Annotated in this window: 50 protein-coding genes and 1 pseudogene; 22 read left to right on the forward strand and 29 right to left on the reverse strand. The window is 67.1% G+C overall.

Annotated elements, in window-relative coordinates:
* Positions 1-297, forward strand: a pseudogene (locus EEB19_RS11995) (preprotein translocase subunit SecA); the annotation flags it as partial.
* Between the two features lie 239 nt (positions 298-536).
* Here EEB19_RS11995 and EEB19_RS12000 read toward each other — a convergent pair.
* Positions 537-1,793: an HNH endonuclease signature motif containing protein gene (locus EEB19_RS12000; RefSeq protein WP_262365612.1), complete on the reverse strand. Its 1,257-nt coding sequence runs from the start codon at positions 1,791-1,793 to the stop codon at positions 537-539.
* Between the two features lie 180 nt (positions 1,794-1,973).
* On the opposite strand from EEB19_RS12000, the gene EEB19_RS12005 reads away from it, so the two are divergent.
* On the forward strand, positions 1,974-2,612 hold the full coding sequence (locus EEB19_RS12005) for an Rv3235 family protein (protein ID WP_262365613.1): 639 nt from the start codon (positions 1,974-1,976) through the stop codon (positions 2,610-2,612).
* Between the two features lie 9 nt (positions 2,613-2,621).
* Here EEB19_RS12005 and EEB19_RS12010 read toward each other — a convergent pair whose 3' ends face one another.
* A complete protein-coding gene (locus EEB19_RS12010; protein WP_187586493.1) occupies positions 2,622-3,698 on the reverse strand; it encodes a 2,3-butanediol dehydrogenase in 1,077 nt (358 codons plus the stop codon).
* 113 nt (positions 3,699-3,811) lie between these two features.
* Between EEB19_RS12010 and EEB19_RS12015 the strand changes: the two genes are divergently transcribed.
* The 6 genes from EEB19_RS12015 (at position 3,812) to EEB19_RS12040 (ending at position 11,094) form a co-directional block, all read left to right on the forward strand.
* Positions 3,812-5,335: a wax ester/triacylglycerol synthase family O-acyltransferase gene (locus EEB19_RS12015; protein ID WP_187586495.1), complete on the forward strand. Its 1,524-nt coding sequence runs from the start codon at positions 3,812-3,814 to the stop codon at positions 5,333-5,335.
* Positions 5,336-5,403: 68 nt separating this feature from the next.
* The gene (locus EEB19_RS12020; RefSeq protein WP_187586733.1) at positions 5,404-5,970 is read left to right on the forward strand and encodes a hypothetical protein; all 567 of its coding nucleotides are present in this window, start codon (positions 5,404-5,406) and stop codon (positions 5,968-5,970) included.
* A 125-nt stretch (positions 5,971-6,095) separates the two neighbouring features.
* On the forward strand, positions 6,096-7,226 hold the full coding sequence (locus EEB19_RS12025; RefSeq protein ID WP_187586497.1) for a ferredoxin reductase: 1,131 nt from the start codon (positions 6,096-6,098) through the stop codon (positions 7,224-7,226).
* A 40-nt stretch (positions 7,227-7,266) separates the two neighbouring features.
* Complete coding sequence (locus EEB19_RS12030; protein WP_187586499.1) at positions 7,267-8,343, forward strand: GNAT family N-acetyltransferase; 1,077 nt, start codon at positions 7,267-7,269, stop codon at positions 8,341-8,343.
* Between the two features lie 167 nt (positions 8,344-8,510).
* Complete coding sequence (locus EEB19_RS12035; RefSeq protein ID WP_187586501.1) at positions 8,511-9,824, forward strand: fatty acid desaturase; 1,314 nt, start codon at positions 8,511-8,513, stop codon at positions 9,822-9,824.
* A 70-nt stretch (positions 9,825-9,894) separates the two neighbouring features.
* Complete coding sequence (locus EEB19_RS12040) at positions 9,895-11,094, forward strand: fatty acid desaturase (protein ID WP_187586503.1); 1,200 nt, start codon at positions 9,895-9,897, stop codon at positions 11,092-11,094.
* Positions 11,095-11,098: 4 nt separating this feature from the next.
* Here the strand turns inward: EEB19_RS12040 and EEB19_RS12045 are convergent, their stop codons facing one another.
* Positions 11,099-12,361 carry an MFS transporter gene (locus EEB19_RS12045; protein WP_187586505.1) on the reverse strand — a complete coding sequence of 421 codons (1,263 nt, stop codon included), beginning with the start codon at positions 12,359-12,361 and terminating at the stop codon, positions 11,099-11,101.
* A gap of 97 nt (positions 12,362-12,458) precedes the next feature.
* On the opposite strand from EEB19_RS12045, the gene EEB19_RS12050 reads away from it, so the two are divergent.
* Positions 12,459-13,358 (forward strand): LysR family transcriptional regulator, encoded by a 900-nt coding sequence (locus tag EEB19_RS12050; protein ID WP_187586507.1) that lies wholly within the window; start codon positions 12,459-12,461, stop codon positions 13,356-13,358.
* Here the strand turns inward: EEB19_RS12050 and EEB19_RS12055 are convergent.
* Together EEB19_RS12055 and EEB19_RS12060 are read right to left on the reverse strand one after the other, a co-directional pair.
* Positions 13,339-14,121: a TIM barrel protein gene (locus EEB19_RS12055; RefSeq protein ID WP_187586509.1), complete on the reverse strand. Its 783-nt coding sequence runs from the start codon at positions 14,119-14,121 to the stop codon at positions 13,339-13,341. The two genes, EEB19_RS12050 and EEB19_RS12055, sit on opposite strands and share 20 nt — an antisense overlap.
* Entirely contained in the window at positions 14,121-15,185 is a 1,065-nt protein-coding gene (locus tag EEB19_RS12060) for a Gfo/Idh/MocA family oxidoreductase (RefSeq protein ID WP_187586511.1), read from the reverse strand. Before EEB19_RS12060 ends, EEB19_RS12055 begins: the two co-directional genes overlap by 1 nt.
* A 93-nt stretch (positions 15,186-15,278) precedes the next feature.
* Between EEB19_RS12060 and EEB19_RS12065 the strand changes: the two genes are divergently transcribed.
* The gene (locus EEB19_RS12065; protein WP_187586513.1) at positions 15,279-16,280 is read left to right on the forward strand and encodes a LacI family DNA-binding transcriptional regulator; all 1,002 of its coding nucleotides are present in this window, start codon (positions 15,279-15,281) and stop codon (positions 16,278-16,280) included.
* A gap of 21 nt (positions 16,281-16,301) precedes the next feature.
* Here the strand turns inward: EEB19_RS12065 and EEB19_RS12070 are convergent, their stop codons facing one another.
* Positions 16,302-17,768: a sugar porter family MFS transporter gene (locus tag EEB19_RS12070; RefSeq protein WP_187586515.1), complete on the reverse strand. Its 1,467-nt coding sequence runs from the start codon at positions 17,766-17,768 to the stop codon at positions 16,302-16,304.
* 248 nt (positions 17,769-18,016) lie between these two features.
* Between EEB19_RS12070 and EEB19_RS12075 the strand changes: the two genes are divergently transcribed.
* Positions 18,017-19,033 carry a Gfo/Idh/MocA family oxidoreductase gene (locus EEB19_RS12075; RefSeq protein ID WP_187586517.1) on the forward strand — a complete coding sequence of 339 codons (1,017 nt, stop codon included), beginning with the start codon at positions 18,017-18,019 and terminating at the stop codon, positions 19,031-19,033.
* A gap of 352 nt (positions 19,034-19,385) precedes the next feature.
* Here the strand turns inward: EEB19_RS12075 and EEB19_RS12080 are convergent, their stop codons facing one another.
* The 6 genes from EEB19_RS12080 to iolC all read right to left on the reverse strand — a co-directional run bounded on the left by EEB19_RS12080 (position 19,386) and on the right by iolC (position 27,054).
* Positions 19,386-20,879, reverse strand: coding sequence for a CoA-acylating methylmalonate-semialdehyde dehydrogenase (locus EEB19_RS12080; RefSeq protein ID WP_187586519.1), 1,494 nt, complete (start codon positions 20,877-20,879; stop codon positions 19,386-19,388).
* A gap of 135 nt (positions 20,880-21,014) precedes the next feature.
* Positions 21,015-22,076, reverse strand: a complete 1,062-nt coding sequence (locus EEB19_RS12085; RefSeq protein WP_187586521.1) for a Gfo/Idh/MocA family protein — start codon at positions 22,074-22,076, stop codon at positions 21,015-21,017.
* Positions 22,073-24,076, reverse strand: a complete 2,004-nt coding sequence (iolD, locus tag EEB19_RS12090) for a 3D-(3,5/4)-trihydroxycyclohexane-1,2-dione acylhydrolase (decyclizing) (RefSeq protein ID WP_187586523.1) — start codon at positions 24,074-24,076, stop codon at positions 22,073-22,075. Before iolD ends, EEB19_RS12085 begins: the two co-directional genes overlap by 4 nt.
* Before the next feature lie 177 nt (positions 24,077-24,253).
* The gene (gene iolB / locus EEB19_RS12095; RefSeq protein WP_187586525.1) at positions 24,254-25,129 is read right to left on the reverse strand and encodes a 5-deoxy-glucuronate isomerase; all 876 of its coding nucleotides are present in this window, start codon (positions 25,127-25,129) and stop codon (positions 24,254-24,256) included.
* Between the two features lie 4 nt (positions 25,130-25,133).
* Complete coding sequence (locus EEB19_RS12100) at positions 25,134-26,075, reverse strand: aldolase (RefSeq protein WP_262365614.1); 942 nt, start codon at positions 26,073-26,075, stop codon at positions 25,134-25,136.
* Complete coding sequence (iolC, locus tag EEB19_RS12105; protein ID WP_262365615.1) at positions 26,068-27,054, reverse strand: 5-dehydro-2-deoxygluconokinase; 987 nt, start codon at positions 27,052-27,054, stop codon at positions 26,068-26,070. The genes EEB19_RS12100 and iolC overlap by 8 nt, the downstream gene beginning before the upstream one ends.
* Before the next feature lie 190 nt (positions 27,055-27,244).
* Here iolC and EEB19_RS12110 point away from each other — a divergent pair, with 190 nt between their 5' ends.
* The 6 genes from EEB19_RS12110 to EEB19_RS12135 all read left to right on the forward strand — a co-directional run bounded on the left by EEB19_RS12110 (position 27,245) and on the right by EEB19_RS12135 (position 34,356).
* Complete coding sequence (locus tag EEB19_RS12110) at positions 27,245-28,573, forward strand: Gfo/Idh/MocA family protein (protein WP_187586529.1); 1,329 nt, start codon at positions 27,245-27,247, stop codon at positions 28,571-28,573.
* Positions 28,574-28,674: 101 nt separating this feature from the next.
* Positions 28,675-30,003 (forward strand): MFS transporter, encoded by a 1,329-nt coding sequence (locus tag EEB19_RS12115; protein WP_187586737.1) that lies wholly within the window; start codon positions 28,675-28,677, stop codon positions 30,001-30,003.
* Positions 30,004-30,123: 120 nt separating this feature from the next.
* Positions 30,124-31,149 (forward strand): substrate-binding domain-containing protein, encoded by a 1,026-nt coding sequence (locus EEB19_RS12120; RefSeq protein WP_187586531.1) that lies wholly within the window; start codon positions 30,124-30,126, stop codon positions 31,147-31,149.
* Between the two features lie 19 nt (positions 31,150-31,168).
* Positions 31,169-32,227, forward strand: coding sequence for an ABC transporter permease (locus EEB19_RS12125; protein ID WP_187586533.1), 1,059 nt, complete (start codon positions 31,169-31,171; stop codon positions 32,225-32,227).
* An 8-nt stretch (positions 32,228-32,235) separates the two neighbouring features.
* A complete protein-coding gene (locus EEB19_RS12130) occupies positions 32,236-33,048 on the forward strand; it encodes an ATP-binding cassette domain-containing protein (protein ID WP_187586535.1) in 813 nt (270 codons plus the stop codon).
* Between the two features lie 150 nt (positions 33,049-33,198).
* Positions 33,199-34,356, forward strand: coding sequence for a LacI family DNA-binding transcriptional regulator (locus EEB19_RS12135; protein ID WP_187586537.1), 1,158 nt, complete (start codon positions 33,199-33,201; stop codon positions 34,354-34,356).
* A gap of 140 nt (positions 34,357-34,496) precedes the next feature.
* Here the strand turns inward: EEB19_RS12135 and EEB19_RS12140 are convergent, their stop codons facing one another.
* The 6 genes from EEB19_RS12140 to EEB19_RS12165 all read right to left on the reverse strand — a co-directional run bounded on the left by EEB19_RS12140 (position 34,497) and on the right by EEB19_RS12165 (position 41,010).
* Positions 34,497-35,888 (reverse strand): NAD(P)/FAD-dependent oxidoreductase, encoded by a 1,392-nt coding sequence (locus EEB19_RS12140; protein ID WP_187586539.1) that lies wholly within the window; start codon positions 35,886-35,888, stop codon positions 34,497-34,499.
* Positions 35,889-36,043: 155 nt separating this feature from the next.
* The gene (locus tag EEB19_RS12145; protein WP_187586541.1) at positions 36,044-37,042 is read right to left on the reverse strand and encodes a Gfo/Idh/MocA family protein; all 999 of its coding nucleotides are present in this window, start codon (positions 37,040-37,042) and stop codon (positions 36,044-36,046) included.
* Entirely contained in the window at positions 37,039-37,929 is an 891-nt protein-coding gene (locus tag EEB19_RS12150) for a sugar phosphate isomerase/epimerase (protein ID WP_187586543.1), read from the reverse strand. The genes EEB19_RS12145 and EEB19_RS12150 overlap by 4 nt, the downstream gene beginning before the upstream one ends.
* Positions 37,930-37,983: 54 nt before the next feature.
* A complete protein-coding gene (locus EEB19_RS12155) occupies positions 37,984-39,036 on the reverse strand; it encodes a Gfo/Idh/MocA family oxidoreductase (RefSeq protein WP_187586545.1) in 1,053 nt (350 codons plus the stop codon).
* Positions 39,036-39,815 (reverse strand): SDR family oxidoreductase, encoded by a 780-nt coding sequence (locus EEB19_RS12160; RefSeq protein WP_187586547.1) that lies wholly within the window; start codon positions 39,813-39,815, stop codon positions 39,036-39,038. Before EEB19_RS12160 ends, EEB19_RS12155 begins: the two co-directional genes overlap by 1 nt.
* A gap of 19 nt (positions 39,816-39,834) precedes the next feature.
* Positions 39,835-41,010 carry a phytanoyl-CoA dioxygenase family protein gene (locus EEB19_RS12165; protein ID WP_187586549.1) on the reverse strand — a complete coding sequence of 392 codons (1,176 nt, stop codon included), beginning with the start codon at positions 41,008-41,010 and terminating at the stop codon, positions 39,835-39,837.
* A gap of 144 nt (positions 41,011-41,154) precedes the next feature.
* Between EEB19_RS12165 and EEB19_RS12170 the strand changes: the two genes are divergently transcribed.
* Both EEB19_RS12170 and EEB19_RS12175 read left to right on the forward strand, forming a co-directional pair.
* A complete protein-coding gene (locus EEB19_RS12170; RefSeq protein ID WP_187586551.1) occupies positions 41,155-42,174 on the forward strand; it encodes a LacI family DNA-binding transcriptional regulator in 1,020 nt (339 codons plus the stop codon).
* A gap of 65 nt (positions 42,175-42,239) precedes the next feature.
* Entirely contained in the window at positions 42,240-42,977 is a 738-nt protein-coding gene (locus EEB19_RS12175; RefSeq protein WP_187586553.1) for a GntR family transcriptional regulator, read from the forward strand.
* Positions 42,978-42,996: 19 nt separating this feature from the next.
* Here EEB19_RS12175 and rsgA read toward each other — a convergent pair whose 3' ends face one another.
* Genes rsgA through EEB19_RS12200 form a run of 5 tightly spaced genes read right to left on the reverse strand, consistent with a single transcriptional unit; the run spans position 42,997 to position 47,750 of the window.
* Complete coding sequence (gene rsgA, locus EEB19_RS12180) at positions 42,997-44,049, reverse strand: ribosome small subunit-dependent GTPase A (RefSeq protein ID WP_187586555.1); 1,053 nt, start codon at positions 44,047-44,049, stop codon at positions 42,997-42,999.
* Between the two features lies 1 nt (position 44,050).
* Positions 44,051-45,316 (reverse strand): 3-phosphoshikimate 1-carboxyvinyltransferase, encoded by a 1,266-nt coding sequence (gene aroA, locus EEB19_RS12185; RefSeq protein WP_187586557.1) that lies wholly within the window; start codon positions 45,314-45,316, stop codon positions 44,051-44,053.
* 57 nt (positions 45,317-45,373) lie between these two features.
* Entirely contained in the window at positions 45,374-45,754 is a 381-nt protein-coding gene (locus EEB19_RS12190; RefSeq protein WP_187586559.1) for a VOC family protein, read from the reverse strand.
* Between the two features lie 2 nt (positions 45,755-45,756).
* Positions 45,757-45,993, reverse strand: coding sequence for a hypothetical protein (locus EEB19_RS12195; RefSeq protein ID WP_187586561.1), 237 nt, complete (start codon positions 45,991-45,993; stop codon positions 45,757-45,759).
* Positions 45,994-46,046: 53 nt separating this feature from the next.
* Positions 46,047-47,750, reverse strand: a complete 1,704-nt coding sequence (locus EEB19_RS12200) for a nucleobase:cation symporter-2 family protein (protein WP_187586563.1) — start codon at positions 47,748-47,750, stop codon at positions 46,047-46,049.
* A gap of 165 nt (positions 47,751-47,915) precedes the next feature.
* On the opposite strand from EEB19_RS12200, the gene EEB19_RS12205 reads away from it, so the two are divergent.
* A complete protein-coding gene (locus tag EEB19_RS12205; protein WP_262365616.1) occupies positions 47,916-48,398 on the forward strand; it encodes an NUDIX domain-containing protein in 483 nt (160 codons plus the stop codon).
* A gap of 63 nt (positions 48,399-48,461) precedes the next feature.
* Here EEB19_RS12205 and EEB19_RS12210 read toward each other — a convergent pair whose 3' ends face one another.
* Together EEB19_RS12210 and EEB19_RS12215 are read right to left on the reverse strand one after the other, a co-directional pair.
* The gene (locus EEB19_RS12210; RefSeq protein WP_187586741.1) at positions 48,462-49,064 is read right to left on the reverse strand and encodes a TetR/AcrR family transcriptional regulator; all 603 of its coding nucleotides are present in this window, start codon (positions 49,062-49,064) and stop codon (positions 48,462-48,464) included.
* Positions 49,065-49,144: 80 nt separating this feature from the next.
* A complete protein-coding gene (locus EEB19_RS12215) occupies positions 49,145-50,956 on the reverse strand; it encodes an FAD-dependent oxidoreductase (protein ID WP_187586565.1) in 1,812 nt (603 codons plus the stop codon).
* Between the two features lie 238 nt (positions 50,957-51,194).
* Between EEB19_RS12215 and EEB19_RS12220 the strand changes: the two genes are divergently transcribed.
* Positions 51,195-52,250 carry an alcohol dehydrogenase catalytic domain-containing protein gene (locus EEB19_RS12220; protein WP_187586567.1) on the forward strand — a complete coding sequence of 352 codons (1,056 nt, stop codon included), beginning with the start codon at positions 51,195-51,197 and terminating at the stop codon, positions 52,248-52,250.
* On the opposite strand, the gene EEB19_RS12225 is transcribed toward EEB19_RS12220, so the two are convergent.
* The gene (locus EEB19_RS12225; RefSeq protein WP_187586569.1) at positions 52,234-53,772 is read right to left on the reverse strand and encodes a PH domain-containing protein; all 1,539 of its coding nucleotides are present in this window, start codon (positions 53,770-53,772) and stop codon (positions 52,234-52,236) included. The genes EEB19_RS12220 and EEB19_RS12225 overlap by 17 nt on opposite strands.
* The gene (locus EEB19_RS12230; protein WP_187586571.1) at positions 53,759-54,259 is read right to left on the reverse strand and encodes a PH domain-containing protein; all 501 of its coding nucleotides are present in this window, start codon (positions 54,257-54,259) and stop codon (positions 53,759-53,761) included. Before EEB19_RS12230 ends, EEB19_RS12225 begins: the two co-directional genes overlap by 14 nt.
* A 212-nt stretch (positions 54,260-54,471) precedes the next feature.
* On the opposite strand from EEB19_RS12230, the gene EEB19_RS12235 reads away from it, so the two are divergent.
* Complete coding sequence (locus tag EEB19_RS12235) at positions 54,472-56,085, forward strand: 13E12 repeat family protein (RefSeq protein ID WP_262365617.1); 1,614 nt, start codon at positions 54,472-54,474, stop codon at positions 56,083-56,085.
* A gap of 27 nt (positions 56,086-56,112) precedes the next feature.
* Here the strand turns inward: EEB19_RS12235 and EEB19_RS12240 are convergent, their stop codons facing one another.
* On the reverse strand, positions 56,113-56,871 hold the full coding sequence (locus EEB19_RS12240) for an SGNH/GDSL hydrolase family protein (RefSeq protein ID WP_187586745.1): 759 nt from the start codon (positions 56,869-56,871) through the stop codon (positions 56,113-56,115).
* A gap of 7 nt (positions 56,872-56,878) precedes the next feature.
* Positions 56,879-57,640: an SDR family NAD(P)-dependent oxidoreductase gene (locus EEB19_RS12245; RefSeq protein WP_187586573.1), complete on the reverse strand. Its 762-nt coding sequence runs from the start codon at positions 57,638-57,640 to the stop codon at positions 56,879-56,881.
* Positions 57,641-57,671: the final 31 nt, after the last annotated feature.

Below are 57,671 nucleotides of genomic sequence, written 5' to 3' on the forward strand. Positions count from 1 at the left end.
GCACCCACCCCGGAACCCGCGCTCGCGAACGCGGGTGGCGTCGCCACGCCGTCGGCGGCGGAGCCGGAGCAGCAGGTTCCGCCGGCGCTGCGGGCAGTCGGCGTCGAGCAGTCGGAGGTGCCGATGACTTATTCGGGACCCGCCGAGGGCGGCGGCACCGAGGTCCACTCCGCGGAAGAGGAACTCGAGGATCCGGCACTTGTGTCGGCAAGCCGGCGCGAACGTCGCGCTGCCGCACGTGATTCGGCGAAGGGCACCCGCACCAAGCCGCCGAAGTCGAAGAAGCGCCGTCGCTGAATCCGGCTCGCGCCCCTCGGGCGTCGGCCCGTCCTCACGCCGAGGAGTAGTGGACACGCGTGGGTGTCGCGGATCGCGCACACCGGCAGATGGGTTGTCTGCGGGTGCCGTCGGATACGCGGCATCCTGTGGTGCCGTGGTTTCACTCTGTGGAGTTGTCAAGGTACGGATGCGGTCCCGGCGTGGCCGGGTGCAGGGTTGATGGTCTGGTCGGTTCGGTCAGGTCAGATCGGGTCGGGTCAGGCGGCGGTGGGTAGGTTGTCGAGGGTCAGGGTGCGTCGGTTGTAGCTGGGTACGGGTCTTCGGTGGGGGTCGACGGTGCTCGGTGGGATCAGCCAGGCATGGTGATCGGCGCCGATGAACACCTTCCACCCGTTGTGATGGATGTCGGCGTGACACGACGGACACAGCAGGCACCCGTTCTCCAAGCACGTGTCACCGCCATCGCTCCAGTGATCGATGTGGTGGGCATGACACCGTTCAGCTGGCGCACCACATTTGATGCAGCACCTATCGCGGATATAGAGAGCTTTGCGTTGGGCGGGGGTGAACAGGCGTTTGTCGCGGCCGACGTCGAGGGGCACGGTTTCGCCGTCGACGAGTAGCGGTGTGATGGTCGGGTCACAGGCCAGTCGGTTCATCGTGGCAGGGGTGACCGATCCCATGTATTCGAGGGACGATTCTGTGGGGCTGTCGGCGGGGATGGTCAGCAGCACATGTGTTCTCGGAACCATGGCCGCATCGTTTCCGCCAGCGGCGGCGATGTCGAGGACGGTCTCTAATGCGTCGGCGAGGCGTCGTTCGGTGGAACGGGCATCGGGGGAGCCGTCGGGTTCGGGACGAGGCGCACCATGGCGTTCCATCGCGGCCTGGAACTTCTCGCCGACTTCGACATCGAGGTCGGCTTCGACATGGATGCGCCCGTCGGTGGTCTTGTGTTTGGTGAGCGTGTTGATGCTGCGGTCCTCGGCGGCAGGCACGCCGCCGTCGGTGTCGTCGGCGACGAGGTTGCCCAGGGTGCGGGCACGATCGACGATTTCGGCGGGGGTGGCGCCGGAGAAGTGTTGTCCGAGAAGATCTGTCACATAGTTTAGACGTTGGGTGTCGTCGATCGGTTCCGGTGATCTTTTCCCGATGTGCTCGACGCCGCGGACGATGGCGTCGACATGTTCACCGGAGATGACGCCGTCGGTGGCGTGGGCGGCCAAGGTGGGGAGCAGTGCGAGTGCACCGGCGATACGGATGTAGCGCTGCGTCACAGATGGGGCAAAGCCCATGACGGTCAACAACTCTCGCGTGCTACGCCCGTGGTCCTTCGCGACCCGCAACCGTTCGAGCGCTGCGGTCAGGGCCGCGGCGTGATGATCGATCAGGTTACGCAGCTTCAGAAGTGCCCGCATCGCATCGAACGCGAGAGGACCAGTCATGTCATCGTCGTCGACGCGCAGACGGTGGACGGCGTCAGAGATGTCGGAGATGTCGTCGATGATGCTCACAGCATTGCTCCCCAAGAGTCGACAGATCAGGCCAGCAGGAGACTCATCGGATTCTTGGGACCACACCCAGGAGTGTGGCGCTAACGCACATCAATTTGAACCTGCTGACAACCAACATATCGAACACATGTACGAAGCGCAAGGGAGTCCGGAAACTCTATCGGTGTCATCTACTCATTGGTGACGAAGTGTCACCGCACGACCACCCACGGTGTCGCCGATGTCCTGCGAGATGACATCGTCGAACGAATTCGACCCGAGGTGGAACCGCCGACGGCTCCGGTGCGTCCGATAATCATGGAGACGCCTCGAGTCCTGATCCGGCCGGCACCGCAGTACGAGCCACCCCTGCGAGTCGACGACGTCGCGCTCGCGACGTTACCGCGGCCTGTTCCGCGGCAACGACCACCGGCGCCCCCGCCGGCCACCCGCCAGGCATTGTCGACGGCGACGACCGAGGCCCGCCGTTTCGCCATCGCGACGGTCACCCTCGTCCTCGAGGTGCTCGACCGCCGACGGACGGTTGCCCAGCTGGAGCCGCACGTCACCCGGGGGCTTCTCGATCAGCTCACCATCCTGTCTCGATCGACCGCGCCGGCGAGTTCGGCATCCCTACGGCGTGTGCACATCCAGATGGGTGGTCCGGGTGCCGCAGAGGTCTTCGGGAGCTTCGAACGGGGCGGGCGCGTGCTGGCGTTCGCGGCGCGGATCGAGCAACTACCGTGCCGCGTTCGTACGCCACCGGAGAAGCGAAAGCGCACACTACTGCCACGTCTCGTCGAATACCGTTGGCAGTTGGTCGATTTCACGATCGCGTGAGACCCGCCCTCAGAGGCCGGCCCCGGAGGGGGACACGAGGATCTTCACGGCCGTCTCGTTGCGGTGGATGAGCGTGTCGAAGCCCTTGTCGATGAGGTCGTCGAGCGCGATCCGTCCCGTGATGAACGGGGCCAGGTCGACCTTGCCCTCTTCGACGAGCGCGATCGCGGCCGGGTGGGAATTGACGTAGGCGATGGTGCCGCGCATGTCGATCTCCTTGAGCACCAGCTTCTGCATCTCGACCGAGCCGGGGTGACTCCAGATGGAGACGACCACCAGCACGCCGGTGGGCTTCAGGGCGTCGAAGAGGGTGTCGAGGGCCGGCTGCACCGAGGTGCACTCGAATCCGACATCGGCCCCGCGCCCGCCCGTGATCTCGAGTACCCGCCCGACCACGTCGTCGGCGGTGGGATCGACGATGTGATCGCCGACTCCCGCGTCCGCGGCCTTCTGCCGACGAAGCGAACTCGGCTCGCTGATGATCGTGGTGATGCCCTTGGCTGTGCAGACTGCCGCGGTGAGCAGCCCGATCGGGCCCGCGCCGGTGATGAGCGCGATCGCGCCCGCTTCGGCGCCGCTGCGCTCGACCGCATGACACCCGACCGACAACGGCTCGATCAGTGCTGCCTGATCGAGTGGGATGTCCGGCGAGATCCGGTGCACCCAACGGCGTTTGACGGCGATCTTCTCCCCGAGTCCGCCGCCGCACCCGCCCAGACCGATGAAGTTCATGTCGGGTGACAGGTGATAGTCGTGACTGGCAGGTCCGGTGTCCACGTCGTCGCGCAAGATGTACGGCTCGACCACGACGTGATCGCCGACTGCCACGTCGTCGACACCCGGCCCGACGGCGGTCACCACTCCCGACATCTCGTGGCCGAGCGTGATCGGGGCGCTCTCCTTCGAGATCGGCTGGGGATGACCGGCCGGTGGGATGAAGATCGGACCCTCGGCGTACTCGTGCAGGTCGGTGCCACAGATCCCGCACCACGCCACGTCGATTCCGACCATTCCCGGACCCACCTCGGGTTCGGCGATGTCCTCGATCCTGATGTCGCCCCGGTCGTAGTAGCGTGCAGCCCGCATGGTGATCTCCTCGTCGTAAGGCCGTTACCGGCCCCTGCGACTCCACTCCCGCCCGGGTGGCGGGTCAACAGTTGCATCGGGTTGCAGATCCCCGGGGCACTACGATCGTCCGTGTGGTGAACCGACTGTCCCCGCGCGACGCGATGTACTACTTCCTCGACGAGTCCGGGTCCACCACACACCTCGGCGCGCTGCTCATCCTCGACCCGCACGGGTCCGACGCCGCGGAGCTGCGCTCCTCGCGCAGCAAGAAGACCGCTGACACCGGTGCGCCGAAGTCATCATCGGCGAAGGTCACCCCGGACGCCGGGGCCGACCGCCCGACCGCCCCGCCGATCGACTATCCGCGACTGGTCGCGCTCGTGGAGAACCGTCTGCAATTGGTGCCGCGCTATCGGCAGATCGTTCGCGAGGTCACCCTGGGGCTGGCCCGACCGGTGTGGGTCGACGATCCCGACTTCGACATCAACTTCCACATCCGTCGCTCGGGTCTGCCCCGTCCGGGCGACACCGCGCAGTTGCAGGATCTGATCTCGCGGGTCATGTCGCGTCCCCTCGACCGCACCCGGCCGCTCTGGGAGATGTATCTGATCGAAGGGCTGCCCGACGGCAGGCTCGCCGTCCTCACCAAGACGCACCGCTGCCTGGTCGACGGCGACGCGGCCCGTGAGATCAGCGAGGTCATCTGCGACGAGACACGAACAGTCGAGATGCTCGCCGAGGATCTGTGGATGCCGGGCGCACCACCGGGGACCGGTCACCTGGCGCTCGGTGCGCTCGCCGAGGCACTGTCGCGCCCCGGGGATCTCGTCGACTCGGTGGTGCACGGCAACTCCATCATCGCCGACATCCGCGGTACCGCCGAGGGCGCGCTGCGACGGGTGGGCAATGTGGTCCAGCAGATCACCGATTCCGCTCCGTCGAGCCCGCTGAACAACGCGACGACATCGACGCGCAGCTTTGCGGTGGCGTCGGTCCCGCGGCGGGGGTGTGCCAAGATCGCCGACCGCTACGACTGCACCGTGAACGACGTCGAACTCGCCATCATCTCGGGTGTTATGCGCCGATGGATGCTGTCCTACGACGAGTCGGTGCGTGCCGGTGACACCGTGCGTGTGGTACTGCCGTTGTCGGCCCGCGACCCGGCCGTGGAACGCCGTGCCGAGTCCGACGGGCGCTGGATCACCGTCGGCAAGCCCAGCTTTGTCACGGACCTCCCTGTGGGAGAGGACAATCCGACGGTCCGGTTGGCTCAGGTCGCCGGTTTGGCGAATCGGTATGCCCAGTCGTCACGGCGTCTCTCGATGGGGCCGCAGCCGCTGCTCCCGGAGCTGGGTGTGGTGCCGTTCCCGGAGCTGAGTTCGCGCGCGTTCCGCAGTCTCAACCGACGGAACTACAACGTGCCCGTGGCGATGGGCACCTCTCCGGTGGCGGCTCGCTACGTCGGTGGTTGTGCGGTGAGTCAGATGTATGCGATCCCGACGCTCATGGCCCAGCGTGCACTCGCGATCACCATCACCGATTATCACGACAACCTGCAGTTCGCATTCATCGCCGATCGCGGTGTGATGAGCGATCTGCCCGCGCTGACCGAGTATGTGACCGAATCGTTCGAGGAACTCCTCGGCACGAAGTGAGCGGCCCCGGGAGGGGCGGGCACGCCGACTAAGGTTGGCGCTGAGTCGATGGTGAGGGGATGGGTGCGATGAGGGTGTATCTACCGGCGACGCTGGCGATGCTGATGGAACTCACCGAGATAGGTGAGTTCCGGGCGTTGGGGGGAACCGGATTCGCGCTGACGCCGACGCTGCGGGAGTCGTTCCGCTCGGGCGACGACGAGGAACTGTCGGAGGTGGCCATGCGCGAGGCGGCCCGCGCGTCGCTGCGGCTGCTCGCCGGTGAGGCGCCCGAACCGCGTGACGTCGTCGCCGACGCCGAACTCGCCGCCGACGAGGCGACCACGAAACCCGGTGACACACCGCGCCTTCCGCCTCGGCGGGTGGTCGTCGCCGCCGACGTCGACGACGTGACCCTGCACCCGGAACTCGACGATGCCGTGGTGCGGATCGGTGGACCCGTCCCGCTGAGCGACATCGCGTCGGTACATGTCGACGTCGCCGAGGCAGAGGACAAGGTCCGGGCCGCGGTCATCGTGATCGACGCCGCCGACCTCGGCGACCAGGATGCCGAACTCGCCGTCGGCGATGTCGAGGACTTCGATCTGGCGTGGTACGCCACCCAGGAACTGCCCTTCCTCCTCGAACTGCTCTGAGGGTTCCGCGGGATGGGGTTCCACGGGATGCCGGGGCGATGTTGGAGTCCGGCGACGGTCGCGTAACCTACGGAAGCGTAAGTTGGCGGTCCGCCGCGTCCGGCGGCGAGTGAGGTGGTGCCCAGGTGGGTTGGCTCGAGCGTTTCGAAGAACCGGTGGCCGACGTCGCCGCCCGGAGTCGTGCCGCGCACTGGGCGCGAGCGGCGTTCTCGCGCATCACCACCCCGCTCCTTCCCGACGACTACCTGCACCTGGCGAACCCGCTGTGGTCGGCCCGCGAACTGCGCGGCAAGGTCGTCTCGGTCACCCCGGAGACCGAGGACACGGCCACGATCCGCATCCGCCCCGGATGGGGATTCTCCTTCGACTACGAACCGGGCCAGTATGTCGGCATCGGTGTGTTGATGGAGGGGCGTTGGACCTGGCGGTCGTATTCGCTCACGTCGGCGCCCGGAGTGGAACATGCCGCCGGGGACTCCTCGAGGGGGACCATCTCCATCACGGTCAAGGCAATGCCCGAGGGCTTCTTGTCGTCGCACCTGGTGAACGGTCTCCGAGAAGGCACCGTGGTACGTCTGGCCGCACCGCAGGGTGAGTTCGTCCTGCCTGACCCGCTGCCGCCGAAGATCCTCTTCGCGACCGCCGGCAGTGGCATCACCCCGATCATCTCCATGCTGCGGATGATCGGCCACCGAGGGCAGTCGACAGACATCCGTGTGGTGCACTCGACTCCGACCCCCGCGGATCTGCTGTTCGCAGAAGAACTCTCGGAGTTGGCGTCGGCCGGGGTCATCGATCTGCACATCCAGTACACCCGTTCGGACGGCAAGGTCGATCCGAATCGCCTCGCGCAACTCGTCCCTGATTGGCGCGAGCGCCAGACCTGGGCCTGCGGGCCCACCGGCTTCCTCGATGCGGTGCACGGCATGTATGCCGAGGCCGACGTGGCGTCGCACCTGCACATCGAGCGGTTCGCACTCGAACGTGGCGCGGTCGGCGCTCAGGGTGGGACCGTCACCTTCGGGCGGACGGGTCAGAGCGCCGAGGTCGACGGTGCGACCACGCTCCTGGAGGCCGGCGAGCAGGCCGGGGTATTGATGCCGTTCGGTTGCCGGATGGGCATCTGTCAGAGCTGCGTGGTCATGCTGGACAAGGGGTGCGTCCGCGATCTGCGCAGCGGTGTCGAGCATGTCGAGGGCGAGCGTATCCAGACGTGTATCAGCGCGGCGGCGGGAGACTGCACACTCGACGTGTGAGTGCCGTGCACGAACCGGAGCAGCCGATAAGCTATGTCGGATGTGCACCGATGTTCCCGTTCTGCGAGACGACGTGCTGACCCTGCGCGGACACCGCGCCGACGACGTCGACCGGGTGCTCGAGATGGCCTCGGATCCCGAGATGGGCCGATGGACAACGGTTCCCACGCCGTACACGCGGGCCGATGCCGAGAGTTTCGTGTTCGAGACGGTACCGCGCGGGTGGTCGGACGGATCGGCGATGAGCTGGGCGATCGAGTATGACAATCGGTTCGTCGGCAATGTCGACATCCGTGGTCAGGGTGTCGTCGCCGACATCGGATTCGCCCTGCACCCCGATGCCCGCGGCCGCGGACTGATGCACCGAGCGGTCGAACTGGCACTGGCGTACGCCTTCGGACAAGCGGGGAAACGGGTCGTGCAGTGGAAGGCGCCCGTCGGCAACCTGGCGAGCCTGCGGGTGGCGCACGCGTGCGGCTTCACCCTCGACGCCCGGGTGCCCGACATGATCGACCTCCGCGGCGACGTGCGCGACGCCTGGTGCGGCTCGATCCGGGCCGGCGACAGCACCGACCCGAAGAGCACCTGGTGGGCAACGACATTCGAGACCGAACGATTTCGCCTGCGGCCGCTGGCGGAGACGGACGACGAACGGATCCGCGAAACCCTCGACGATCCGGTGTCGCGCACATACCTCTTCGGTCGACCCTCGCCGCTGACCATCGAGCACGCGGCCGCCGAGCGCACCCGTAAGTGGTGGACGGCCGCTCGCGGAGAGACGTGCACCTGGGCCGTGACCGACCCCGCCGATGATCTCTACCTGGGCGACATCACGCTCCTCGACATCGACGAGGTGACCGGGGCGGAGGCGGGCTTCTACACGCATCCGGACTCGCGGGGGATCGGTGCGCTCGGCGAGACATTCCCGGCGGTCGTCGAGCATGCCTTCGACGTCCTGGGTCTCCGTCGGCTCACCCTCTTCGCCGCCGACAGCAACACCGGCAGCAAGGCGCTCGCCGAGTCTGCCGGGTTCCGGTGGTTCGGCACCCAACCGCTCGCCGCGCGGTCGGGCGGTGTGTTTGAGGACCTCGTCGGTTACGAGTTGCTCCGTCCCTGACCGCACGAACGCTCTGACCTCCGACGCTGCGCTGCACCGGCGATCACGGCCCTGTAGTGGGGTGGGTCACATTCGGCGATCCCGGACGTCGAAGGGTGGACAGGTACGTCTCCGGCAACCTACGCTTGCGTAAGTTACGGAATGGTAGGTCGACCCGAGGGAGCTACATGGCCATCACGGACATCCCCGAATACGCGCATCTGTCCTCGTCGGACGTCGAGGCGCTCGGTGCCGAGCTCGATGCCATCCGCGCCGACATCGAGGCGGACCGAGGCGAGCGTGACGCGCGATACATCCGGAACACCATCCGGTTCCAGCGCGGTATGGAGCTCGCCGGACGTGCCCTGATCTTCGGCTCCACCAAGCGATCGGCGTGGTGGGCCGGCGCCGGTGCCCTCGGCGTCGCGAAGATCGTCGAGAACATGGAACTCGGCCACAATGTGATGCACGGGCAGTGGGACTGGATGAACGATCCCGAGGTGCACTCGACGACCTGGGAGTGGGACAACACCGATCCGTCGGCGCACTGGAAGCACACCCACAACTACATCCATCACAAGTACACGAACGTGCTCGGCATGGACGACGACGTGGGCTACGGTCTGCTGCGGGTCACGCGCGACCAGCGCTGGCGGCCGTTCTATCTCGGCAATCTCGCGTACAACACGATCCTCGCCCTTCTCTTCGAATACGGCGTCGCCGCACAGCATCTCGAGCTGGGGAAGAAGCGCAAGACCCCGGAGGCCAAGGAGCAGTTCCGCCGCGACCTCGCCGACGTCGGCAAGAAGGTCGGCAAGCAGGTCGCCAAGGACTACGCCGTCTACCCCGCGCTGGTGAGCGCCGCAACCGGCCGTCGGGTCGGGTTCGGCCGTGCCTACCGCAAGGTCGCGACCGCCAATGCCATGGGAAACATCATCCGCAACCTCTGGACGAACGCGGTCATCTTCTGCGGGCATTTCCCGGACGGCGCCGAGAAGTTCACCAAGCAGGACGTCGACAGCGAGACGCAGGCCGAGTGGTACCTGCGGCAGATGCTGGGCAGCGCCAACTTCCACGCGGGCCCGGTCATGGGCTTCATGAGCGGAAACCTGTCGTATCAGATCGAGCACCACATCTTCCCGGATCTGCCGAGCAACCGGCTTCCCGAGATCTCGGTGCGGGTCCGCGCGCTGTGTGAGAAGTACGACCTCCCGTACACGACCGGGTCGCTGCCCGTGCAGTACGCGAAGTCGTGGCGCACGATCGCGAAGCTGTCGCTGCCGAACAAGTACCTCAGCGCGACCACCGACGACGCACCCGAGACCGCGTCCGAACGACGATTCAAGCAGGGCCTGCCCGAGGGTGTGCGCCTGCAGTCCGAACTCGATCCGGCCACCGGTCGTCGCAAAGGTCTGGTGTCGGCGATGGCGGCCCTGCGAGGCCGGCGACATCGTCGCAACGCCCGGACGACGGCGGTGGCCGAGCAGCGACGGGCCGCCTGATCACGCGCTCCATCTCCCGACGCGACGGCCCGCGGGTCGTCGCGTCGGTGTGCGGGCATAATGGGTTCCAATGGCCATAACCGACATCAATGCCTACGCCCACCTCAGCGATGCCGACGTCGAGGCGCTGGGTGCCGAACTCGATGCGCTGCGCCGGGAGATCGAGGCCGATCGGGGAGAGCGCGATGTGCGCTACCTGCGACGGACGATCTTCGCGCATCGCGCACTCGAGGTCGCCGGACGTCTGGCGCTGTTCGCCAGCCACAAGCGGTCGCTGTGGTTGCTGGGCACCGGAGCACTCGCCCTCTCGAAGATCATCGAGAACATGGAGCTCGGCCACAATGTGATGCACGGGCAATGGGATTGGATGAACGATCCCGAGGTCCATTCCACGACGTGGGAGTGGGACATGGTCTGCGCGTCCCCGCATTGGAAGCACTCGCACAACTACATCCATCACAAGTACACGAATGTGGTCGGGATGGACCACGACGTGGGCTACAAGATCCTGCGTGTGACCCGCGACGAACCGTGGGAGCCGCGACGTACGCTCCAGCCCCTGTTCAACATCCTGCTCGCCGCGACCTTCGAGTGGGGTATCGGACTACACGACCTCGCTCTCAAAGAAGTCATCGCGGGGGAGAAGTCCAAGGACGAGGCGATCCCGCAGATCAAGCTGTTCCTGCGCAAGATCGGCCGTCAGGTGGGCAAGGACTACGTCCTGTTCCCGGCTCTGACAGGTCCGAACTTCCGCCACACCCTGACGGCGAATCTGAGTGCCAACCTCATCCGCAATCTGTGGGCCTACGTCGTGATCTTCTGCGGTCATTTCCCCGACGGCGCAGAGAAATTCACCGTCGAGTCGCTCGACGAGGAGACGCCGGGACAGTGGTATCTCCGGCAGATGCTCGGCACCGCCAACTTCGACGCCGGCCCCGCCATGGCGTTCTTGAGCGGAAATCTCTGCTACCAGATCGAACACCACCTGTACCCGGACCTGCCGAGCAATCGGTATGCCGAGATGTCGGTGCGGATTCGCGAGCTGTGCGACAAGTACGACCTGCCGTACACGACCGGTTCGCTGTTCGTGCAGTACCTGCAGACCTTGCGCACCATCAACAAGCTCGCATTGCCGGACCGGTTCCTCCGGGACACCGCCGACGACGCACCCGAGACCGCGTCCGAACGGCGGTTCGCCGGCATGCCGGCCACCCGTGGCCTCAAGACGGCCATCGCAGAACTGCGACGGAAGAAGCTGTCGCGCAGGTGATCCCTCAGCTGCGTGCCGTCGCCCGCAGCTCCGCGTGCGCGGCGCGACCCTGGATCGGGTGCGCGCGCTCGGTCCAGGAGAACACCGCCCACGCGGCGAATCCGATGGCGGCCGAACCGATCCCGATCTCGCACACCAGGGTCCATCCGCCGCTCTGATACGCCCAGCCGCCGATCGACGAGCCGATCACGCCGCCCGCGAAGTAGGACACCATGTAGGCGGTGGTCAGCCGTGAGCGTGCCCGGCCGTCCAGTGAATAGACCCCGGTCTGATTGGCCAGTTGAACGCCCTGGACGCCGAAGTCGAAGACCAGCAACGCGATGACGAGCACGACGACCTGGTTGCCGCCGGCCCAGAGCAGCAGCCATCCGACGACCTGCGCGCCCCACACCCCGTACTGCGTGTGACGCAGGTAGCCGCGGTCGGCGAGCTTGCCGACGACGGGTGCGACGAGCGCGCCGGCCACTCCGGCGAGACCGAACAGGCCGATCTCCGCCTCGGAGTACGAATAGTGCGAGTCGCCCGACCCGGCGAGCAGGAAAGCGATCGCGGTCCACATGCAGCTGAAGGCCGCCATGCTCAACCCGCCCAGGAACATCCGGTGGCGCAGCACGTCGTGGGTCCCGACGAGAGTGAGGATCGACCGAAGGACCTGCGGATAGCTCTGCCCTGAACCGGCCGCTGCGGGGCGTGCGCCGGGAGCGCGGAACCACACCGCGGCCGCCATCGCCAGTTGGAGACATGCCGCGACGAACAGGATCGCTCGCCAGCCACCGACCTCGGCGACGAGGCCACTCAGGACGCGGGACAACAGAATCCCGATGAGCAGTCCGCTCATCACGTTCCCGACGACGGCACCACGCTCGTCCGGCGCGGCGATCGCCGCGGCCCACGGGACGACGATCTGCGCGGCCGATGCCGAGACCCCGACCGCGAACACCATGATCAGCAGGCCCCCGTACGCCGGCATCAAGCCGGCGGCGACCAACGCCAGGCACGACACGGCAAGGAGGCCGGTCACCAGCCGTCGCCGGTTGACGAAGTCGCCCAGCGGCACCACGAACGCCAGTCCGAGGAGGTAGCCCACCTGCGTCACCGCTATCAGGAGACCGGCGGTCGCCGTCGAGATCGAGAAGTCGACGCTGATCTCGTGCAAGAGCGGTTGCAGGTAATACAGACAGCCCGCCGACGATCCTGCGGTCACGGCGAACAGGAACACCACGAATCGACTCAGGCGCGTGGGATGCGTCGCGACAGGGGAGGTCATCGTCATGGTTCCATCTTGTCGGTGTCGAGGCTTCATGAAAAGCGATAGATTTCGATACAGACATCACTGTTCGAGATGGGCTGTAGATCGGGAGACCATGGAACTGCGACACCTCGAGTACTTCCTCGCCTGTGTGGATCAGGGCACGTTCACGGCGGCGGCACGATCGCTGCGAGTGGTGCAGTCGGCGGTGTCCACGGGTGTGGCCAAGCTCGAACGTGAGGTCGGCGAGCGGCTGTTCGACCGCACACCGACGGTTCTCGTGCTCACCGATGCCGGACGGGCGGTGGTGGGTCCCGCGCGTGCGGCCCTGCGCTCGCGCGCCGACATCTTCGACGCGGTCGACGGCGTCCGTGGCGACATCCGCGGTGAGGTCGCGGTGGGAGCGCTGGTCAACGTCGTGTCGATCGATCTGGCCGAGGCCTTCGCCGAGATCCACCGCCGGCACCCGGGCATCACGATCGCGATGAGACAGAATCCTCGGGGAACGTCCGGGAACATCGTCGGGGTACGTTCCGGGACATTGGATCTGGCGTTCCTCGGTGCCTATCCCGTCGACATCCCGGGTCTCTCCGTGCATCGACTGGCACAGGAACCGCTGGTGCTGGTCTGCGCCCCGGATCATCGACTCGCGCTGGCGGGGTCGTTCGCGACGAGCGATCTGGCCGACGAACGGATGATCGACTATCCACCGGGGTGGGGGACGCGCGCGGTGGTCGACCGCGACATCCCGCACCGTCGGACGGTGATCGAGGTGGCCGATCAGTTTTTCGGGATGAGTTTGGCGGTCAAGGGTTTCGGCGTGACCTTGGTTCCGCTCGGGGTCGCACACATACAACCCGATGCGATCATCGTGCCGTGTACCGACAAGCCGTTGATGTGGGATATCGCGATCGCACATTCCTCGACGCGGACGCCGTCGCGTGCGGCCCGGGCCGTGCTCGATGCGGTACTCGAGTTGGCCCGGCCCGTTCGGATCAGGCGAACGCCGTCGTGAAGGCGTCCAGGGCGGCGTCGGGGTCGGACCGTGCCCACCCCTCGAGTCCCACGACGCCGCTGTATCCGAGCTCGGTCAGGGCAGTGGCGATCGCCGGATAGTTGATCTCCCCGGTACCCGGTTCGCATCGGCCCGGCACATCTGCCACCTGGATCTCGCCGACGAAAGGCAGTGCGGTGCGGCAGAGTTCGATGAGGTTGCCCTCCCCGATCTGCGCGTGATAGAGGTCGAGGTTCATCCGCAGATGCGGAGAGTCGATCGCCCGGACGAGGGCCATCGTGTCGGCAGCGGTCGCGAACGGCGTACCGGGATGATCGACTGCACGGTTGAGGTTCTCCACCGTGAAGACGCGGTCGTGGCGTTCGCCGATGTCGGCGAGTCGTCGCAGGGTGTCCGTGGCCGTCGACCACATCTCCGGGGTCACCACCTCGACCGGCGCCACCGGCAAGCCATCCGGGCCGAGTCCGGTGCCGTGCACGTTGAGGCTCGGACAATCGAGGCGGGCCGCGACCTTCGCCGACTCCTCAGCCGAGTCGAGGAACGCCGAGATGCCCTCGGGGTCGGTGAGCGTGCCGGTCACATAGCCGGTCATCGAGACGATCTCGGCGCCGGTCGCCACCAGGGCATCGATGTCCTTGGTGGTCCAGTCCCAGATCTCCACCAGGAGTCCACGGTCGTGGATTGCGCGTACCCGGTCCACGAAAGGCCGGTCGACATAGAGCATCTCGGCACTGGCGGCCAGCCGATACCGTGCGGCGCCCATCAGGCGACCTCGTCGATTCCGACGGTGCGTCCGGTCTCGACGCTGCGGATGGCGGTCAGGGCGATCTGCAGTGCGGTACGTGCGTCGGAGCCGGACACCACGGCGGCCGATCCGGTCCGGACGGCGTCGACGAAGGCCGAGAGCTCGCCGACGTAGGCGTCGTGCAGCAGGATCGTGTCGCGACGAGCGGTGTCGATCTCCACTCCGGCGGCGCCATAGAACGTCATGTCGGTGGTGCGACCGTTGCCGGCGGTGGCCATACCGGCCGAGCCGAAGACCTCACCGCGCACGTCGTATCCGTACAGGGCGGAGAAGCTGGCCTCCGCGGTGGCCATCGCGCCGTTGTCGAACGCGATGGTGACGATCGCGGTGTCGAGGTGACCGGAACTCTTGGCGTCTGGACGGATCAGGGCATCGGCGAACGCGTGCACCGACACCGGCCGTGCTCCCGGATTCAGGAAGCACAGTGTGTCGAAATCGTGGATGAGGGTTTCCAAGAAGATCGTCCATTGCGGCACCCGCGCCGGATCTGCTTGCCACGGACCGGGATCTCGGGTGAGGGACCGGAGCAGCTGCGGTGTTCCGACCCTGCCGTCGTCGACGGCCCGTCGGGCGGCGGCGAAACCGGGCGCGAATCGGCGGTTGAACCCGACCTGCAGGATCACACCGGCGTCCTCGGCCGCGGTGATCGCCCGATCCGCCTCGTCGAGGGTCACGGCCATCGGCTTCTCGCAGAAGATGTGCTTCCCGGCGGCCGCCGCGCGGCACACCAGATCACTGTGACTGCGCGCTGGTGCTGTGATGAGCACGGCATCGACGTCGGTCGAGCCGAGCACGTCGTCGATGTCGGTGGTCGCGAATCCCGCGCCGACGGCCGCTGCCAGGCGATCTGCGGAGCCGTCGACGGGATCGGCGACGGCCGCGACGACGGCATCGGGGACGTGCCGGGAGATCAGGGTGGTGTGGCTGCTGCCGATTCGGCCGGCGCCGATGGTGGCGACGCGGACCGGCGCGGTCGCACCGGTGCCGGGCGCGAACGCGGTGGGGGAAGTGCTGGTGGTCATGAGGACTCCGAGGTCTCGGGATACTAGAACGTTCTAGTAGAACGTTCTAGGTTAGAATAGTTCCCTGACTCACAGTCGGTCAAGGAGGAATCGATGGGTGCCAGACGCGGCGGGCGGGTGACTCTCGCCGACGTCGCGCATGCTGCCGGGGTGTCGACAGCCCTGGTCTCGATCGTCATGCGTGGTGTGGCCGGGGCCAGTGACGAGACCCGTGAGCGCGTGCTGTCGATCGCCGGCGAGATGGGATACGTCCCGGATCAGCGGGCACGCAAGTTGCGGCAGGCGTCGTCGCGGCTGTTGGGGGTGACCTTCGAACTGCGCGAACCGTTCCACGGCGACCTGGTCGAGGAGGCCTACCGGGTCGCCGGCGATGTCGACTACGACGTGGTGATCAGTGCCGTCGCGCCGAGCCGCTCGGAGTCGACCGCCCTCGACACCGTGGTGCGGGAGCGCTGTGAGGCCGTGATCCTGTTGGGTTCCCGTCTGTCCGACGACGCGCTCGCCGCGCTCGCCGAACGCCTTCCGGTGGTTGTGGTGGCTCGCGACAGCAACGCGCCGGGAGTCGGCTACGTCCGCAGCGACGACACCGCGGGTGTCGGACTGGCCGTCGATCATCTGGTGGGACTGGGTCATCGGCGGATCGTGCACATCGACGGCGGGGACGCTCCCGGCGCGGCGGACCGTCGTGCGGGGTTCTCGGCGGCGATGGCTGAGCGCGGCCTGTCGTCGGCGTCGATCGTGGCGGGTGGTCTCACGCAGATCGACGGGGCCCGCGCAACAAGGGATCTGGTGGCCGCCGACGGGTCGGTCACCGCCGTCGTCGCGTTCAACGACGAGTGCGCCACCGGTGTGATCGACGTGCTGATCCGAGCCGGATGGCGCGTGCCCGAGGATGTCTCGGTCATCGGCTACGACGATGCGAGGCCGGCCTCCCGCGCGCCGGTACCGCTGACGACCGTGTCGCAGGATGCCGGTGAGCTGGCCGCCGATGCGGTCGCGGGTGCCCTGGCGATGATCGACGGCGGGCCCGCGCCCCGAATCGTCCGGCGACCCCGGCTCGTGGTGCGCGCGACAACGGGACCTGTCCGTCGTTGACGGATCGTGGCCGCGATGAGATCAGGCGTCGGTCTTGGCGCGCAGGTGATGCGTGTAGATCGCACCGGTCGTGACGTCGTCCTCGACCTCTTCCAGTGTGCGACCGCGGGTTTCGGGCGCCTGCGTGTAGATGAACAGGATCGCGAACAGACCGATCACCCCGAACATGAAGAACGTTCCGGTGATCCCGACGGCCTCGACGATCGTGGGGAAGAACAAGCCGAGGAAGGCGTTCGCGATCCACAGGCAGAACACCGAGATGCCGATCGCGAGACCGCGGATCTGCAGCGGGAAGATCTCCGACAGCAGCACCCAGGTGACGACGTTGAGGAAAGTCTGCATCGAGCCGACGAACGCCACGATCAAGACGAGCAGCACCCACGGCCGCCAGGAGTTGCCCTCCGGCAACACGACCGAGGCGATGCCGATCAGGAAGTGGAAGAGCGTCGTCAGGCTGTAGCCGATCAGAAGTGTAGTCCGGCGATTCATGTGTTGGGCCAGCCACAGGGCGACCGCCGACCCGATCACCGCGATCACACCCGGCGCGATGTTGGCGATCAGTGCGGCCTTCGATTCGAAACCTGCGTCCTTGAGCACCGATTGGCCGTAGTACATGATCGCGTTGATGCCGGTGAGTTGCTGGAAGACGCCGAGGCCGATGCCGACGAGCACGATGCGACGGACCCACTTGCTGTCGCGGATGGACGACCAGCTCCCCTTGACGCGGTTCTTCTCCATCTCGGCGATCTCGGTGATCATGTCGACCTCAGCACGAGCGCGCTGTTGGGACCGGATCGTCGACAGCACCTCGGTCGCCTCGTCGACGCGTCCCTTCGAGATCAGCCAGCGGGGTGACTCGGGCACCGTGATCATCCCGACCATGAGGCAGATCGCCGGCAGGGCGGCGACGGCGAGCATGTACCGCCAGACCCCGTCGTGATCGCCCCAGACGTTGCCGATGATGGCGTTGATGATGAACGCGGCGAGCTGGCCGATGACGATCATGAGTTCGTTGCGTCCGGCGAGCGATCCACGGATCTCGTAGGGCGCGAGTTCGGCGAGGTAGACCGGCACGACGGTGGAGGCGCCACCGACCGCGAGGCCGAGAATGACGCGCCCGAGGACCATCACGCCGAATCCCGGGGCGAAAACACAGGTGAGGGCGCCGACCAGGAACAGGACCGCCAGGCCGATGATCGTCTTGCGCCGCCCGAGGGCGTCGGCGATCCGACCGCTGATCATCGCGCCCACTGCTGCCGCGAAGAGCAGGGAGCTGGTGACCACACCTTCGGTGAACGCGGTGAGCCCGAGGTCTTCCTTCATCGGCTCGAGCGCACCGTTGATGACGCCGGTGTCGTAGCCGAAGAGGAGACCGCCGAGCGTCGCGATCAGCGCCACCGCGTGCAGTCGGCGACGGAACGGTCCCGTCCCGAGCGGCGGCAGCGCGACCCGTTCTCGGGCCAGATCCGGACTCTCGGCTGTGGACATGAGAACTCCCTTTGTTGCCTTGATCGAGTTGCCTTGATCGAGTTGCGGTGATCGAGTCGCGTCGATCGGGTTGCGTTACATCGTGCCGTCGTACGTGATGGTGGTCACGGGTGAACTACTCCGATACTGTCATAATGTCCTAACAAATTGTCAAGGGTCTGGCGGACCAGAAATGACTAACGCGTGCAAGTTCTTGGAGTTATCCCAGCTCGGAGCGCTTTGCATGTCCTGACAAATAAGGAGACATCATGAGGCTTGGACTGGTCGGATACGGCGCCGGCGGGCGTCTGTTCCATGCGCCCTACATCGCGGCGGTGCCCGAGATCGACCTGGTCGGGGTCGTGACACGCAATCCGGCTCCTCGCGCCGAGGTCGCCGCCGATCTTCCCGGAGTCGCGGTGTTCGACTCGTTGTCGGATGTGCTCGACGCCGGTGTGGACGCCGTCACGATCACCACACCTCCGGACACCCGGCGCGACCTGGTGCTCGACGCGGTGGCCCGCGGAGTGCACGTGGTCGCGGACAAACCGTTCGCACCGAATGCCGCCGGTGGTCGTGAGCTCGCCGACGCGGCCGAGCGCGCCGGGGTGCTGCTCAGCGTGTTCCACAACCGTCGCTGGGACACCGACGTGGAAACGGTCCGGCGGATACTGCCTCGGCTGGGTGAGGTGTGGCGGGTGGAGTCCCGCTTCGATCTCGACGAGCCGGGAAGCCTCGACGCCGGTCCCTCGGGTGGTCTGCTGCGGGATCTCGGGGCTCACCTGGTGGATCAGGTGCTGACGGTGTTCGGACCGGCGGAGTCGGTGACGGCGCATCTGGATCGGATCGACCAACCCGAGGGAACCACCGATTGTGGATTCATCGTCGCGATCGATCATCGGGGCGGTGTTCATTCGACGGTGAGTGCCAGCAAGATCAATCATGTCTCGGCGCGGCAGTGGCGGATCTACGGTTCGGAAGGCGCCTACGTCAGCGACGGCACAGACGTCCAGACGGACCAGATCAAACAGGGACGCCGCCCGGCCGACGACCCGGCGTCGTGGGGCTATGAACGGGCCGACCGGCTCGGCATGCTGCACACAGCGCGGGGCGTCGAGTCCGTGCCGTCGGCGCAGGGCCGCTACGACGAGTTCTACCGCCAGTTCGCGGCTGCGGTGGATCGTGGAGCAGCTCAGCCTGTTCCGGCGTCGGAGGGCGTCGCGACCCTCGGCGTCCTCGACGCGGCGTTGCGTAGCGCGGAACTCCGGGAGACCGTCCGTCTCTGAACGTCGCCGCGGACATCGTCGCCACTCGCCCGGTCGTGCCTCAGAATCCGCCGACCGTGTCCTGTTTCTCGTCGATCGTGCCCTGGCTCTCGGAGATCTCGCGAGCGCGTGGACATCACTCGCGGGGCGATCTCCACAAACTCGACCGCTCGCCATTCTGGACACGGTCGGCGAATTCCTGGGCACGGTCGGCGAATTCGAGGGCACGGTCGGCGGGAGGGCCAAGGGGCGACGCCATTCAGACTACTGACGAAACCTCCACGGACGACGACTGGCCGCTGCTCCCCGCGCCAGGGGAGCAACGGCCAGTCGTCTCGTCGTCAGATGAGCGGTGCCTCAGGCGTTACGACCCTCACGCGTTCTGGGGGAACCCGAGATTGAGGCCGCCGTGGGAGGGGTCGAGCCAGCGGGTGGTGATGGCTTTGGCGCGGGTGAAGAAGTTGACACCTTCGGTGCCGTGGGCGTGGGTGTCGCCGAAGAGAGAGGCTTTCCAGCCGCCGAAGCTGTAGTAGGCCATCGGGACCGGGATGGGCACGTTGATCCCGACCATGCCGACCTCGACCTCGTTCTGGAAGCGTCGGGCTGCGCCGCCGTCGTTGGTGAAGATGGCGGTGCCGTTGCCATAGGGGTTGGAGTTGATCAGCTCCAGTGCTTCGTCGTAGCTGTCGACGCGCACCACCGAGAGCACGGGACCGAAGATCTCGTCGGTGTAGATCGACATGTCGGGGGTGACGTTGTCGAACAGCGTCGGACCCAACCAGAATCCGTCGGGCCCTCCGTCGGCCTGCACAGCACGACCGTCGAGGACCACGGTGGCGCCGGCCTTTTCGCCGGCGTCGACATAGGACGCGACCTTGTCGCGGTGGGCGGCGGTGACCAGCGGTCCCATGTCGGCGTTCGTGGTGCCGTCACCGGTGGTGATCGTGGTGGCGCGCTCGGTGATCTTGGCGACGAGGTCGTCGGCGATGTCGCCGACGGCCACGGCGACGGAGATGGCCATGCAGCGTTCGCCTGCCGAGCCGAAGCCGGCGTTGACCATCGCGTCGGCCGCGAGGTCGAGGTCGGCGTCGGGCAGGATGATCGCGTGGTTCTTCGCGCCACCCAACGCCTGGACCCGTTTGCCCGCAGCGGTACCGGTGGCGTACACGTACTGGGCGATCGGGGTCGATCCGACAAACGAGATCGATTTGATCGCCGGGTTGGTCAGCAGTTCGTCGACGGCGGTCTTGTCACCCTGCAGGACGTTGAACACCCCGTCGGGCAGGCCGGCTTCTTTCCAGAGTTCGGCCAGCCAGATCGCAGCGGTGGGGTCCTTCTCCGAGGGCTTGAGCACCACGGTGTTGCCGGCGGCGATCGCGACGGGGAAGAACCACATCGGCACCATCGCGGGGAAGTTGAACGGGGAGATGATGCCGACGGGACCGAGCGGTTGGCGCACCGAGTGCACGTCGACCTTGGTGGAGGCGTTCTCGGTGAATCCCCCCTTGAGGAGATGCGGGATGCCGCAGGCGAACTCGGCGACCTCTTGGCCCCGGCTGATCTCGCCGAGGGCGTCGGAGAGGACTTTGCCGTGTTCGGCGGTGATGATGGCGGCGAGTTCGGGTTTGCGGGCCTCGAGAAGTTCACGGAAGCGGAACAGGATGGCGGTGCGTTTGGCCAGGCTGGTGTCGCGCCAGGCCGGGAACGCCGCGGTGGCGGCGCCGATCACGGCGCGGGCGTCTTCGACGTTGGCCAGGGCCACCTCGCCGGTCACCGCACCCGTGGCGGGGTTGGTCACCGGCGCCGTCGCGCTCGAGGTACCGGGATAGGCCTTGTTGTTGACCCAATGGGAAATGGTCGTGGTCATGGTGATTCTCCTGAATGGATGTGGTCGGTTGCTGGTCCCTGAGGAGCGAGCTTGCGAGTGTCACGAAGGGCCCTTCGTGACACTCGGCTAGCGCCTCGTTCCTCAGGGACCGGGGCTGGGCGTGTGCCTGCGCGATCAGGCGCCGGGAATGGATGCGCGCGAGACCATCTCGACGGTCTGTGGGGTGCCGGTCTCGAGCGCCTTGACGCCGGCCGCGCACACCGCGGCCGCGGCGTAACCATCCCATGCTCCCGGGCCGTCGACGTTGTCGCCGCGGCGGACTGCGTTGACCCAGCGCTGGATCTCGACGTCGTATGCGACGCCGAAACGCTCGACGAACGACGGCGTGATGTCGCCCGTCGAGATCCCGGCGATCTTGCGGCCGTCGCCGGTGTCGGACTGAACCGGGTTGCGCTGCTTGCGGATCAGGCCCTGATCCAATCCGATGAATGCCGATCCGAGCTCGCCCACGAGCTCCGTGCGTACCTCGTAGGCGACGCCGGTGGTCACGAAGCACTCGACGTCGATGTGCCGGCCGGACTCGGTGGTGAAGATCGCGATCTGCGGATCCTTCAGTCCTTCCGGGGCATTCGGGTTCGACCCCGGGGCGATGATCTGCACCGTCGTGATCTCCTCGTCGAAGAAGAACCGCGTCGCGTCGACCTCATGGACCAGGGAGTCCTTGACGATCATCGAGCTGCCGAAACTCGGTGGTACCGCGGGATTGCGGTGGACGAAGTGGGCCATCAGGGCCTGACCGAAGGTGCCGTCGTCGATGAGGCCCTTGAGCTGCTCGTACTCATGGTCGAAGCGACGCATGAACCCGACCTGGATCAGCTTGCGGCCCAACTCGGCCTCGCGCCTGACGACCTCCAGCGAGGTGGCGACGTCGGTGGTGAGCGGCTTCTCGCACATGACCGGCTTGCCGGCTTCGAGGCAGGCGAGCAGCTGCTTTTCGTGCGTCGGGCCGGGAGTTGCGAGGATCACCGCGTCGACCTCGGGGTCGGCGATGGCGTCCAGCGGATCGTTGATCACCCGGCACCCGGGGATGGTCGCCGCCAGTTCTTCGGCCTTCTCCGGGAAGTAATCGTTGAGAACCGTCACGGTGGCGCCCTTGGTGCGCTCGGTGATCCGGGTGACGTGGTCGGCTCCCATCATCCCGACGCCGAGGACGGCGATGCGCAGATCCGTGGTCATTGGTCTCCTCCATTGATGTCGGTGGGGTTGAGGTAGGGCCGCTGGACGGCCTTCCACTGGGCGTAGACGTCGTAGGCCTGCTGTGTCGACTCGAGGGTCGACACCTCGGATACCGGGACATCCCACCAGGATTCGCTGTCGGGAGCCCCGATCAGCGGGTCGGTCTCCACATGGATGACCGTGGTGCGCTCGGCGGCCTTGGCGGACTTGATCGCATCGGCGAATTCGGCCGCGGTGGTCGCGCGGATGACGTCGGCGCCGAGTGAGGCGGCATTGGCCGCGAGATCGATCGGCAAGGTGGCGCCTTCGAGCCGTCCGTTGTCACCACGGAATCGGTAGTTGGTGCCGAAGCGCTGCGAGCCGAGCGACTCCGACAGTGATCCGATCGACGCGAACCCGTGATTCTGCACCAGGACCACGATCACCTTCAGGTTCTCCTGGATCGCGGTGACCAGCTCGGTGGCCATCATCAGGTACGAGCCATCGCCGACCATGACGAACACGTCGCGGTCGGGACAGGCCATCTTGACGCCGAGTCCGCCGGCGACCTCGTATCCCATGCAGGAATACCCGTACTCGACGTGGTAACCCTTGGAATCACGGGTGCGCCAGAGCTTGTGCAGGTCACCGGGCATGGATCCGGCCGCGCAGACGACGACATCGCGTGGATCGGAGGTCTCGTTCACCAGCCCGATGACCGCACCCTGGGTCAGCGCCTCGTCGCCGGTGGCGATGTTGGTGCCGACCGAGGTCGGGGAGTAGGCCTTCTCGACGATCGAGTCCCACTCCCGGGCGAGCGTGCCGACACGCTCGCGATAGGCGGCGTCGACCGCGTACCCGGAGAGGAGGTCGTCGAGGGCCTCGATGGATTCGCGCGCGTCGGCGACGACGCTGTAGCCACTGTGCTTGACCGAATCCAGGGACGCCACATTGATGTTCACGAATCGCACGCCCTCACCGGTGAACGCGGTGCGGGAGGCGGTGGTGAAATCGCTGTAGCGGGTGCCGATGCCGATCACCACATCGGCTTCTGCGGCGAGTGCGTTGGCGGCGGTCGTGCCGGTGGAACCGATGGCTCCGACGGACTGCGGATGGTCGTAGGGCAACGATCCCTTGCCGGCCTGACTCTGACCGACGGGGATGCCGGTGCGCTCGCAGAACGCGGCGAGCGCCGCGGTGGCGCCGCTGTAGATCACGCCGCCGCCGGCGACGATGAGCGGCCGCTTCGCCGAGCGGATGATCTCCGCGGCCTCGGCGATCACGTGGCGTTCGGGCAAGGGGCGAGCCACATGCCAGGTGCGCTCGGCGAACAGCGATTCCGGCCAGTCGAACGCCTCGGCCTGTACATCCTGGGGGATCGCGACGGTCGCCGCGCCGGTCTCGACCGGGTCGGTCAGTACCCGCATCGCGCCGAGCAGCGCTCCGGGCAGTTGCTCGGGTCGCCAGACGCGGTCGAAGTAGCGCGAGACCGGTTTGAACGCATCGTTGACCGTGACGTCGCCCGACGACGGGAGCTCGAGTTCCTGCAGCACCGGAGACGTCGACCGGGTGGCGAACGTGTCGGCGGGCAGCAGCAGAACCGGCAGGCGGTTGATGGTCGCGAGCGCTGCGCCGGTGAGCATGTTGGTCGAGCCGGGTCCGACCGACGCGGTGACGGCCCACGCCTCCAGGCGGTCCTTCATGCGTGCATAGGCGACGGCCGAGTGCACCATGGCCTGCTCGTTCCGACCGAGCACGTACTTCAGCGACAGCTCGCGGCCTGAATCGACATCGTCGATCTCGTTCTGCAACAGCGCCTGGCCGAGGCCGGCGACGTTGCCGTGTCCGAAGATGCCGAAGCAGCCGGCGAAGAACTTGGTGCGCACGCCGTCGCGTTCGACGTACTGGTTGGCGAGGAAACGCACCGTCGCCTGTGACACGGTGAGGCGGACGGTCGATTCACCGTGGGGGCTGCGGACGCCGGTGATTCCGCCGGCGCGTCCCTGATTGATCGGTGCCACGATGGCTTCTTTCTCGTCGGTGGTTTGGTGGATGGTGGTGGGTGATCTCGATACGCCTCGGACTCGCTGCGCTCGCACGCGGCTACTCGATCAGCGGAGGGATTCCCGAGCGTGCGAGTGGCGTACCCTCTCGCTGATCGAGTAGCCGCGAGCGTGCGAGTGGCGCATCGAGATCCATCAGCCGGAGTTCTTCTCGTGCAGGGGGAGTCGCGGATCGACGTCCTGGTGTTCCCAGCTGCCGCGCAGCCAGGTGTGGGCCGGGTCGTCACAGATGTTCCAGGCTCGTTCCTCGCCGGGTCCGGCCATCACGTTCAGGTAATACATGTGATAGCCGGGGGCGGCGATCGACGGTCCGTGGTACCCGTGCGGCACGAGGACGACGTCGCCACTGCGAACCTCTTCGAGCACCTCGATCGGGCGCTCAGGGGTGCCGTAGACGCGGTGATAGCCGAAACCCGGTGAGCCGTCCGGACCGTCGGCGATCTCGAAGTAGTAGATCTCCTCGAGCTGTGATTCGTTCTCGCTGTTCTCGTCGTGCTTGTGGGCCGGGTAGCTCGACCAGTTGCCGCCCGGGGTGATGACCTCGCAGGCGATGATCGAGTCGGCCTCGAAGGCACCCGCCGTCCCGAAGTTGTGCACCTGTCGACTGCAGTTGCCCGCACCCCGCAGCTCGACCGGGACGTCGGCTGCCGGAACATACCGGAAGGGCAGGCGATTGGCGGCCCGCGCACCACACAGGGCGAAGCGTCCGCCCTGAGCGCTCGTCACGGTGAACTCGGAATCGCGTCCCACATAGGCGAAGTCGCTCGGGCCGTCGAACACGCTCTCGCGGCCCGCGAGCTCGAATGTGGTGCCCTCACAGCTGACGGTCGCGGACCCGGACAGTGGTACGACCATGATCTCGTCATCGCCCGATCGGCGGGTGATCGATTCACCTGCGCCGAGTTCGACCACGAAGAGCGACGATTCGGTCCAACCGGCCGATTCGGGGGTCACGTCGACGGTGAGCGGCGCGGGGGCCGATCGTCCTGGGATGTAGTACTTGGAGTTCATCGGCTCACCTCACCAGGTTGACCGCGGTGTCGACCGCGGTGGCGACGTCGTTGTCGGCCGGGTACAGCAGGGTTCGTCCGACGATGAGTCCGCGAACCGACGGGATGCGCAGTGCACGTTCCCAACTCGCGAACGTCTCGTCGGGGGCGGTCTGCGGGTCGCCACCCAGCAGCAGGGTCGGCAGGGTCGTCGCATCCATGACGCGCTCCATCTCGTCGACGACCGGCAACTTCAGCCACGTGTACGCCGAGGTCGAGCCCAGACCCTGGATGATGTGCATCGACTTGATCACGGCATCGGCCGAGAGATCGTTGCGGACCTTTCCGTCGACCCGCGACGACAGGAACGGCTCGAGCATGGCGATCGAACCGCCGGCGGCGAGGTCGTCCACCGCCGCGGCGCATGCCGTCATCATGTTCAGCGTGCCCGGGTCGGCGAGGTCTATGCGGCAGAGCATCTTGGCCCCGTTGAGGCCCGCGTCGATGGTCCACGTGGCGGTCGCGGCCGTCATCCGGTCGTCGAGTTCGAATGATGCGCCGGCGAGGCCGCCGCGGTTCATCGACGAGAAGACGACCTTGTCCTCGAGGGCTCCGAGGAGCAGGAGATCCTCGAGGATGTCCGAGGTGGCGAGCACGCCGTCGACGCCCGGGTTGGCGAGTGCGGTGCGCAACCGGTCGAGCAGATCGGAACGGCTGTTCATCGCTGTCGGATTGGATCCGACGGACAGTGCGCCGCGGGCCGGATGATCGGCAGCGACGATCATCAGACGGTCCGAACCGTTGACGGTCGAGCGCCGCCGCCGTCGGGCCCAGGCCTCGGCGATGGCCTGCGGGTGGGTGGCGCGCACGGCGGTGACCTCGGCGTAGGTAGAACAGGTCGAGACGGACGCTCCGTTGGGGCTGATCGTCGTGGTCGACGGGCCCGCCGTCGTGGCGACCTCAGACATTGATCTTCTCCTGTGCAGTCGATGCGGAGTCGGCCAGAGCGGCGACCTCGTCGGCGGTGGGCATGGCGGTCGAGCATTCGAGTCGGCCGGCGACGATGGAACCCGCGGCATTGGCATGGCGCAGGATCTTCTCCAGGGGCCAGCCCTCGAGCAGTCCGTGGCAGAGGCTGCCGCCGAAGCTGTCGCCCGCGCCGAGTCCGTTGACGACATCGACCGGGATCGGCGGGACCTCGATCGACTCGGAGCGTGTCTTGCCGAGAACGCCGCGCGGCCCCTGCTTGACGATGGCCAGTTCGACGCCGAGGTCGAGGAGGGCGTCGGCAGCGGCGTGCGGATCGGTCTCACCGACGGCGATCTCGCACTCCTCGCGGTTGCCGACGGCGACAGTGACGTGCGACAGGGCACGTCGGACCTGCTCGGTCGCCGCATCCGCCGACGACCAGAACATCGGGCGGTAGTCGAGGTCGAGAACCGTCAGCGACTGCCGACCGCGAGCCTCCCATGCTGCGAAATGAGCACTGCGCGAGGGCTCTTCAGAGAGTCCGGTCACCGTGGACCAGTACAGTCGGGCGTCGTGGACGGCGGTGGTGTCGAGCGCAGCGGCCTCGATCTGCAGATCCGGTGCCGTCGGCTTGCGGTAGAAGTAGAGCGGAAAGTCGTCCGGCGGGAAGATCTCGCAGAACGTCACCGGTGTGGCATACACGTCGTCGACGCCGACGAACCGGTTGTCGACCCCGAGGCGCTCGAGCTCGCCCCGGACGAACCGGCCGAAGGGGTCGTCGCCGACTCCGGAGATGAGCGCGCTGCTGTGTCCGAGGCGGGCCGCGGCAACGGTGACATTCGCAGCGCTGCCGCCGAGGAACTTGCCGAAGCTGGTGACCTCTTCCAGCCCGACGCCGATCTGCTGCGGATAGATGTCGACACCGCTGCGGCCGATGGCCAGCACATCGAAGGCGGGTGTCTCGCGTTCTACGCTCACGTACTGCTCCCTGCTCGTGGTCGAAGGATGGGGACCCGTGGTTCGGGACTGTCGGGTCGGGACTTCCACTGGCATCCACTGTGCGTCAGTTCACATCCCAAAGTCAAGACTTTGTCCTGACATTCTTACCTGGCATAGTCAGTGTCGGAGATCACACGGGCCGTGCGGCCCCTGTCGAAAGGAACTCGAGATGACTGTGGACACCGCCACTGCGGCCGGCACCACCTCGCGCGACGACGCCGGCGTCGTCCTGCCGGTCGGCATCATCGGCTTCGGCTGGATGGGACGCGCTCACGCGCAGGCGTATGCACGTATCCGACACCACTATCCGCACATCTCGCCGGTCCCGCGACTCATGGTGATCGCCGATGAGGTGACCGATCGTGCGGCGCAGGCCGCCGTCCAGTTCGACGTGCCCTCCACGGTCGCCGACTGGCGTCAGGTCGTCGACGACCCGACGATCGGCGCGGTCAGCGTCACCGCACCCAACTTCCTGCACCGCGAGATCGGTTGCGCCGTGGCGTCGGCAGGCAAGCACCTCTGGATCGAGAAGCCGGTGGGGCTGTCGGCCGAGGATGCGCGTGCCGTCGCCACCGCGGCCGCACATGCCGGGGTGGCGACCGCGGTCGGGTTCAACTACCGCAACGTGCCCGCCGTCGCGGCGGCCCGCGAGTTGATCGCGGCCGGCGGGATCGGCGAGGTCACGCACGCCCGCTTCCGACTCTTCAGTGACTACGCGGCCCATCCCGACGGTGCGCTCAGCTGGCGCTTCCAGCGCGATCGGGGTGGCAACGGGGTCTTGGGCGATCTGGCGTCGCACGGCGCCGACCTGGTCTGGTTCCTGCTCGGCGAGATCGATTCGCTGGTGGCCGACACCGCGATCTTCGTCGCCGAGCGGCCGAAGCCGACGGGAGCCACGGCCGGTCATCAGCTGGCCTCCGGCGGTGAGCGCGGCCCCGTGGAGAACGAGGACTACGTGTCCGCGCAGATGCGGCTGGCCTCCGGTGCCCGCTGTGTCCTCGAGGCGAGTCGGGTCTCGGTCGGCGCGCAGAACTCCTATGGTTTCGAGATCCACGGCACCGCCGGGGTCGTGCGATGGGACTATCGGCGTATGGGTGAGCTCGAGGTCGGACAGGGTTCGGACTATCAGGATCTCGCGGTGTCCACGCGATTCGTCGGCCCGGGCAGCGGCGACTTCGCGGCATTCCAGCCCGGCGCGGCCAACCCGATGAGCTACGACGATCTGAAGGTGATCGAGGCGGCTCGGTTCTGCGCGGCGATTGCCGACGCCGGGAGCGGAGCGAGCGGGTCGATGGGTGCCGACGCCGGGAGCGGAGCGAGCGGGTCGATGGGTGCCGACGCCGGGAGCGGAGCGAGCGGGTCGACGGCTGCCGACGCCGGGAGCGCGCCCAGTGCGGGCGCGACGATTGCCGATGCCGTGCGTGCCGCGGAGGTCCTGGACGCGATGACGACGTCGGTGCGCGAGGGGACCTGGGTCTCCCCGGCCTCGATGAGGTGATCGGCCGGTTCGGTCCCTTCCGGCGTCGGAGTGGTCGTCGACCGGTCGGCGGAGACGGATTCCCGTACGCGTTGGCGCTGCTCGGCGCCGGGGCGTTGTTCATGGAGATCCTGGACGCGACGATCGTGGCGACGGCGTTGCCGGCCATCGCCGCCGATCTGGGTGTCCGTCCGCTCGACGCGGCGGTCGTCGTCACGTCGTACCTGATCACCTTGGCGGTCCTGATCCCGTTGTCGGGGTGGGTGGCCGATCGGTTCGGGGTCCGCCGGGTGTTCCTGATCGCCGGGGCGGTGTTCACCGCGGCATCGGCCGGGTGCGCGGTGGCGCCCGATCTGACGACCCTCGTGGTCATGCGGGTGCTGCAGGCGGCCGGTGGGGCGATGATGGTGCCCGTCGGGCGGCTCGCGGTGTTACGCACGGTCGAACGGGGGCAGTTGGTCCGGGCCATCGCGTATTTGACGTGGCCTGCGTTGATCGCACCGGTGGTGGCGCCGCTGATCGGCGGTCTGATCGTCACGCATGCCGACTGGCGGGTGATCTTCGCGATCAACATCCCGATCGGGATCGTCGGGTTGGGCGCGGCGGCGATCTGGTGTCGTCCGGCGGAGACGGGCGACGCGCGGCGGCGTCTCGATGTCGTCGGGGTCGGCTTGACCACGTTCGCGGTCGCCGCGGCGATGCTGGCCGCGCAGGAGGTCTCGGCGGACCGACCGCGGTGGGTCGTGGTGGCGGCGTGGCTCGTCGGTGCGGTCATCGTGGGTGGGCTGGCTGTTCGACGGATGCGGACGTCGTCGTACCCATTGCTGAATCTGGATGTGCTGCGGGTGCATTCATTTGCGTCGGTGGTGGGGTTCGGGACGGTGTACCGCCTGGTGATCAGCGCGGTGCCGTTCCTCTTGCCGTTGATGTTCCAACTCCAGTTCGGCTGGTCCCCGGTCGCCGCGGGCGCGATGGTGACGGCCCTGTTCCTGGGCAACGTGGTCATCAAACCGTTGACGACGCCGATGATGCGCCGCTGGGGAATCCGGCGGGTGCTGCTGGTGGATCTGCTGGTGTCGGTGATCGCCTTCGGGGCTCTCGCCGGACTCGGGCCGGACACCGCGGGGCTGATCATTGCGATCGTTCTGGTCGTGTCGGGCTCATTGCGGTCGATCGGCTTCTCGGCGTACAACACGCTCGCGTTCGCCGACGTCGAGTCGTCGGAGTTGAGCGACGCGAACGCGGTCCACGCTGCCGTCCAGGAACTCGGTTCGGCGTTCGGGGTGGCGCTCGGCGCCGTGGCCGTCTCGGCGTTCGCCGCGCTCGATGTGCTACCCGCGGGCGCATATTCGGCTGCGTTCCTCCTGCTCGCCGTGCTGATGCTGGTGTGCGTCGTGGGCGCGTTCCGTCTGCCTGACCGGGCTGGGGAGCGGGCCGTCGGACCAGCCTGAATGAGCCTCCACATCAGAATGTCTTGACAAAGTCTTGACAGCGGGGGTGTGACGGGTATTACATCATCGCCAGGAGAGTGTCCCCTCGAACACTCTGCACATCGAGAGGAAGAGACAACGATGCATTCCACGACAGGTCGCCGTCAGGGGCGTCGCGGGCGGTTGATCGCGGCGGCCGCCGCGCTGACGTCTGCGGTACTGATCGTCGCCGGGTGTTCCAGCACCGGCGGTGCGCCGGAGGACAACGACAACGGCGGCGGGGGCGCGGGCAACGCCGGCACTCCCGAGAAGACCGTCGCGATGATCACGCACGAGGTCCCGGGTGACTCGTTCTGGGATCTCATCCGCAAGGGTGCGGAGATGGCGGCCAAGAAGGACAACATCAAACTGCAGTACTCCTCGGATCCCGAGGCCCCGAATCAGGCCAACCTGGTGCAGACCGCCATCGACAGCAAGGTCGACGGCATCGCACTGACACTCGCCAAGCCCGACGCCATGGCTCCGGCGGTCAAGAAGGCCATCGACGCAGGCATCCCCGTGGTGGCCTTCAACTCCGGCTACGACAACTGGAAGCAGATGGGCGTCCAGCAGTACTTCGGCCAGGACGAGACCCTCGCCGGCAAGACAGCGGGTGAGCGTCTGACCCAGGACGGGCGTAAGAAGGTCCTCTGTGTCATCCAGGAGCAGGGTCAGATCGCCCTCGAATCCCGATGTGCCGGCGTCAAACAGGGCTTCACCGGCGGTGGCTTCGAGATCCTCAACGTCAACAGCAAGGACATGCCGTCGGTCGAGGCGACGATGACCGCGAAGTTGCAGCAGGATCCGTCGATCGACACGGTGGTCACCCTCGGTGCGCCGATCGCACAGACCGCCGTGCAGTCGAAGGGCAATGCCGGCTCCAACGCCGAGATCGTCACGTTCGACACCAACGCCGCGCTCGTTCCGCTGATCCAGAACGGCGACGTGAAGTGGGCGATCGATCAGCAGCCGTACCTGCAGGGCTACCTCGCGATCGACTCGCTGTGGCTCTACATGACCAACGGCAACACCATCGGCGGTGGCCAGGCCGTTCTGACCGGACCCGCCTTCATCGACGAGTCCAACATCGACGCCGTCGCCGACTATGCCAAGAACGGCACCCGCTGACCGGCGGAAGGAATCCATCATGAGTACTCAACAAGATCTCGACCTCTCGACACACACGGTCGTCACCGACGAGCGGGTGAAACGGCAGAAGCCGTTGCAGCGCTTGCTGGTCCGCCCGGAGATCGGCGCACTCTTCGGTGCCATCGCGATCTTCATCTTCTTCTGCATCGTCGCTGCGCCGTTCCGGACCCCGGAGGCGCTGGCCACCGTCCTGTACGCCAGCTCGACCATCGGCATCATGGCCTGCGGTGTGGCGGTGCTGATGATCGGCGGTGAGTTCGACCTCTCGACCGGTGTGGCCGTGACGTTCTCGTCCCTGGCCGCATCGATGCTCGCCTACAACCTGCACCTCAACGTCTGGCTGGGCGCGGTGCTGGCGTTGGTGCTGGCGCTGGCCGTCGGCTTCTTCAACGGCTATCTGGTGATGAAGACGAAGATCCCGTCGTTCCTCATCACGTTGTCGACGTTCCTGATGCTGACCGGTATCAACCTCGCGGTCACCAAGCTGGTCACCGGGCAGGTCGCCACGCCGTCGATCTCGGACATGGCCGGATTCGACTCCGCGCAGAAGGTGTTCGCGTCGTCGTTCACGGTCCTCGGAGTGTCGGTCCGCATCACGGTCGTCTGGTGGATTCTGTTCACGCTCGTCGCGACCTGGGTCCTGATGCGCACCCGCGTCGGCAACTGGATCTTCGCCGTCGGCGGCGGCCAGGACTCGGCGCGTGCCGTCGGTGTGCCGGTCACCAAGGTCAAGATCGGCATGTTCATGTTCGTCGGTTTCTGCGCCTGGTTCGTCGGCATGCACCTGTTGTTCGCCTTCGACACGGTGCAGTCCGGTCAGGGTGTCGGCAACGAGTTCTTCTACATCATCGCGGCGGTGGTCGGTGGCTGCCTGCTCACCGGTGGTTACGGAACCGCGGTCGGCGCGGCCATCGGTGCCTTTATCTTCGGCATGGTGAACCAGGGCATCGTCTACGCGGGCTGGAATCCCGACTGGTTCAAGTTCTTCATGGGCGCGATGCTGCTCTTCGCGGTGATCGCCAACAACAGTTTCCGCAACTACGCGGCGAAGAGGTGAGCAGAGTAATGAGTTCAGCAATCGAGGCACGACCGGAATCGGAGTCCAGTGGCGGCAAGGTGCCCCTGATCGAGCTCCGCAACGTCGGCAAGTCCTACGGCGCGATCATCGCGCTCAAGGACATCAGCCTGCGGGTCAAGGCCGGTGAGGTCACCTGCGTGCTCGGCGACAACGGCGCCGGCAAGTCCACCCTGATCAAGATCATGGCCGGCCTGCATCAGCAGACCGAGGGGCAACTGCTCATCGACGGCGAGGAGACCCTCCTCGAATCACCCAAGCACGCCCTGGAGACCGGCATCGCGACGGTGTACCAGGATCTCGCCGTCGTCGGTCTGATGCCGGTGTGGCGCAACTTCTTCCTCGGTCAGGAACTGCGCAAGGGGCCGTTCCGGTCACTCGACATCCAGTCGATGCGGGCGACCACCAAGGAAGAGCTGTTCAAGATGGGCATCGACCTGCCCGACGTCGACGCGCCGATCGGCTCGCTCTCCGGCGGCCAGCGGCAGTGTGTGGCGATCTCGCGGGCCATCTACTTCGGCGCCCGGGTACTGATCCTCGACGAGCCGACGGCGGCGCTGGGTGTCAAGCAATCCGGCACCGTGCTGCGCTACATCTCGGCCGCGCGTGACCAGGGCTTCGGGGTCGTGTTCATCACCCACAACCCGCATCACGCGCACATGGTGGGCGACCACTTCGTCCTCCTCAACCGCGGACGCCAGAAGCTGGACTGCACCTACGACGAGATCACTCTCGACGAGCTGACCCAGCAGATGGCCGGTGGCGACGAACTCGACACGCTCAGTCACGAACTGCGCCGCTGAGTCGCTCACCGCGAGTAGTCCACCCGCCCGGCTCCGAAGGGGCCGGGCGGGTCCCATTTCGTGTACATGCCGCGAACGGTCGGGATACGTTGTCCCGGAGGAGTTCAGCGGTGACAGAGATATCGTCTCCGTGAGAGAGAGGATGTGGGGATGACCGACGATCATCGCCTGGTCGGGGTTGTGTTCGGCGCGTCGAGCCCGTTCGAGGCAGACCTGATCGACGAGCTCTATCTCGCGGCCGACGACGCCGGCTACCGGATGTCGCTCGGACTGCACACCGGCCGACGGACGCGGGGGAGAGCCGTCGCGGATCTCGTCGCCCAGGGATGCGACGTGGTCATCGTCGTCGGTGCCGAGTACGGTGACCGCTTCGACGTACCGGTTCCCATCGTCGTGGTCGGCGAGCGCATCCCCGACGTCACCGCGGTGACCATCGGCACCGATGAGTGGCGAGGTGCCCATCTCGCGGTGCAGTACCTGATCGATCTGGGCCATACGTCGATCGCCCACGTCGAGGGCGGCGATCACCCCTGCGCATCCGAGCGGCTGCGCGGCTACCTGGGCGCGATGACCGCCGCGGGACACCGCGACGACTGTCGCACTCTCGTCGGCGACTACACCGAGGAGGCCGGGGCTCTGGCTGCCGAACGGCTTCTCGCCGAAGGGAATCTACCCACCGCCACGTTCCTCGCCAACGACCGGATGGCCGTCGGATTCATCGATGTGATGCGACACAACGGTGTCCGCATCCCCGAGGACATGTCGGTGGTGGGCTACGACGACGGCCCGCACGCGGTTCTCGGACACGTGAATCTGACGACGATCCGTCAGGACGTCGGCGGACTCGCCCGCGCCGCCATCGACGCCGTCGCATCGCTGGTGGGGGATTCGTCCGAGACGGCGAACACCGGTGGGTTCGGCTTCTACGGATCGTTGGCGCTCGAGCCCGAATTGATGGTGCGCGGCACGACGTCGCCTCCTGACGGCTACGACACGGATCACGGTGCCGCGACGCCGGTCCGCTGGGGTCTGCTCGCGGACTCATGCAGCGACGAACTCGTCCGCGAACTCGGCACTCCCGGAACGATGTCCGGAGCGATCGAGGTCGTCGCCAGCGCATCCACGGCGGTTGCGTGGGAGATCGCCGATCGTCTCGGGATCATGGTCAGTTATGGCATCTACGAGGATCTGATCGACGACCCGGACATCGACGCCATCCTCATCGCCTTGCCCGCCGACGCGCGCGAGGTGTGGGTCACCAAGGCGCGCGAGGCGGGCAAGGTCGTGCAGGTGTCGACGACCGCATAGCGTTCGTCCCCCGGTTGTGTGATCGTCCGGCGGTTGCAACCAGCGGACGAGCACAGAGCCGGGGGACGAACACAACCGGGGGCGAACGGCCGGCGGATCAACAGCGGCCGACGAACAGCCCGCGGGTGAAAACAGGTCGCCTACGCGGCCTCGTCCATCCTCGTCCGTTCCTCCAGCTCATCGATCGCATTGCGTGCGAACACCTGCTGCTCGGTGATGGCCAGTTGGGTGCGGCTGCGCGTGGTGAACGCGAAGAACCAGTCGACCAGCGTGGTGAACCGATTGCGGAACCCGACGAGGTAGACGAGGTGCAGGACCAGCCAACCGATCCAGGCGACGAAGCCCGCCATCTCGATACTGCGGGACGTACCCGGTACCGGGATCTTGGCGACGGCGCTGAACCGTGCGATGGTGGCCATCGAGCCCTTGTCCCAGTACGAGAACGGCTTTCGATTCTCCGGGGCGGCGCCGGTGAGTCCGGCGGTGATCGCCGATGCGGCATACTTCGCACCCTGGATCGCACCCTGAGCCATCCCGGGGACACCCTCGACGGCCATCATGTCGCCGACGACGAAGACCTCCGGATGATCCGGCACCGTCAGGTCCTCGAGGACCTTCACCCGGCCCGCACGGTCGAGTTCGACGCCGGACTGCTCGGCCAGTTGACGTCCCAACGGGCTGGCGGCGACTCCGGCCGACCAGACCTTGCACTGGCTCTCGATACGGCGACGTGTGCCGTCGGCGTCCTTGACGACGAGACCGTGATAGTCCATGTCGACGACCATCGCGCCCATCTGAATATCGACGCCGTTCTTGGCCAGCCGCGCGGTGGCCCGCTCACTGAGCTTTCCGCCGTACGGTGGGAGGACGACCGGGGCCGCGTCGAGCAGGATGACCTTCGCGTCCGTCGGGTCGATGTTGCGGAACGCGTCGCGCAGTGTCTTCGTCGCCATCTCGGCGATCTGGCCGGCCATCTCCACGCCGGTCGCCCCGGCGCCGATCACCACGAAGGTCAGCAGTCGCTCGCGCTCGACCGGGTCCGTCGACAACTCCGCCTGCTCGAACGCGCCGAGGATACGACCGCGCAACTCGAGGGCGTCGTCGATCGTCTTGAGTCCGGGTGCGAACTCGGCGAACTGATCGTTGCCGAAGTAGGACTGATCCGCCCCGGCGGCGATGATGATGCTGTCGTAGCCGGTGACGGTGACACGGTCGAGCAGACGTGAAGTGACCGTGCGGGATTCGAGGTCGATCTGCTCGACGTCACCCAATACCACGCGCACGTTGTCCTGCTTGCGCAGGATCACTCGCAGCGGCGGGGCGATCTGACCCTCGGAGATCACCCCGGTCGCCACCTGGTAGAGCAGCGGCTGGAAGAGGTGGTGGGTCGTGCGTGCGATCACCGTGACGTCGACGTCGGCCTTGGCGAGCCGGCGGGCGGCGGTCAACCCACCGAAGCCGGAACCGATGACGACGACCCGATGGCGCGTCGGGGTCTCCTCGGCGTGCGCGTTGAGCGATTCAGAATCCATGCGACTACCTTCCAGCGATTCACCTCCGGGACACCCAGGCGGTCGATGTCCGAAGTCGTTCGCTCCACGCCGGTCGATCCCGGCCACGCCAGTCGCGTTGATGATGCTACCTACCTCAACGGTCTCGGCGCGAGTCGATATTCCCCTCGATCTCCTCAGCGCGGGTCGAGTCCGATGGCTCGGTAGGCGTCGTCGAGGTAGCGCATGTTCTCGACGGCGTCGTCGAGTCCGATGGGCAACGACGTCCCGTGTCGCACCGCGTCGGCGAACGCCTCGAGTTGATACGTGTAGGTCGACCGTGTCCCGAGATGTTCGACGGACACGGTGCCGCGTGTCGCCGACACCACGGTCAGACGGTCGTCGCGGTTGGGGCCGAGATAGTCGTGCAGGTACAGGCTGCCCTCGTCGCCGACGATCCGCAGGCTGAAGACGAACTCGCCCGCGACCATCGACACCGCCTGGGTTCCCTTCGCGCCGTTCGGATATCGCACATCGAGAATGCACGACTCGTCGATCTGCGGGCTCCGGAGCACCGCGCGACCACCGGTGATCTCCGGGTCGCCGCCGCACCACTTGCCGAGCACGCGTGAGACGTGCAGCGAGTAGCAGCCGAGGTCCATCAGCGCGCCGCCGGCCAGATCGTAGGACCAGCGGGGGTCGTCGTCGCCGGGTGCCGGCATCGCCATCACGACCTCGACGTCGCGGACGGTGCCGATCGCCCCGCCGTCGAGGAGTTCGAAGGTCCGCGTCATCAGTGGGTGGAACAGGTAGTGGAAGCCTTCGAGGATCGGCACTCCGGCGGTCCGCGCGGCGGCGGCGACCTCGCGCGCCTCGGACTCGTTGCGCGCGAACGGCTTCTCGGACAGGACGGCCCTGCCCGCACGGATCGCGGCGAGGTTCCAGGGTCCGTGCAGCGAATTCGCGAGCGGGTTGTAGATGACGTCGACCTCGGGGTCGGCGATCACCTCGTCGTAGGACGCCAGGACTCGCTCGACGCCGTACTTGTCGGCGAAGGCGGCCGCACGGCCGCGGTCACGCGCGGCGACGGCGACCAGTCGGTGGCCGAGTGCCTGTGCCGGCCCGATGAGCGCGGTCTCGGCGATTCGTGATGCGCCGAGGATTCCGATGCGCAGAGGCGTGCCCGCGTCGCTCATACGTGCACCGGACGCTGCGCGACCTTGCGCAGGAACGACATCGACACCGCGACGTTGCCGGCGGCGGCGTCGCCGTCGGCCTCATCTCCCAGGATCGTGTCCTGCTCGAGGACATACCAACCGGTGAATCCGGCGTCGACGAGCGTGCCGACGACGCGGGCGATGCGCGCTTCGCCGGCGCCGAGTGGTACGTACATGCCCTGCGCGACGGCGTCGGTGTAGGTGAGCGCACCGCTCTGAACCTGCTCGGCCAGCTCGACCTTGACGTCTTTGAGATGGGCGTGGGTGATGCGGTCGGTGAACGCCTGCGTGACCTCGAGCGGGTCGGTGCCACCGATCAGCAGATGCCCGGTGTCCAGACAGAGACCGATGGTCGAGTTCTCGAGCACGCGGTAGACCTCGTCACGCTTCTCGATCATGGTGCCGACATGGGGGTGCAGGGCCGCGGTCACACCGCGACTCTCGGCGAGCTCGCCCAGGCGGTCCAGGTTGGCGAGCAGAGTCGTCCACTCGTCGTCGCCGAGGTCCGGGCGGTCGTCGTAGCCGTCGACTCCGGTGGCCGCGGCCAGCACCAGAACGTCTCCGCCGGAGGTCTCCAGACGGTCGAGGACCTCGTTCACCGCAGGCGCGGGATCGTGGTCGGCCTTGTGCAGCACCACGGGGACGAAGGAACCGACGCACTGCAGGTCGTACCTCGCGAGGGTGTCGCGGAGTTCCGCCGGCGAGGACGGGAGGAAGCCCTCAGGGCCGGTCTCGGCGGCGGTGACGCCGAGTTCGCGCATCTCCCCGAGAACGCGTTCGGGGCTCAGCTGATAGCCCCATCCGGGCACTTCACACACGCCCCAGGAGATCGGGGCTGCGGCGATGCGGAGGTCGGTGGTCGTCATGGTGGTGGTCCTCACTGTGGTGCTGTTCACGGTCGTGCTCGTCTGATGGGAGGTCTAGCGGTTCGTCGAAAGACGTTTTCCTGCAGCGTGTGCCGATCGCACGTCATCGATGCGGACGGGTCTGTGGGTGGCGACCGACTGCGTGGCCGCCTCGGCGATCAACGCGACCTCGAGGGCGTCCTGCGCGGTACACAGGTCATTGCGCGGATTCGTCCCCAGCACCTCCTCGCAGAAGGCACCCAGCTCTGCCCGGTAGGCCGCGGTGAACCGATCCATGAAGAAGCGGTGCGGAGATCCGGAGGGAAAAGTGCTGTCCACCTCCAGGTTCCGGACCGGCGAGCCGTCGTCCCATCCGGCGACGACGGAGTCGGTGCTGCCGTGCGCCTCCAGGCGGCAGTCGTAGCCCCGTCCGTTGTATCGGGTCACCGACACGACGCCGATGGTGCCGGAGGCGAAGGTGAGCAGGACGGAGGCGGTGTCGACGTCGCCGACATCGGCGAAGATCGGGTCGCCCTGGTTGCCGCCGATAGCGTACACCTCGACGACCTCGTCGCCGAGAAGCCAACGGACCGTGTCGAAGTCATGGACTGCGCAGTCCCGGAAGATTCCGCCCGACGCCGCGATGTAGTCCGTCGGTGGCGGTGCGGGGTCCAGCGTGGTCGAGCGGACGGTGGTGATGAATCCGAGGTCGCCGGAGACGACGGCGGCGCGTGCGGCGGCCATCGCCGGATCGAAGCGCCGGTTGTATCCGATCCGGACGGGTACCCCGCTGTCGCCGACGCGTCGCACGACCTCCGCGGAATCGGCCACCGACAGAGCGATCGGCTTCTCGCACAGGGTCGGGATCCCGGCCGCGACGGCCTTCTCGATCAGGTCGGCGTGTGTCGGTGTGGCGCTGGCGATCACGACCGCGTCGACACCGGACGCGAGCAGCTCGTCCGTGTCGGCGGCGGGGCGGGCGCAATCCAGCCGGCGCAGGGTGGCGTCGACGGCGGCGGGCACGGCATCGGTCACGACGAGTTCGTCGACCCCTGGCAGGTCGGCCACCGTGCCGGCGTGGAAGGCGCCGATCCGTCCGAGCCCGATGATCCCGATCGTCAGTCCCATCAGTCGATCCCTCCCATCACGATCTGATCCCAGTCGATGACCGAGCCGGTAACCACGCCGCTCCGGTCCGACAACAGGAACACGACGAAATCGGCGATCTCGTCAGGTTGGCCCAGCTTGCCCATCGGCACCGATGCGTTGGCGTCCTCGATCCAGTCGTCGCCGGCTCCGTGGAACCGCTTCTGGACCTCACCCTCGCCCTCGGTCTCACTCCAGCCGATGTTCAGACCGTTGATCCGGATGCGATCCCATCGATGGGCGTGCGCGGCGTTCTTGGTCAGGCCCACCAGGCCCGCCTTGGTTGACGAGTACGGCGCGAGGTAGGCCTGCCCGCCGTACGACGACATGGTGATGATGTTGACGATGCTGCCGGGAGCCTTGCGGCCCACCATGTCCCGCACCGCCGCCTGCATGGTGAAGAACGGGGCACGCAGATTGATGGCGACGTGGCTCTCGAACAGCTCGGGGGTGGTGTCCAGAAGACTTCCGCGGGAGGTCGTGCCCGCGGCGTTGACCAGGCAGTCGATCCGCCCGAACTCGGCGACCGTCGCCGCGACGGTGTCGGCGGCCGCGCGGGGGTCGGTCAGATCGGCCTGGACGAATCGGACGGGCCGGCCGTCGAACTCTGCGGCGAGCCGTTTGCCCTTCTCGGCGTTTCGGCCGCTGAACACCACGCGGGCACCGGCACTGGCGGCGGCGCGGACGATCGCTGCCCCCAGGCCCTGTGTCCCGCCACTGACCAGCAGTACCTTGTCGGCCAGTGCCGGCTGATCGGTCATCGTCGGCGAATCCTTTCGATCACGGGATGTGACGTGTGTCGAGTGCGGTGAGTTCTGCGTCGAAACGGGCCGGGTCGACGTCGTCGGCGATGGCCCGGGCGAGCAGTTGCGCCTGGGATTCACCGGTCAGTCCGGTGATCGGCTGATCGAGGTCGAGATTGCTCGGGAACGCGTAACCCTCGGCGGCAGCGGCGATCACATTCGTGACCGCGCGACTGTCACCGGTGGCGGCCAGTTCCCGCAGTGCCGGATAGATGCGGCGCATGATGGTCGATCGGTCGACCGCATCCATGGCCCGCCCGAAGGCCGACGAGACCTGCAGCAGATTGGCCATCCGCTTGATGTCGGTCGACGTGTTGTGACCAGCGGCGTGGAACAGGGCCGGGTTGAAGAACACCGCGTCACCCGCCGACAGCGGCAACTGCACGTAGTTCTGCGCGAAGTAGTCGCGGAACTCGGGGAGATTGAACGCCAGGTAGCCCGCCTCGTAGGTCTGGGAGTACGGCAGGTACATGGTCGGGCCGGACTCGATCGGCATGTCGACATGGGCGACCGCACCCTGCAGGGTCAGGGCAGGCGACAGTCGATGGACGTGCGCGCGGAACGTCGCGGCGGTGTCGGTCGACATGAATCCGAGGTGGTAGTCGCGGTGCGGGTTCTGGGCCTCGCCGCCCGGGTTGACGACGTTGATCGCGGAGGTCACCTGATACCAGGGGCCGAGCCAGGCCTCGCTGATCAGGTTGAGGACGTCGTTGGAGTAGTACCGGGCGAACAATGCGGGATCGCGTTCGGCGAACTTCTGCAGCGCGTTCCAGATGCGGTCGTTGGCGCCGGGCTTGGCGAAGTGGTCGCCGTTGGAGACGCCCGCGGCGTGCTGGTCGGCGATGATCTCGGTGAACAGGGTCGTGGACTCGGCGAGGCCGTGGCGGTCGTCGAACGCGCCGGCGAACACGACGATGCCGGGACCGTTGAGCAGTGCGTCGGCCAGTTCGTCGGCGAGCGCCTCGCGGGCGTCGCCGGTCAGTGCGGTCACGGTGGCCGAGTCGTAGAACAGGACGCCGCGTTCGGTGCTCGCCGCGTGCGGGTAGTCGGCGAGGTCGGTGGTGCGCTGGGTGAGCGCGATGAAGTCGTCGAGGTCGCATTCGGCGGCGGAGATGCGGTTCGCTCGGGGGGTGGTGGCGCTGCGCAAGGTCATGGGCGCGCGCTCCTCTCTGATGACGTTGGTGCGATGAAGGTGTGGGGCCCTCGGCGATTCCGCCATGATCACCTACTCAGAATGGCAAGATCCTATTGTCCGGACAAGGGCAGTTTTCCATCAAGAATCCCTCAGGAGTGTTCCGTGCCACATCGCTATCCGGTTCGCGAGATCGCCCGGCAGGCCGGGGTGAGCGAGGCGACCGTGGATCGGGTCCTGCACCGGCGGCCGGGGGTCCGCGAGGGAACGGTTCTCCAGGTCGAGCAGGCGATCGCCGACCTCGATCGTCAGCGCAGCCAGCTGCGTCTCTCGGGCCGGCGGTTCCTCATCGATCTCGTGATGGAGACCCCGCGTCGGTTCTCCGACCTCGTCCGGGAGGCGCTCGAGCTGGAACTGCCCGGCCTGCGGCCTGCCGTGATGCGCGCTCGCTATCACCTGAGAGAGACGTGGGAGGTCGACGAACTCGTCGCCGAACTCGACTCGGTCTGTCGGCACGGGAGTCATGCCGTGGTGCTGAAGGCGCCGGACACCCCGGAGGTGGCGGCGGTCATCGGTCGGCTGACGGCGGCGCGGATCCCCGTCATCACGCTGGTCACCGACGTCCCGATGAGCACCCGGATCGCCTATGTGGGCATGGACAACCGGGCCGCCGGTGCGACGGCCGCGTATCTCATGTGCCAGTGGCTCCGACATGTCGAGGCCGACATCCTGGTCATCACCAGCAGCGAGATGTTCCGCGGCGAGGAGGAACGTGAGATGGGGTTCCGCTCGGCCATGCGCACCTACGATCCCGGCCGGCGGATCGTGGAGATCTCGGAGTCGGACGGCCTCGACGCGACCAGCCGAGTCCTCACCGCCCACGCGTTGCGCGAGCACCCCGGGATCGCGGCCGTGTACTCCATCGGCGGCGGCAATCGCGGCATCGTCGCGGCGTTCGCCGCTGCCGACCGAACGTGCGAGGTGTTCGTCGGGCACGACCTGGGCGATGCCAACCGTGACCTGCTGCGCAGCGGGCATGTCACCGCTGTGCTCCACCACGATCTGCGCGACGACATGCGCCAGGTGGCGCAGTCGGTGATGGGCTTTCACGGTGCCCTGCCGGGGGATCAGCGGCCGCGGGCATCGGGCATCCACATCATCACCCCGCACAATCTGCCCGACTGAGAGCACTCGGACGGATTCTTGTCTTTACATATTAATGTCCAGGTTTCTGGTGTTAGTGTGTCGTCGTGATCACACCCATCCCGGTGGAGCTGGACCGATCGACCCCGGTGCCGCTCTATCATCAGCTGGCGCAGGCCATCGAGGCCGCCATCGTCCGCGGTGATCTCGCTCCCGGTGATCGCCTGGAGAACGAGCTCGACATGGCCGGCCGGCTGAAGCTGTCACGACCGACGATCCGGCAGGCCATCCAGGAACTCGTGGACAAGGGTGTGGTCGTGCGCAAGCGCGGTGTCGGTACGCAGGTCGTGCAGAATCCGGTGCATCGTTCCGTCGAACTCACCAGTCTGTACGACGATCTGACGACCGCGGGGATGCATCCGAGCACCCAGTTGCTCGAGTACCGGATCGGTGTGCCCGACGACGAACTGCGCACCGAACTCGGCCTCGCCGTCGGGGCGGAGGCGGTCACCGTCAAGCGACTCCGGTGTGCCGGCGGAGAACCGTTGGCGCTCATGATCAATCACCTGCCGGCAGAGATCTGCCCACCCGCCGGGGAGCTCGAGACCGGCGGTCTCTACAAGGGATTGCGCGGGCGCGGCGTACACATCCGGCTCGCCCGCCAGCGCATCGGCGCCAAGGCTGCCGACGACGACGAGGCGACATTGCTCAATGACGTGGTGGGTGCTCCGCTGCTGACCATGCAGCGCACCGCTTTCGACGATGCCGGACGTGTCGTCGAGGTGGGGCGGCACGCATACCGAGCAGATCGCTACTTCTTCGAGACGACCGTCGTCGACCGCTGAGGTCCCGCTACCGCCGGCGTCACCGGTCGGTCTGCGCCGACTGCTCGGTCTCGGGATCGGTTGTGCCGTCCGGGGTCTGGCCGGTCACCGCGATCAGGAGGGCGCGAACCGCCATCGCCCTGCGATACGACTGCCCGGTCAGCTCGTCGAGCGCGCACTCCGGGTCGGCAGGCGGACCGAGGTGCGTGCACCCGCGCGGGCACGCCTCGATCGCGTCGTGGAGATCATCGAAGGCGTCGACGATGTCATCTGGGGTGACGTGGGCCAGCCCGAACGAGCGGATGCCCGGCGTGTCCACGACCCATCCGCGCCCCTGGCCGGTCTCGGGTAGCGCCAAGGCGACCGACTGGGTCGAGGTGTGCCGGCCCTTGCCGACGCCCGACACGACACCCGTCGCCCGATCAGCATCCGGGACAAGGCGATTGACGAGGGTGGACTTGCCGACTCCGGAATGACCGATGAGCGCGGTGATGTGGCCGGCCAGCCTGGCCGAGACGTCCTCGAGCGGGTCGTCGCGGCCCGCGAGGACGATGGGCAGGTCGAGGTCGGCGAATGCCCGGGTGAACTCGGCCGGATCGGCGAGGTCGGACTTGGTGAGGCACAGGATCGGCGTCAGGCCGCCGACATAGGCGGCGGCGAGTGCGCGCTCGACGAATCCGGTTCGCGGTGGGGGATCGGCGAGCGCGGTGACGATGAGCAACTGATCGGCGTTGGCGACGACGATCCGTTCGTACGGGTCGGTGTCGTCGGCGGTGCGACGCAGGACCGTGGTGCGGTCGGCGACCTTCACGATGCGCGCCAACGTGTCCGGACGGCCGGTCAGGTCGCCGACGACGGCGACGTGATCGCCGACGACGACGGGTGTCCGGCCGAGTTCGCGTGCGCGCATGGCGACCACGCGACGATCGGGGTCACCACCGATGACGCAGCCCCACCGGCCGCGATCCACCGAGACGACCATGGCGTCCTCGGCGTCATCGTGGCTCGGGCGTTGCTTGGTGCGTGGCCTGCTGCCCTTGCCGGGACGTATCCGGACGTCGGATTCGTCGTAGCTCGAGGCGCGGCGGGACACGTCAGATGTGCCCGATCATCTTCTGCCACATACCCGGGAAGTCCGGGAGGGTTTTCGCCGTGGTCTCCACGTCGTCGACGGTGACACCCTGGGTGACGAGTCCGATCAGCGCTCCCGCAGTCGCCATCCGGTGATCGGCGTAGGACTCCCAGATCGCCCCGTGGAGCGGCCGCGGCACGATACGCAGGCCGTCCTCGGTCTCGGTGCAGTCCCCGCCCAACCGGTTGATCTCGGTCGACAACGCTGCCAGACGGTCGGTCTCGTGCCCACGGAGATGCGCGATGCCCGACAGCACCGACTCGCCGTCGGCGAGCGCGCACAGGGCGGCCACCGTGGGCGTCAGCTCGCCGACCTCCCGCAGGTCGACGCTGATGCCCGTGAGTTTCTCCGGTCCGCGCACGGTCAGCGATCCGTCGGCGCGTTCGATCGCGCACCCCATCTCGGCGAGAATGCCGACGATCTCGGCTCCGGGCTGGGTGGTCGTCTCGGGCCACCGGGGAACGGTGACGGCGCCACCGGTCACGGCCGCGGCCGCCAGGAAGGCAGCGGCATTCGACAGGTCCGGTTCGACATCCCGGTCGACCGCGCGGATCGGGCCGGGGGACACCTGCCAGGTGTCGGGGCCCGGACGGTCGACGGACACACCGGCCGTCGTCAGCATGTCGAGGGTCATGTCGATGTGCGGTGTCGACGGGACCGGCCCGCCACGGTGCCGCACCACGACACCCTCGTCGAATCGTGCCGCCGACAGCAGGAGTCCGGACACGAACTGTGAGGATGCGGATGCGTCGATCGTCACCTCACCCCCGCGGGCCGATCCGTGTCCGGCGACCGTGAACGGGAGACGGTCGCCGGTGACGTCGACCCCGAGGTCGCGCAGGGCGTCGAGGATGGTCGTCAGCGGGCGCGTGCGGGCCTGCTCGTCGCCGTCGAACGCGACCACGCCGTCGGCGAAGGCGGCCACCGGCGGCAGGAACCGCATCACGGTACCGGCCAGTCCGCAGAAGACGTCGGCGTCGTGCATGGGCCGTGGGTCGATGACCACCGTGGTCTCGTCATCCGGATCGACCCGCACGCCGATGCCCAGACCGCTGAGCCCGTTGAGCATGAGATTCGTATCCCGGCTGCGTAATGCGCCGCGGACCGTCGACGGGCCGTCGGCGAGCGCGGCGAGGATCAGCGCGCGGTTGGTGATCGACTTGGAGCCCGGCAACGCGACGGTGGCCACCACCGGCTCGGTGACCCTCGGAGCACTCCAGATACTCATGGGGTCCAGTCTGTCATGCCGAAATACGAGCACTGACCGCGATCTGGGCGGACAGGGTCACCGTGTGTCCGTGCGCAGCGGATGGTCGGCAGGGATCTCGACGACGATGATGGTGCGGTCGTCGGGGTCGGCGACGTGCATCTCGATCAGTCCCCACGGCTCGGTGCGGGCCTCGCGCACGATGTCGACGCCCGCCTCGCGGAGTTCCTTTTCCGCGGCACCCATGTCGCGGACCTGGAGCCACAGCACCGCGCCTGCGCTCGAGGTGGCGTCCTCGCTCATGTGCCCCGGGACCTCGATCAGTCCGTTGCCCGCGTGGAAGACCATGCCTCCCGGGTACTCCCGTGCGACGGCGAGTCCGAGCCGATCGCGGTAGAACGCCTGCAGGCGTTGCGGATCGCGGGTACGCAACAGGACCCGGCTCGCAAGGACCTCCATGTCTACTGGCCTTCGGTGCTGCCGTCGCTGCCGCCGAGGGCGTGGCCACGATTGACGTCGTTGCCGTGCCGCGCCGCCTCGTAGGCGGCCATCTCGCGGGCGATGCGATCGGTCTGGCCGATGGGCTTCGCGTCGCCGAAGGCGAACGTCGGATCGTGCTCGTATTCGTGCGGCTTGTCGGGGTCGTCGTCGGTCATCGCATCGGCCGGATGGTGGTCGTCCCGTGGGCTGTCGGACATGTCTCAACTCTAGGCGTCGAAAGGCGTCAGCAGGGCGCACCGAGGAAGACCGGTCACGAGCCGCGACGGGAGAACCCGCCGTCGGTGTAGCCGTCCCAGGCCTCGACGACTCTCGTCACCTTCGGGTCGCCGAGGTCCTTGATGTGATCGCACAGATCCTTCGGTGCCGACGGGTTGGTGACGATGAACGGATGCAGACCCGGGTCCTGCTCGGCCAGGTAACGCAGTGTCTCGGGTGGCGTGTCCGGATCGGCGGCGGCGAGCGCATCGCGCGGATCGAATGCGGCATTGCGCATCGCGTCGGCGCCCGACAGCCCGAGTCCGTCCTTCGTCACGACTTCGATCTCGCCGGTGTTGTGGTAGTCGACGGGGTCGGGGGAGGTACTCCGTGTGTTCAACAGCAGGTTGAGCAGGATCGCGGTCAGCGCTCCGGCGGAGATGCCCGAGTGGAAGATCGTCTGGAACCAGTCCGGGAACTGGTGATACAGGTCGAGCGAGACGTTCACCGGGGCGTCGCCGAGTTCACGATTCGTGTAATAGAGCTTGGCCTCGGTCAGCATCGCGACGCCGACCGAAATGGCGACGACCAGGATGTTGGTGTTGTTGAACTTCACCTTGGTGAGGGTGCGCACGCCGCTCGCCGCCACCATGCCGAACAGGGCGACGCCCGCTCCGCCGAGGACCGGCAGCGGGATGCCCTCGACGACCGCCGCCATCTTGGGGAGCAGGCCGAGGACGACGAGGATGATGCCGGCGCAGGTCGCCACATGGCGGGTCCGCACGCCGGTGATGGCGACGAGTCCGACGTTCTGGGCGAACGCGGTGTAGGGGAACGTGTTGAAGACACCGCCGAGGACGGTCCCGAGGCCGTCGGCGCGCATGCCGTCGGCGAGCTTCTGCGGGGTGATCTTCTTGTCGACGATCTCGCCGACCGCGACGATGTCGCCGGTGGTCTCGGTCATGATGACCAGGGCCACGATGATCAGCGCGATGATCGAGCTGATCTCGAAGGTGGGCAGGCCGAACTGGAACGGCTGCGGAATCCCGACCCATGGGTTCTCGCCGACCGCGCCCCAGTTGGTCATGCCGAACGGGATCGAGATGACGGTGCCCACCACGAGACCGATCAGGATCGACACCCGGCGGATGGTGTCGGGAGCGAAACGCTCGATCAGGACGATGATCGCGAGGGTGAGAAAGCCGAAGGCGATGTTCTTCGGATCGCCGAAGTCCTCGCCCGCGGCGGTGCCGCCGCCGAACCATCCGGCGGCCACCCGCATCAGCGAGACACCGATGATGAGGATGATCGTGCCGGTGACGAGCGGCGGGAAGAAGCGGATCAGTTTTCCGATAATCGGTGCGGCGGCGATCATGAAGATCCCGCAGGCGATCACCGAGCCGTAGATGGCGGTGATGCCGTGACTGGTGCCGATGGTGATCATCGGTCCGACGGCGGCGAAGGTGACGCCCTGCATCAGCGGCAGCCGGACACCGAAGCGCCAGAACCCGACCGCCTGCAGAATAGTCGCGATCCCGGCCACGAACAGGTCGGCCATGATCAGGTGGACGATGTCGCCCTGCTCGAGCTGACCGACGCTGACCATCGCGCCTCCGACGATGAGCGGCACGGCGACCGCGCCGGCGTACATCGCCAGGACATGCTGGATGCCGAGAGGGAGCAACTTGGCCAGGGGTGGGATCTCGTCCACCGGGTGCGGGGTGGACCTGCCGTGTCTGATCGTGTCGAGAACCGCCATATGCAGTGTTTACGAGTCCGGCGTTTCGGACATGGCGCTGCGGTGTGACGGTGGTGTTTCGGCGAAGATATATTCCGGTCGGTCGATGGCCCGGCGCGCCGCGGGCCGGTGAGAAGATGGTCGGATGAGCCGGCAGACCGGGAAGCGGCAATCGAGCGTGCGGCAGTGACCAAGCGGAGTGCGGGATTGTTGCTGTACCGGCGGCAGGGCGACACCGTCGAGCTGCTGATCGCTCATCCCGGCGGCCCTCTGTGGGCGCGCAAGGACGACGGCGCGTGGTCCATCCCGAAGGGGCTCTACGAGGCGGGCGAGGATGCGGAGACGGCGGCGCGTCGGGAGTTCGCCGAAGAACTCGGGAGCGCGCCACCCGACGGGCCGGTCATCGAACTCGGTGAGGTGACACTCAAGAGCGGGAAGATCGTCACCGGTTTCGCCGTCGAGGGTGATCTGGATGCCGCCACGATCGTCAGCAACACCTTCGAGATGCCGTGGCCGCCTCGATCCGGGCGGACGCAGGAGTTCCCGGAGATCGATCGTGCGGAGTGGGTGTCGCCGGATGTCGCACGGGTCAAGTTGAATCCGGCGCAGGCCGCGTTCGTCGAGCGGCTGATGGAGCTGGTCCGGGACGATCGCCCGTCGCAGACATAGCGAGAATCGTCGTATGGAGACGATTTCGGCTACGTCTGCGGACATTGTGCTGACGTGGTGCTCTCACAAGAGATACGTCCGCGTCATCGCCTTCCACAACTCCAGATGCGGATCGGTCGTGGGATCGCGTCGATCGATCAGGTAGGTCGACGCGACTCCACGCATGCTCGACAGCAGAAGTGGATAGAGCTCGGGATAGCGTGGGCGGGAGGTCAACTCGGGACCGAGGAATCCGGCGACAGCCTGTCGAACCGTCGGCCCCAGCCGCCGCTCGGTGGGGACCAGCGCGCTGCGGAGCTGTTCGTTCGTGCGCGCCGCAGTCCACAGTTCCATCGACGCCACGAAGTACGGCTGATGAAATGTGCTCCAGCCGAGTTCGATTGCCGGACCGATCCGGTCGGCGGGATCGGCAGGCCAATCGACCTGCGACGGCATCTCCTCGATCCGCGTGCGGGCCAGGTGATCGACCGCCGCCATGAGGAGTTTGTCGCGCGACGGGTAGTGGTGGAGAAGGCGCCCGCGCGTCACCCCCGCCTCGGCCTGGATCGCGAGCGTGCTCGCTCGGGCATATCCCTGGTCGACCAGCACGCGGATGGCGGCATCGAGGATGCGTGTGCGCGTTCGGTCGCCACGGAGTTGCGTCGCGACCCCGCCGGGGTGCGCCACGGCGCGCGGGGCTCGATCCACTCGACGATCCTATCGTTGCGACCGGGTCGTCGGCAGGGGGCGGGAACGCAGGGCAGACATCAGAAGTCCAGGAAGTGTGGCAGTCCTGCCTTGTAGCGTTTGCGGTCCTCGGCCTTGAACGGTTCGAGCATGGGCAACTCCCAGAGCGGAAACACCGTCGCTGGGCGAGCGGCGCTGTCGGCGGCGGCGAGGATGGCGTTGGCCGCGCGGCGGCCGGATTCGTTGGCGCCTTCCATCGTCGCCAGATCGATGTTGGTCCGGACGTGGTCGCCGCCGATGAAGAAGTTGGGGATGCGGGTATGGGCGGTCGGTCGATTCCGGTACGAGCCCGCCGTGTTCACCATCAGCGGTGTCGCATTGGCGATCTGGGGTGACCACGTCACGCCCGGATCGAGTGACCACGTCACGATCTCCTCGCTCTTCAGCAGCTTCTTGCCGCCGGAGTTCATCGCCCGGCTCATCTGTGCCCAGACCTCGCGGGCGATCTCCTTCTTGGTGCACTGCTTGGCGGGCTTGCCGTACAGGATTCCGGGTTTCTCCCAATCCGAGATGTCGATCGAGAGGCAGTCGCGGACGCTTCCGTCGCCGTATGTCTTGGCGAAGTCGACGTTCCAGGGCCGAGCCTGGAAGAGGCCGGTGAGCGCCCACGGCGTGCCGAGTGCGGCGATGTGACTGGGTGGGATGTCGGAACGGCGCGACAGGAAGTACTGGATACCGACCATCCAGTCGTCCTCGAGTCGACGAATCCCCGCCAGGGAGGGATCGGCGCCGACCAGGCCGGGCGTCAGCAGCGGTTTGAGGCGGTCGAGCGGCATCGCGGCGACGTACCAGTCGGCGTCGACGGTGCCGCCCGACTGTAGCCTCGCGCTGCTGATCCGCCCGCCGGACACCGAGAAATCGGCGACGCCCTCGTTCATCACGAACGTCACACCGCGGGCACGTAGATGTGCCACCCAAGGGTCGATCCATGCATGGTTGGTGGGGGCGTTGAGGATTCGATCCACACCCCCGTTCACGAGTCCGGCGTCGTACTGTCCGATCAATCCGGTCGCCGACGTCGCGAGTGCGAGCCCGATCTGTCCGATGGTCCGTGCCGACGCCGTGTGCGACTTGGCCGCGACCAGTGCGCGGGTGAGGGCGCCGGCCAGATAGCGTTCGTAGGCAGGTGATTTGCCCTTCGCCTTCACGAACTGAATCCATGGGGTGTTCTCCCATTGGCCCAGCCGCCGCTCCTGGCAGCTCGTCGCGATGATGAGTTCGCGGGTGACGAAATATGCGAGTTCCTGCGGCGGGATGTCGACCACGAACTTCAGTCCGGTCGTCAGTGCGTTGCGCAGGTTGTCGAGTTCGACGATGTCGGCGGCGTGGTCGACGAAACCCATGATCGACGCGGGGGCGGTCGTCGGGGCGTACCCGGCCTCGTCGAATGCGATGACTGCTGTCTCCACATTGATGAGGTGGCGATCTTTGACATTTCCGCCGCCGCGCAACGGGATCCGTTCCATCGATTCGGTCACGTGCTGGTAGCAGCCCGGGAAGAACCGGAAGCCGTGCTCGCCCGGCAAGGCCATCCGTCCACCGCGGGCGGTCCCCGGCACGTCGTGACTTCGGGCCTTCCCGCCGAGATAGGCGGGTTCGTAGACGGTGACGCGGAAGCCGCGTTCGATCAGCTCGTGGGCCGCGGACAGTCCCGACATCCCGCCGCCGAAGATGGCGACCTCCCGGCCGCGCGCGCGACCTGTACGTGGCACCGCCTGCGCCGATGGCGCGGTGACACCGGGCATGGCCACAGCCGTGCCCGCCAGCACGGCGGCGGCCGCGGCTCCCTTCAGCACCGATCGTCGAGAGAAATTGCTCTGGTCGTCATCCATGGTCCCCGTCCCTTCAAACCAGTCAGCACTGACTGATGTGATGTGTACCACTAACCTGGGTCCGGGTGGGACTGTTTCGCGAAATGGTCTCACGAAGGGGTCGATCGATACGGGTGGTCGATCGATACAGGTGGTCGGTCGATACGGTGGTCGACGTTCTCGCCAGGTCTCAACGTGAGACGTCCGAGACAGGCCGCCGCGCTTACGCTGCCCGCGTACCCCAACGGAGGAGTCGGCGATGAAAGCTCTCGTGTATCACGGTCCGGGCCAGAAGACCTGGGAGGACGTGCCGGATCCGGTTCTGCGGGAACCGACGGACGCGATCGTCAAGATGGAGGTGACCACCATCTGTGGGACGGATCTGCACATCCTGAAGGGCGACGTCCCGGCGGTCACCCCCGGCCGGATTCTCGGGCACGAGGGCGTCGGAGTGGTCACCGAGGTCGGACCGGGATGTGAACGGGTGCGGGTCGGGGACCGGGTGATCGTGTCGTGCGTGAGCAAGTGCGGCACGTGCGAGTACTGCCAGGCGGGTCTCACATCGCACTGCCAGACCGTCGGCGGCATCGGATGGATTTTCGGTCACCTCATCGACGGCACCCAGGCCGAGTACGTGCGGGTCCCGTTCGCCGACAACGGCCTCATCTCGCTCCCGGAGGGCGTGACCGCCGAGCAGGGCACGATGTTGAGCGACATACTGCCGACGGGTTACGAGATCGGGGTGCTCTACGGCGCCGTCGGCGAGGGGGACGTCGTGGCGGTCGTCGGGGTCGGGCCGGTCGGGCTCGCGGCCGTGATGACGGCATCGGCCGCGGGTGCGTCGAAGGTGATCGCCGTGGACGGCAACAAGTTCCGGCTCGAACAGTCCCGAGATTTCGGTGCCACCGACACGATCGATGTGAACGCGGGCGGTGATGTGGTCGCCGAACTCAAGGGCCTCAGTCGCGGCGGGCTCGGTGTGGACGTCGCGATCGAGGCCGTCGGGGTGCCCGCGACCTTCGGTGTCGCGCTCGACTCGGTGCGGCCGGGCGGCCACGTGGCCAACGTGGGTGTGCACGGCGAGAGCGTCACCTTCCCGATCGAACGGGACTGGATCAACAACCTCACCATCACCACGGGACTGGTCAACGCCACGACCGCGCCCGAACTCCTCGAGGGAATCGAACGCGGCGAGATCTCCCCGGAGAAATTCATCACCCACCGGTTCACGTTCGATCAGTTCGACCAGGCGTATGACACGTTCGGCAACGCGGCCGACGAGCACGCGCTCAAGGTGATCATCGCGGCCGGGTGACGTCCGTCGGCGGCGACGATCTGGCGATGAACGGGGCCACCAGATCCGGTGACACGGTGGCCATCAGAGTGGCGGCGGCGGCCGGCTCGAGGTCGATGGCGGCGTAGGCCTCGGCGCCCGCGGCGGTTGCGAGGATCGCCGTCTCGACGCCACGACGACGCTGGAAGAACGACGCGCTCGACGCCCAGCCGACGACACCGTCGCGGTCGACGACATGTCGATGGCGCGCCACCCGCGGGGGCGCGATGATCACCGACCGGTCGGTGACCCGCGTGCCGAGGTTGCGGAACCGGACAACGCCGAGCGCGGTGGACACGATCCCGGCGGCCGCTGCGGCGATCAGCCACGGCCAGGTGAGCGGACCGATGACCGCCACGACTCCGATGAGCGCGACGACGAGCCCACCCCAGAAGCCCCGTGTGAGACGCCGGATCAGCGCAGCACGGCCGTGGTGATGAAGGGCAGTGGTGAGTTCGTCGCCGTCGTGTGCCACCAGCCGGCCGACGCGGAGCGCCTCGGCGAGCGGGGCAGGCGGAAGCAACAGTGGCTGCTTGGACGATCCCGTCGCGATCGCATTCAGGCGTGCCCCGCCCAGCGGCCGCATCAGCACGGGTTCGTGGAAGTGCACTCCGCGAATCCGGTTCTCATCGAGGCTGGTCGCGGTCGTCGTCAGTAATCCGCGGCCGATCCGCAGGGTTCCGTCCTCGGGGTGACGTATCAGTCGGAAGTTCCAGTAGCTCAGCACATATCCGCTGACTGACAGGACAACGCCGACGACGATGACCGCCACCACCGCGACCGCGATGACGGTCGGCAGCGGGATGTCCCGGATGCGGTCGTACACGTGCTCGGCGGCGGTGGCACCCTGGCGGAACAGACCGGCCTCGTTGGCGATCTGGGCGGACAGTCCGGCCACGGCGGCGGCCGCGGCGAACCCGGTCAGAGAGAACGGGGCGAATCGCAACCAGGACCACTGCAGCCGGGACAGTTCTTCCGGTGACGCCACGCCGACGCCGGGGGTATCCACGGATGTCACGGTCCTGGTGGGGGCGTTGCGGACCACAGTCGCCATCAGGTTGCCGTGCAGCGCATCGGCTTCCGATGCCGTGATCGCGTTCAATTCGACGACCGAGGACTCCTTGTCACCGCCGGTGCCGATGCGGACCTTCCGGAGTCCCAGCACGCGATGCGGGAGGGAGGCGGTCAGGTCGACGCTACGTATACGGTCGCGACGGGCGGTGGCGACCTTACGGGTGAACAAGCCGGAGCGCACCCGGACATGGTCATCGGTGACCTGGTACCGGGTCACCAGCCACGGCACGATTGTGACCAGGGGTATCACGATCAGAGCCAGGATGATGCTGATGTCGGGGGCACCGCGGCCGGCGAACACGATCGCGATGATCACCGGAATGAGTTGGGGGAGTTGCTCGATCGGCCGCACGGCCATCATCCACGGGGACAGTCGATGCCAGTCATCCGGTCCGTCGTCGCCGACGCTTGGGATCTCAGGTCGCGTCATCGGTGTACGCCTGGGTGCGGGCGGTGAGATCGGCGGCCGCGCGGCGCGCGACCTCGGCGTCGAGTCCGACGACGCGGACCGTGCCCGCCGACGATGCCGTGGTGACGGTCAGCGTCGCGAGGTTCAGCAGTTGCTCGATCGGACCCGCCGCGGTGTCGACGACCTGGATGCGTGCGATCGGGATGATCACTCGGCTGCGGACGAACCAGCCGGCCTGGGTGTACACGGCGTCGTCGCTGACCTCCCAGCGATGGAACCGGTAGCGCCAGATCGGGACGACCGTCACGAAGAAGACGGTGATGACGACGCTGAGTATTCCGACCGCGAGTGCGGGCCACCGGACGGCGTCGACGAGCGCGGCGACGACGATCGCCGCGGCCAGGACCGGAATCCCGGTGAGGAGCGGCGTCATCCGCCACATCGTCACGGCGCGGGGATCGACCTGGTGGGCAGGCTCGCGGAGCAGCAGCGGCGGTGTGGAATCCATCGACGTCCACTCTATGTGAGGTATGCGGAAATCCATCCCACGCGCAGCGCTGACGAGGGTTCTTGTCGGTGGGGTGTCGTAGGTTGGTTTCTGCAGGACCGAGATGATGATTGTCGGCCGCGTTCGGTTGTTTCGGGTGGCGGCTTTGTTCCAGAGATATGTGTGACCGGTGGTGCTGCGGTCGGTGTCTGTGTCTCTGGAAGGTGTTGGTGGTGGCTGCTGTCGCGGGGTGGGAGATGTCGCGGTGGTGGCGTGCGCGGTCGCCGTGGCCGGATCTGCCGGCGTTCTATACCGGTGGTGTGCATGCCGATGATGTGACTGATCTGATCGGGACTCATGTCAACGAGTTGGTGGGGTCGATGGCCTCGACTCAGCGTGCCCGTTCGTATCTGGCGTGGCACAACTATCAGTTGGCTGCAGAGTTGCATCGCCGCCTGGTCGGTGACCGCGATGTTCACGACGTGTTGTTGGTGGACGGGTTCGCTGATTGTGCGGCTCGTGTGTCGGTGGCGTTGGCGATCACCCAGCACGCTGCCGAACAGGTGATAGTGCAGGCGGTGGCGTTGCGGGATCGCCTGCCGCAGGTGTCTGAGCGGTTGCGGGAGGGGCGGATCTCGCCGGAGCGGGTGATCGCGGTGATCGCGCGTACCGATTTGATCGACGGCGCGGACTGCGCGGCCGAGGTGGATGCCCAGATCGCGGCGGAGTTGGATGTGCATGATGGGCCGTGGTCGGCAGAACGGCTACGCGACATGGTCGATCGGATCGTCTACCGCCACGATCCGGATGCGGTGCGTGAGCGTCGCCGTCGGGCGTTGGATGCCCGCGACGCCTGGGTGGAGGCCAAAGCCGATGGGGTGGCCAAGGTCGCCGCGGTGATGTCGGCGGAGAATGCCCGGATCTCCCGGGACAGCATCGTCGCGCTGGCGGTCACCACGTGTGGTGACGATCCCCGCACGATCGCCCAACGCCGTTCGGATGCGGCATTCGCCCTGATGTCGCACACCCGGTTCGAGTGCCTGTGCGGTCGTGACGGTTGTCCGGCCGAGATTGCCGAACCCGTGGTCGCCGCGTCAGCGTCGAAGATCGTGATTCATGTGGTGGCCGACGAGAACACGATCGCCGGTGAGGCCGACAATGCCGGGTTCGTCGCCGGGCACGGTGTCATCTCGGGTGAGCATGTGCGTGATCTGGCCGCCCGCCCCGATGCGGTCGTCACGCCGATCGTGCCGCCGGGTACCCCGCAGAATCCGGACGGCACCTGGACGCTGCCCGCCCATCAACCGGCCGATCCGTATCGGCCGTCGGCCGCGTTGGACACCTACATCCGGGTACGCGACGGACACAGTGTGGTGCCCGGTAATGCCACATCAGCGTTCGTGGCCGACGTCGATCATGTCGTGGAGTACCACCATGCCGACCCTTCGGCCGGTGGGCAGACGGTGCCGGAGAATCTCAACGTCAAAGACCGGTTCTTCCACATCCTCAAGACGTTCGGTTCCTGGGTCGATGACCAGTATCGGGATCGGCGTGGCCGGCTGCGCCAGGAGTTCATCACCCCGGAGGGTTTGGTGATCCCCGGCGACCCCGACAACCTGGAAGTGTTGTTTCCCGGCCTGCGACGCATCCGCTTCGCACCGCCGCCGCCGCGAGCTGCAGGTGCGGCCGACCTGGCGCCTGATGGTCAGGAACCACCCACCCGTCCCCGCAGCCGCCTCGCCGCGAAATACGCACGCCGACAACAAGAACGCGAACGCAACCGCCGACGACGCGAACAGAAGGAACGCGAACAGGAAATACGCGACCAAGGGGAGACCGCGGGCTAGCGCGAGCGACGCTGCGGCGCCCGGGGGTCAGATGTGTAAGTCGGTGACTCGCACCCACGTCGGGTGCTTCGCCGTCCGATCGTCACCCGACGAACGACCCCGGATCCGACGGATCACCCACGGCGTCAGGTGACCGCCGACGAACCGGAGGTCCTCGACGATCCGCACACCGCCGACCGTGTCCGTCGGGCGCCCGGGGACCTGAACGGTGTTGACGCCGACGGCCCGGAGGACGTGCGCTGCCACCCGTTGGTGGCCGATGGCGTTGAGGTGCAATCGGTCCGCCGACCAATAGGTCGGGCGTCGGATCTCGGCGTCGTGGAACATGTCGACAAGAGTCAGGCCCTCGTCGGCCGCGAGCGCCGCGATCTCGGCGGTGAGGAACTCCCCGCGGTTGCGGATCGTCGACCCGAACGGCAGGCCGGCCGACGGGTCCGCGCCGGCGAGCAGGACGACATCAATGCCTGCGTCGCGGCAGCGCCGCACTGCCGTGCGGGTCAGCGCGATGAGGCCGGGGAGGTCGCTGCCGGGCCGCAACATGTCGTTTCCGCCACCGTTGAACGTCATCAGCGTCGGCAGCGGGTCCATCGACAACGCCGCGTCCACCTGCTCGGTCGCGATCGGCGCGAGCAATCGGCCGCGGATCGCCAGGTTCGCGTACTCGACATCACCGTGCTCAAGCGCGAGACCCTCGGCGACCAGATCGGCCCAGCCACGGGGATTCACGCCGTCGGGTTCGTCGCCGACCCCCTCGGTGAAACTGTCACCGATGGCCACATACCGCATCACGGGACTACGTGACGGTCACGCCGCCGTCGACGGCGATCGTCTGTCCGGTGACGTAACCCGACGCGGGCGATGCGAGCCATATCGCTGTCGCCGCGAGCTCCTCGCCCTGTCCCATGCGTCCGAGGAGTACGCGCGGCAACTGGGACTCGAGATAGCCGTCGTGATAGGTGTCGGTCATCTCCGACTCGAAGAATCCCGGCGCGATGGCATTCACCCGGATGCCCTTGCGTGAACCCCACTGCTGTGCGAGGTCACGCGTGAGGCCGATGACACCCGCCTTGCTGGACGCATAGGCCGCCTGCGGGAGCCCCGCGGTCGTGATACCCAGGACGCTGGCGATGTTGATGACAGTGCTGCCCGGCTGCATGACCCGAGCGCATGCCTGCGCCATCCAGTACGAACCGTTGAGGTTCACGTCGACCACCGACCGGAACTGCTCGGGCGTCTCGCGCGTGGCCGGGACCGCGGTGCCCACGCCGGCGTTGTTGATCAGCACGTCGACTCGACCGAAGGTCTCCATCGCCGTATCGATCACCGCCTGACACTGCTCCGGGTCGGCGACGTCGGCAGGCACCGACAAGGCCTTGCGTCCCAACGCCTCCACGGCTGCGGCGGTGTCGGCGAGACGGTCGGCGCGGCGGGCGGCGAGCACGATGTCGCAGCCGGCCTCGGCGAACCCCTTGGCGAAGGCGACGCCGAGGCCGGACGACGCGCCGGTTACGACGACGACCTTGTCGGCCATGTCGAACAGATCCATCACGGGCATGGGTGGCTCCTCTTGTCGGAGGGTGTGCGGG

Origin of the sequence: Gordonia sp. OPL2 (assembly GCF_003797825.1) — a bacterium.
Lineage (GTDB): Bacteria > Actinomycetota > Actinomycetes > Mycobacteriales > Mycobacteriaceae > Gordonia.

Coding starts and splice junctions, on each gene's coding strand:
- EEB19_RS12120 (WP_187586531.1), top strand. CDS start 30,124: ATGCATTCCACGACAGGTCGCCGTCAGGGGCGTCGCGGGCGGTTGATC.
- EEB19_RS12115 (WP_187586737.1), top strand. CDS start 28,675: ATGGAGATCCTGGACGCGACGATCGTGGCGACGGCGTTGCCGGCCATC.
- EEB19_RS12190 (WP_187586559.1), bottom strand. CDS start 45,754: ATGGAGGTCCTTGCGAGCCGGGTCCTGTTGCGTACCCGCGATCCGCAA.
- EEB19_RS12150 (WP_187586543.1), bottom strand. CDS start 37,929: ATGACGACCACCGACCTCCGCATCGCCGCAGCCCCGATCTCCTGGGGC.
- iolB (WP_187586525.1), bottom strand. CDS start 25,129: ATGAACTCCAAGTACTACATCCCAGGACGATCGGCCCCCGCGCCGCTC.
- EEB19_RS12195 (WP_187586561.1), bottom strand. CDS start 45,993: ATGTCCGACAGCCCACGGGACGACCACCATCCGGCCGATGCGATGACC.
- EEB19_RS12130 (WP_187586535.1), top strand. CDS start 32,236: ATGAGTTCAGCAATCGAGGCACGACCGGAATCGGAGTCCAGTGGCGGC.
- EEB19_RS12110 (WP_187586529.1), top strand. CDS start 27,245: ATGACTGTGGACACCGCCACTGCGGCCGGCACCACCTCGCGCGACGAC.
- EEB19_RS12155 (WP_187586545.1), bottom strand. CDS start 39,036: ATGGGACTGACGATCGGGATCATCGGGCTCGGACGGATCGGCGCCTTC.
- EEB19_RS12045 (WP_187586505.1), bottom strand. CDS start 12,361: ATGACCTCCCCTGTCGCGACGCATCCCACGCGCCTGAGTCGATTCGTG.
- EEB19_RS12125 (WP_187586533.1), top strand. CDS start 31,169: ATGAGTACTCAACAAGATCTCGACCTCTCGACACACACGGTCGTCACC.
- EEB19_RS12050 (WP_187586507.1), top strand. CDS start 12,459: ATGGAACTGCGACACCTCGAGTACTTCCTCGCCTGTGTGGATCAGGGC.
- aroA (WP_187586557.1), bottom strand. CDS start 45,316: ATGAGTATCTGGAGTGCTCCGAGGGTCACCGAGCCGGTGGTGGCCACC.
- EEB19_RS12060 (WP_187586511.1), bottom strand. CDS start 15,185: ATGACCACCAGCACTTCCCCCACCGCGTTCGCGCCCGGCACCGGTGCG.
- EEB19_RS12100 (WP_262365614.1), bottom strand. CDS start 26,075: ATGTCTGAGGTCGCCACGACGGCGGGCCCGTCGACCACGACGATCAGC.
- EEB19_RS12220 (WP_187586567.1), top strand. CDS start 51,195: ATGAAAGCTCTCGTGTATCACGGTCCGGGCCAGAAGACCTGGGAGGAC.
- EEB19_RS12035 (WP_187586501.1), top strand. CDS start 8,511: ATGGCCATCACGGACATCCCCGAATACGCGCATCTGTCCTCGTCGGAC.
- EEB19_RS12030 (WP_187586499.1), top strand. CDS start 7,267: ATGTGCACCGATGTTCCCGTTCTGCGAGACGACGTGCTGACCCTGCGC.
- EEB19_RS12085 (WP_187586521.1), bottom strand. CDS start 22,076: ATGACCACGGATCTGCGCATCGCCGTCCTCGGCGTCGGGATGATGGGA.
- EEB19_RS12240 (WP_187586745.1), bottom strand. CDS start 56,871: ATGCGGTATGTGGCCATCGGTGACAGTTTCACCGAGGGGGTCGGCGAC.
- EEB19_RS12040 (WP_187586503.1), top strand. CDS start 9,895: ATGGCCATAACCGACATCAATGCCTACGCCCACCTCAGCGATGCCGAC.
- EEB19_RS12010 (WP_187586493.1), bottom strand. CDS start 3,698: ATGCGGGCTGCACGCTACTACGACCGGGGCGACATCAGGATCGAGGAC.
- EEB19_RS12020 (WP_187586733.1), top strand. CDS start 5,404: ATGAGGGTGTATCTACCGGCGACGCTGGCGATGCTGATGGAACTCACC.
- EEB19_RS12145 (WP_187586541.1), bottom strand. CDS start 37,042: ATGAGCGACGCGGGCACGCCTCTGCGCATCGGAATCCTCGGCGCATCA.
- EEB19_RS12200 (WP_187586563.1), bottom strand. CDS start 47,750: ATGGCGGTTCTCGACACGATCAGACACGGCAGGTCCACCCCGCACCCG.
- EEB19_RS12215 (WP_187586565.1), bottom strand. CDS start 50,956: ATGGATGACGACCAGAGCAATTTCTCTCGACGATCGGTGCTGAAGGGA.
- EEB19_RS12160 (WP_187586547.1), bottom strand. CDS start 39,815: ATGACCGATCAGCCGGCACTGGCCGACAAGGTACTGCTGGTCAGTGGC.
- EEB19_RS12245 (WP_187586573.1), bottom strand. CDS start 57,640: ATGCCCGTGATGGATCTGTTCGACATGGCCGACAAGGTCGTCGTCGTA.
- EEB19_RS12225 (WP_187586569.1), bottom strand. CDS start 53,772: ATGACGCGACCTGAGATCCCAAGCGTCGGCGACGACGGACCGGATGAC.
- EEB19_RS12230 (WP_187586571.1), bottom strand. CDS start 54,259: ATGGATTCCACACCGCCGCTGCTGCTCCGCGAGCCTGCCCACCAGGTC.
- EEB19_RS12165 (WP_187586549.1), bottom strand. CDS start 41,010: ATGACCTTGCGCAGCGCCACCACCCCCCGAGCGAACCGCATCTCCGCC.
- EEB19_RS12135 (WP_187586537.1), top strand. CDS start 33,199: ATGACCGACGATCATCGCCTGGTCGGGGTTGTGTTCGGCGCGTCGAGC.
- EEB19_RS12075 (WP_187586517.1), top strand. CDS start 18,017: ATGAGGCTTGGACTGGTCGGATACGGCGCCGGCGGGCGTCTGTTCCAT.
- EEB19_RS12140 (WP_187586539.1), bottom strand. CDS start 35,888: ATGGATTCTGAATCGCTCAACGCGCACGCCGAGGAGACCCCGACGCGC.
- EEB19_RS12065 (WP_187586513.1), top strand. CDS start 15,279: ATGGGTGCCAGACGCGGCGGGCGGGTGACTCTCGCCGACGTCGCGCAT.
- EEB19_RS12055 (WP_187586509.1), bottom strand. CDS start 14,121: ATGGGCGCCGCACGGTATCGGCTGGCCGCCAGTGCCGAGATGCTCTAT.
- EEB19_RS12080 (WP_187586519.1), bottom strand. CDS start 20,879: ATGACCACGACCATTTCCCATTGGGTCAACAACAAGGCCTATCCCGGT.
- EEB19_RS12070 (WP_187586515.1), bottom strand. CDS start 17,768: ATGTCCACAGCCGAGAGTCCGGATCTGGCCCGAGAACGGGTCGCGCTG.